The sequence below is a fragment of the Pseudomonas sp. RIT-PI-S genome (genome assembly GCF_025642975.1).
GTDB lineage: Bacteria > Pseudomonadota > Gammaproteobacteria > Pseudomonadales > Pseudomonadaceae > Aquipseudomonas.
Map to the genome: position 1 here is coordinate 1 of NZ_JANZKJ010000012.1, position 57,671 is coordinate 57,671.

Annotated in this window: 40 protein-coding genes and 1 pseudogene (1 of these 41 running past the window's edge); 27 read left to right on the forward strand and 14 right to left on the reverse strand. The window is 65.6% G+C overall.

The window, feature by feature from the left end; all coding sequences use genetic code 11:
• Positions 1-159 precede the first annotated feature (159 nt).
• The gene (cysC, locus tag OGL93_RS16320; RefSeq protein WP_263263854.1) at positions 160-2,694 is read left to right on the forward strand and encodes an adenylyl-sulfate kinase; all 2,535 of its coding nucleotides are present in this window, start codon (positions 160-162) and stop codon (positions 2,692-2,694) included.
• Positions 2,695-2,788: 94 nt separating this feature from the next.
• Here the strand turns inward: cysC and OGL93_RS16325 are convergent, their stop codons facing one another.
• On the reverse strand, positions 2,789-3,796 hold the full coding sequence (locus OGL93_RS16325) for a GNAT family N-acetyltransferase (RefSeq protein ID WP_263263855.1): 1,008 nt from the start codon (positions 3,794-3,796) through the stop codon (positions 2,789-2,791).
• 58 nt (positions 3,797-3,854) lie between these two features.
• Between OGL93_RS16325 and OGL93_RS16330 the strand changes: the two genes are divergently transcribed.
• The 6 genes from OGL93_RS16330 to OGL93_RS16355 all read left to right on the forward strand — a co-directional run bounded on the left by OGL93_RS16330 (position 3,855) and on the right by OGL93_RS16355 (position 16,269).
• Positions 3,855-4,082, forward strand: coding sequence for a hypothetical protein (locus OGL93_RS16330; protein ID WP_263263856.1), 228 nt, complete (start codon positions 3,855-3,857; stop codon positions 4,080-4,082).
• Between the two features lie 179 nt (positions 4,083-4,261).
• Positions 4,262-7,972: an autotransporter outer membrane beta-barrel domain-containing protein gene (locus tag OGL93_RS16335; RefSeq protein WP_263263857.1), complete on the forward strand. Its 3,711-nt coding sequence runs from the start codon at positions 4,262-4,264 to the stop codon at positions 7,970-7,972.
• Positions 7,973-8,791: 819 nt separating this feature from the next.
• Positions 8,792-14,239 carry an ATP-binding sensor histidine kinase gene (locus tag OGL93_RS16340; RefSeq protein ID WP_263263858.1) on the forward strand — a complete coding sequence of 1,816 codons (5,448 nt, stop codon included), beginning with the start codon at positions 8,792-8,794 and terminating at the stop codon, positions 14,237-14,239.
• 112 nt (positions 14,240-14,351) lie between these two features.
• A complete protein-coding gene (locus OGL93_RS16345; protein ID WP_263263859.1) occupies positions 14,352-14,927 on the forward strand; it encodes a sigma-70 family RNA polymerase sigma factor in 576 nt (191 codons plus the stop codon).
• A complete protein-coding gene (locus tag OGL93_RS16350) occupies positions 14,924-15,637 on the forward strand; it encodes an anti-sigma factor (protein ID WP_263263860.1) in 714 nt (237 codons plus the stop codon). The genes OGL93_RS16345 and OGL93_RS16350 overlap by 4 nt, the downstream gene beginning before the upstream one ends.
• A 74-nt stretch (positions 15,638-15,711) precedes the next feature.
• A complete protein-coding gene (locus tag OGL93_RS16355) occupies positions 15,712-16,269 on the forward strand; it encodes a fasciclin domain-containing protein (RefSeq protein WP_263263861.1) in 558 nt (185 codons plus the stop codon).
• Positions 16,270-16,355: 86 nt separating this feature from the next.
• Here OGL93_RS16355 and OGL93_RS16360 read toward each other — a convergent pair whose 3' ends face one another.
• The 3 genes from OGL93_RS16360 to OGL93_RS16370 all read right to left on the reverse strand — a co-directional run bounded on the left by OGL93_RS16360 (position 16,356) and on the right by OGL93_RS16370 (position 19,251).
• The gene (locus OGL93_RS16360) at positions 16,356-17,081 is read right to left on the reverse strand and encodes a polyphenol oxidase family protein (RefSeq protein WP_263263862.1); all 726 of its coding nucleotides are present in this window, start codon (positions 17,079-17,081) and stop codon (positions 16,356-16,358) included.
• Between the two features lie 92 nt (positions 17,082-17,173).
• Positions 17,174-18,457 (reverse strand): ATP-binding protein, encoded by a 1,284-nt coding sequence (locus OGL93_RS16365; protein WP_263263974.1) that lies wholly within the window; start codon positions 18,455-18,457, stop codon positions 17,174-17,176.
• A gap of 83 nt (positions 18,458-18,540) precedes the next feature.
• The gene (locus tag OGL93_RS16370) at positions 18,541-19,251 is read right to left on the reverse strand and encodes a response regulator (protein WP_263263863.1); all 711 of its coding nucleotides are present in this window, start codon (positions 19,249-19,251) and stop codon (positions 18,541-18,543) included.
• A gap of 165 nt (positions 19,252-19,416) precedes the next feature.
• Here OGL93_RS16370 and OGL93_RS16375 point away from each other — a divergent pair, with 165 nt between their 5' ends.
• From OGL93_RS16375 to OGL93_RS16410, 8 genes are all read left to right on the forward strand, one after another.
• Entirely contained in the window at positions 19,417-20,199 is a 783-nt protein-coding gene (locus OGL93_RS16375) for a VacJ family lipoprotein (RefSeq protein ID WP_263263975.1), read from the forward strand.
• The gene (locus OGL93_RS16380) at positions 20,196-20,435 is read left to right on the forward strand and encodes a hypothetical protein (protein ID WP_263263864.1); all 240 of its coding nucleotides are present in this window, start codon (positions 20,196-20,198) and stop codon (positions 20,433-20,435) included. The genes OGL93_RS16375 and OGL93_RS16380 overlap by 4 nt, the downstream gene beginning before the upstream one ends.
• Before the next feature lie 143 nt (positions 20,436-20,578).
• A complete protein-coding gene (locus tag OGL93_RS16385; protein ID WP_263263865.1) occupies positions 20,579-21,439 on the forward strand; it encodes a LysR substrate-binding domain-containing protein in 861 nt (286 codons plus the stop codon).
• A 99-nt stretch (positions 21,440-21,538) separates the two neighbouring features.
• Positions 21,539-22,579, forward strand: a complete 1,041-nt coding sequence (locus tag OGL93_RS16390) for a putative 2-aminoethylphosphonate ABC transporter ATP-binding protein (protein WP_263263866.1) — start codon at positions 21,539-21,541, stop codon at positions 22,577-22,579.
• Positions 22,579-24,285 (forward strand): putative 2-aminoethylphosphonate ABC transporter permease subunit, encoded by a 1,707-nt coding sequence (locus OGL93_RS16395; RefSeq protein ID WP_263263867.1) that lies wholly within the window; start codon positions 22,579-22,581, stop codon positions 24,283-24,285. The genes OGL93_RS16390 and OGL93_RS16395 overlap by 1 nt, the downstream gene beginning before the upstream one ends.
• A 38-nt stretch (positions 24,286-24,323) precedes the next feature.
• The gene (gene phnX, locus OGL93_RS16400; RefSeq protein WP_263263868.1) at positions 24,324-25,151 is read left to right on the forward strand and encodes a phosphonoacetaldehyde hydrolase; all 828 of its coding nucleotides are present in this window, start codon (positions 24,324-24,326) and stop codon (positions 25,149-25,151) included.
• A 36-nt stretch (positions 25,152-25,187) separates the two neighbouring features.
• On the forward strand, positions 25,188-26,207 hold the full coding sequence (locus OGL93_RS16405; protein ID WP_263263869.1) for a putative 2-aminoethylphosphonate ABC transporter substrate-binding protein: 1,020 nt from the start codon (positions 25,188-25,190) through the stop codon (positions 26,205-26,207).
• 16 nt (positions 26,208-26,223) lie between these two features.
• Positions 26,224-27,354: a TIGR03364 family FAD-dependent oxidoreductase gene (locus tag OGL93_RS16410; protein ID WP_263263870.1), complete on the forward strand. Its 1,131-nt coding sequence runs from the start codon at positions 26,224-26,226 to the stop codon at positions 27,352-27,354.
• Between the two features lie 49 nt (positions 27,355-27,403).
• Here OGL93_RS16410 and OGL93_RS16415 read toward each other — a convergent pair whose 3' ends face one another.
• Complete coding sequence (locus tag OGL93_RS16415; protein WP_263263871.1) at positions 27,404-28,459, reverse strand: diguanylate cyclase; 1,056 nt, start codon at positions 28,457-28,459, stop codon at positions 27,404-27,406.
• A 267-nt stretch (positions 28,460-28,726) separates the two neighbouring features.
• Between OGL93_RS16415 and OGL93_RS16420 the strand changes: the two genes are divergently transcribed.
• From OGL93_RS16420 to OGL93_RS16450, 7 genes are all read left to right on the forward strand, one after another.
• Positions 28,727-31,366, forward strand: coding sequence for an ATP-binding protein (locus OGL93_RS16420; protein ID WP_263263872.1), 2,640 nt, complete (start codon positions 28,727-28,729; stop codon positions 31,364-31,366).
• A 256-nt stretch (positions 31,367-31,622) separates the two neighbouring features.
• A complete protein-coding gene (locus OGL93_RS16425; protein ID WP_263263873.1) occupies positions 31,623-32,471 on the forward strand; it encodes a transporter substrate-binding domain-containing protein in 849 nt (282 codons plus the stop codon).
• Positions 32,472-32,534: 63 nt separating this feature from the next.
• Positions 32,535-33,260 carry an ABC transporter permease subunit gene (locus tag OGL93_RS16430; protein WP_263263874.1) on the forward strand — a complete coding sequence of 242 codons (726 nt, stop codon included), beginning with the start codon at positions 32,535-32,537 and terminating at the stop codon, positions 33,258-33,260.
• An 8-nt stretch (positions 33,261-33,268) separates the two neighbouring features.
• Positions 33,269-34,006, forward strand: a complete 738-nt coding sequence (locus OGL93_RS16435) for an ABC transporter permease subunit (protein ID WP_263263875.1) — start codon at positions 33,269-33,271, stop codon at positions 34,004-34,006.
• Positions 34,007-34,025: 19 nt separating this feature from the next.
• The gene (locus OGL93_RS16440) at positions 34,026-34,814 is read left to right on the forward strand and encodes an ATP-binding cassette domain-containing protein (RefSeq protein WP_263263876.1); all 789 of its coding nucleotides are present in this window, start codon (positions 34,026-34,028) and stop codon (positions 34,812-34,814) included.
• Positions 34,811-36,370, forward strand: coding sequence for a histidine ammonia-lyase (hutH, locus tag OGL93_RS16445; protein WP_263263877.1), 1,560 nt, complete (start codon positions 34,811-34,813; stop codon positions 36,368-36,370). Before OGL93_RS16440 ends, hutH begins: the two co-directional genes overlap by 4 nt.
• A 220-nt stretch (positions 36,371-36,590) precedes the next feature.
• Complete coding sequence (locus tag OGL93_RS16450) at positions 36,591-38,234, forward strand: methyl-accepting chemotaxis protein (RefSeq protein WP_263263878.1); 1,644 nt, start codon at positions 36,591-36,593, stop codon at positions 38,232-38,234.
• Positions 38,235-38,238: 4 nt separating this feature from the next.
• Here OGL93_RS16450 and OGL93_RS16455 read toward each other — a convergent pair whose 3' ends face one another.
• The 6 genes from OGL93_RS16455 to wecC form a co-directional block, all read right to left on the reverse strand.
• Positions 38,239-42,465 carry a glycosyltransferase gene (locus OGL93_RS16455; protein ID WP_263263879.1) on the reverse strand — a complete coding sequence of 1,409 codons (4,227 nt, stop codon included), beginning with the start codon at positions 42,463-42,465 and terminating at the stop codon, positions 38,239-38,241.
• The gene (locus tag OGL93_RS16460; RefSeq protein ID WP_263263880.1) at positions 42,462-43,649 is read right to left on the reverse strand and encodes a glycosyltransferase family 4 protein; all 1,188 of its coding nucleotides are present in this window, start codon (positions 43,647-43,649) and stop codon (positions 42,462-42,464) included. The genes OGL93_RS16455 and OGL93_RS16460 overlap by 4 nt, the downstream gene beginning before the upstream one ends.
• A gap of 3 nt (positions 43,650-43,652) precedes the next feature.
• A complete protein-coding gene (locus OGL93_RS16465; protein ID WP_263263881.1) occupies positions 43,653-45,389 on the reverse strand; it encodes a hypothetical protein in 1,737 nt (578 codons plus the stop codon).
• A complete protein-coding gene (locus OGL93_RS16470; protein WP_263263882.1) occupies positions 45,386-46,543 on the reverse strand; it encodes a hypothetical protein in 1,158 nt (385 codons plus the stop codon). The genes OGL93_RS16465 and OGL93_RS16470 overlap by 4 nt, the downstream gene beginning before the upstream one ends.
• Before the next feature lie 62 nt (positions 46,544-46,605).
• Positions 46,606-47,910, reverse strand: coding sequence for a nucleotide sugar dehydrogenase (locus tag OGL93_RS16475; RefSeq protein WP_263263883.1), 1,305 nt, complete (start codon positions 47,908-47,910; stop codon positions 46,606-46,608).
• On the reverse strand, positions 47,900-49,192 hold the full coding sequence (gene wecC, locus OGL93_RS16480) for a UDP-N-acetyl-D-mannosamine dehydrogenase (RefSeq protein ID WP_346659654.1): 1,293 nt from the start codon (positions 49,190-49,192) through the stop codon (positions 47,900-47,902). The genes OGL93_RS16475 and wecC overlap by 11 nt, the downstream gene beginning before the upstream one ends.
• Positions 49,193-49,341: 149 nt before the next feature.
• Between wecC and OGL93_RS16485 the strand changes: the two genes are divergently transcribed.
• The gene (locus tag OGL93_RS16485) at positions 49,342-50,535 is read left to right on the forward strand and encodes a glycosyltransferase family 4 protein (RefSeq protein WP_263263884.1); all 1,194 of its coding nucleotides are present in this window, start codon (positions 49,342-49,344) and stop codon (positions 50,533-50,535) included.
• Between the two features lie 25 nt (positions 50,536-50,560).
• Positions 50,561-51,688 carry a UDP-N-acetylglucosamine 2-epimerase (non-hydrolyzing) gene (wecB, locus tag OGL93_RS16490; RefSeq protein WP_263263885.1) on the forward strand — a complete coding sequence of 376 codons (1,128 nt, stop codon included), beginning with the start codon at positions 50,561-50,563 and terminating at the stop codon, positions 51,686-51,688.
• A gap of 79 nt (positions 51,689-51,767) precedes the next feature.
• Here the strand turns inward: wecB and estP are convergent.
• Together estP and thpR are read right to left on the reverse strand one after the other, a co-directional pair.
• Positions 51,768-53,669, reverse strand: a pseudogene (gene estP / locus OGL93_RS16495) (esterase EstP); the annotation flags it as partial.
• Positions 53,670-53,825: 156 nt separating this feature from the next.
• Positions 53,826-54,368, reverse strand: a complete 543-nt coding sequence (gene thpR / locus OGL93_RS16500) for an RNA 2',3'-cyclic phosphodiesterase (RefSeq protein ID WP_263263887.1) — start codon at positions 54,366-54,368, stop codon at positions 53,826-53,828.
• Positions 54,369-54,510: 142 nt separating this feature from the next.
• On the opposite strand from thpR, the gene OGL93_RS16505 reads away from it, so the two are divergent.
• A complete protein-coding gene (locus OGL93_RS16505; protein WP_263263977.1) occupies positions 54,511-55,353 on the forward strand; it encodes a CAP domain-containing protein in 843 nt (280 codons plus the stop codon).
• A 9-nt stretch (positions 55,354-55,362) separates the two neighbouring features.
• On the opposite strand, the gene OGL93_RS16510 is transcribed toward OGL93_RS16505, so the two are convergent.
• Entirely contained in the window at positions 55,363-56,199 is an 837-nt protein-coding gene (locus tag OGL93_RS16510) for an aldo/keto reductase (protein ID WP_263263888.1), read from the reverse strand.
• Positions 56,200-56,383: 184 nt separating this feature from the next.
• Between OGL93_RS16510 and OGL93_RS16515 the strand changes: the two genes are divergently transcribed.
• Both OGL93_RS16515 and OGL93_RS16520 read left to right on the forward strand, forming a co-directional pair.
• Positions 56,384-57,040: a 2OG-Fe(II) oxygenase family protein gene (locus OGL93_RS16515; protein WP_263263889.1), complete on the forward strand. Its 657-nt coding sequence runs from the start codon at positions 56,384-56,386 to the stop codon at positions 57,038-57,040.
• A 285-nt stretch (positions 57,041-57,325) separates the two neighbouring features.
• On the forward strand, positions 57,326-57,671 hold the start of the coding sequence (locus OGL93_RS16520) for a TonB-dependent siderophore receptor (RefSeq protein ID WP_263263978.1). It continues 1,799 nt past the right edge of the window; only the first 346 of its 2,145 coding nucleotides appear in the window; its start codon is at positions 57,326-57,328; its stop codon lies off the right edge, out of view.

A 57,671-nucleotide genomic window follows, 5' to 3' on the forward strand; every position in this document is an offset into this window, starting at 1 on the left:
GTGCCTTGGTAGAAGCGGGCAGGCTGCCCCTCCGTAGGCGCAGGCAAAGCAGGGCGCCTACGGTTCCACACCTGCCTAGCCCAATTCCTGCTGTCGTTCCAACCGAAACGGCCAGCTGGACTATGCTGCCAACACCCAACCACCGGAGCGAGCGCCGCCGTGACTATCCCCCCTGCTACTTCCCCGTCGAGCACGGGCGCGGTGCTTTGGCTGACCGGGCTCTCTGGCGCGGGCAAAACCACTTTGGCCGAAGCCGTGGTCGCCCGCCTGGCCGCGGCGGGTTACCCCTGCTACCTGCTCGACGGCGACCGCCTGCGCACGGGCCTCAACGCCGACCTTGGGTTCAGCCCGCAGGACCGCAGCGAAAACGTGCGGCGCACTGCACAGGTGGCGGCGCTGTTTGCCGATGCCGGGATGCTGTGCATCGTCTCACTGATTTCCCCCTATCGGGCCGACCGCGACAACGCCCGCAAGGCCACCCCGAGGTTTTATGAAGTTCACGTGGCCGCGGACCTCGCTACCTGTGAGCAGCGTGACCCCAAGGGGCTGTATAAGCGTGCGCGCGCCGGCGAGCTACCAGCCTTTACTGGCGTCAGCGCCCCCTACGAAGCACCGACCGCGCCCGAACTGCGCCTGGACACCCATCGGGAAAGCCCCCAGGCCAGTGCTGAACGGCTGTACCGCTTCGTGACCGAAACCCTGCCGCTGGCCCGGGCGCCCGCAGCGCCGCTGGACGTTCGCCATGAGCAAGCCCTGCACCTTTACCGCAACGGCGAAGTGGCCCAGGCGCTGCAAGCCATGGCGCGGCTGATCGAAGACGCGCCCAATGCCCCGCTGCTGCACAGCAACCTCGCGGAAATGCTTCGCCAACAGGGCCAACCGCGCCCGGCAGTGGCTCATGGGGAACGGGCCGTGGCCCTGGCGCCGGCGCTGGCCTCGGCGCACAGCAACCTGGGCCTGGCCTGGTTCGACCTCGGCGAGCTGGAATGCGCCGAAGCCTGCCATCGCAAGGCCTTGCAGCTACAACCCTCGATGGTCCCGTCATTGAATAACCTGGCCAGCATCGCCCACGCCCGGGGCCAGCTGGACGCCGCCATCCAAGGCTATCAACAGGCGCTGTTGTGCCGGCCGGACTACCCCGAAGCCCTGTCTAACCTGGGCACGGTGCTAATGGAAGCCGAACGCCTGGGCGAAGCGGTGCAAGCGCTGGAGCAAGCCGTGGAGCTGGCGCCCGCTTCGGCGGATGCGATCTGCAACCTGGGCCTTGCGCGCTTGCGCCAGGCCCGCCCGGCCGAGGCTCGGGGCTTGCTGGAGCATGCCCTGCAACTGCGCCCGCAGCACATCAAGGCATGCGCCGGGCTGGCCCGCTGCCTGGCCGACCTCGACCAGCGCGACCAGGCCCTGCAACTGCTGCAAGCCGGGATCGAACGCTCCCCTGACAGCGCCGAGGCTTGGTGCCAGTTGGGAACCCTGGCCAGCGAGGAAGGCGACGGCGAACGGGCCGAACAGGCCTTTGAGCGCGCACTGAGCCTGCGTCCGGGCTTTACCGAGCCCATGGTGGGCCTGGCCAGCCTAGCCCTTGAGCGCGGCCATCAACCTCAGGCGGTGGCGCTTCTGGAACAGGCCCTCGCCGGGGCGCCCGACAACCACGGCGCCCGCTACCACCTGGCGCAGGCACGCAAGGCCCGCCCGGGGGATGACAACCTGGCGCAGATGGAAACCCTGCTGGCGGCTGCCGCCACGGCCAGCCCGGCGCGCCGCATCGCCCTGCACTACGGCCTGGGCAAGGGCTACGACGAACTGGGTGACTACGCCCGTGCCTTCGCCCATTTCGAACAGGGCGCGCGGCTCAAGCGTGAGACCTTCAACTACAGCAGCGAGGCCGACGAAGCGCGCATCGAGGCGATCATCCAACACTTCGACGCACCCCGGCTGCGAGCGCTGGAAGGCCTGGGCGACCCGAGCGACCTGCCGATCTTCGTGCTGGGCATGCCCCGCTCGGGGACGACCCTGACCGAGCAGGTACTGGCCAGCCACCCGCAGGTGGCCGGCGCCGGCGAGCTGCATGACCTGATGCGCATCCTACAGGCGCCGCTGCCAGGCGAGCCTGGCCTGCCCTACCCCGCCAACCTGGCGCGGGCCAGCGCCAGCGACATGGCCGCGCGCGGCCAGCACTACCTTGAAGCCCTGCGCCGCCATGGCCCAGGCGCCCGGCGTATCACCGATAAACTACCGGCCAACTACATGGGCGCCGGCCTGATCCCGGCCATGCTGCCCAACGCGCGGATCATCCACGTGCGCCGAGACCCGGTAGACACTTGCCTGTCGTGCTTCACCCGGCTGTTCAGCGAACACCAGGAGGCGACCTACGACCTCGCCGAGCTGGGCCGGCATTACCGCCACTATGCCCGGCTGATGGCGCATTGGCGCCAGGTGATGCCAGCGGGCAGCATGCTCGAGGTGCGCTATGAGGACCTGGTCGCTGACCTGCCGGGGCAGACCGCGCGAATGCTGACGTTCTGCGACCTGCCGTGGGACGACGCCTGCCTGGCCTTCCACCGCAACGAGCGCAGCATCCGCACCGCCAGCGTGACCCAGGTACGTCAGCCGCTGTACAGCAGTTCAGTGGAGCGCTGGCGTCAATACGAGGCGTACCTTGGGCCGCTGCTCGAAGCGCTTGGAGACTGCCGGTAGCCACTGCCTCGCGGGAGGGCAAGGCCCGCGAACCTGGCGGCAGCGCCTCGGTTAGCGGGCTTCGCCAGCGCCTAACGGGGCCCTGGAACCTGGCTCAACGCCAATCATCGAACACCCACCGGTCCGGCAGGTCGTAGCCAGCGCTGCCGCGATGCAAGGTAATGCCCAGGATGCGCATGGCGAAACCGGCCCCGAGCAGGTGCTGGTAGGCCTGCTGGCGGCCGGTGTTCACGCCCAGCATCAGGCTGCGCTGGCCGTGGCTTGCGCCGAGGCTTTCGCACGCGGCGAGCAAGCGGTCCAGGCGCGCCGGTGCCTGATCGCCGCCGCGCACCACGGCGAATTTGACGTAGCACACCCCCTCGCCCGCTTCGCTACGTGGCCCGAAGTGGCAGGCGGCAAAGCCCTCCAGCTCGCCCGAGGGTGACCGCAGCAACAGGTTGGCGCCCAGTTTCAGGCTGTCCACCGCTTGCAGTTCCCCGCTCACGTCCAGCCCTTGGGCAATGCTATGGGTCAGTTCCGCGCAGGCGCGCAGCTCTGCCGTGGTCAGCAGGGGCGTTGCCGGCGCTACCGCCGAAGGCCGAGCCGCTACCGGCCGTTCCATGACTGCGGTCAAGGCCTGTGGCCAGAAATCGAACCCTTGGTACAGGCCCAGGTGCCTTGGGCTGTCGGGGAAGGTAAACAGCCCGGCATGGGTAACGCCCCAGGCATCGAGCTGGCCGGTGGCCGCGGCCATCAGCGCCTTGGCCAGCTTGCGCTCCCAATAGACCGGGCGCACCGCCACCGGGCCCACCACGCCATGGCTGCCCCAGCGCGCTACCCCGGCGACGGCGGCCAGCTCGCCTTCCAGCTCGATCTTGAACCACGCGGTGTGCGGCGCTCGCCAACGGCCTTCGACGTAATCGCGGTCATTCCAGAACTCGCCGGGCGCGGCCACCCCCATGAACGTCGCAAAGGCCTCGCGCACCACCTCCCTGGCGGCCGCCAGGTCAGCTTCGAGCAGGGGTTGGATAAGGAAGTCAGACATAGGTGCCTCGCACAGGATCATCGCGCGCAGACGATACCTTGCCCAGGCCGCTGCGTCTGCGGGCAAAAAGTCGACCATCGGCACGAACCTTTTTCCGCCCGACCGCTCTACCTTACTCAATGACAGGGGGTGGCAGATGGCCGTTATCCAATCGAATACCGCTGGGCTGGAGCTCGCACTGGACGCGATCACCGCCTGGGAAACCCATTGGGCCCTGCGCGGCGAACGCCTCACGTGCCGTCATTGCGGTTCCAGCCAAGGTCGCTGGCAAAGCCGCCAACCGTTCCAGCATCGCCGCACCTGTGACGGCGCCTTGCTGGCCGACCCCATGCCTTGGGTAGCGTTGCCCGGCTGGCAGGGCTGACGCCCGGTTCGCCCGCCAGGCGCGACAGCAAATCGTTGCTGCCAAAATCGCGCTTTTCTGACGCTAATTCGCCACTTGTCTCCCTATCCAGAGCACGATTGTTTCGGCTTTGACACAGCCGCTGCGCCTAGCTATACCCCTGTTTTCTCGACAACATCGGCAACAGCCGGGGGTAAGCCATGGCACGCGATAAACGCAGCGGACAGCACAACAACAGCCTGGTCAACCTCCATCCGCACCCCACTCCACGAGCCCTGGCATGGGCGGTGGCACTGGCGGTGGGTAGCTTCGCGGCGCAGCCTGCTTTCGCCGCCTGCGGCACGCCAGGCACCACGGTCATCAGCGGTGCCAGCACTGGCCCCTGCACCCTGGTGGCGGGCAGCACACTCAAGGTAACCAGCAGTGGCAGCCTGAGCAGCGATACTGCCGCGGCCGCCACGGCCGATCATGTCAGCGGCAGCCTGAATATCCTCAACGCCGGCACCATTACCGGCAAGCCGGCGATCTCCCTGACCAACAGCACCCTCACCGGTGGCATCACCAACTACAGCACTGGCACCTTGGGCGGCGCGGCCCCCAATGGCACCGCGGTGCTGATCAAGAACACCCACCTCAGCGACGGCGTAGTCAACAACGGCAAGGTCCTCTCCGGCAGCAGCAACGGTAACGGGTTGGACATCGAGAGCAGCATCACTGGCGGCTTGCGCAACCGTGGGGAGATCAACGCAGCGGTGTATGGCGTGCTGGCGCTGGAGAGCACGATCAATGGTGACGTGAACAACAGCGGCGACATCCAAAGCCGAGTGATCGGCGTCTCCTTGAACTCCGATATCGTCAACGGCGATGTGATCAGCAGCGGTAAGCTGCGTGGCGCCCAATACGGCCTGGCCATCACTGGCACCCGGGTCAATGGCGACGTGCGCACCCGCGGGCTCGTTCACGGCGGCACCGATGCCGTGAGAGTGGTCAACAGCACCGTCACCGGCCAGTTGCTCACCCAGGACACCATCACGGCCAACGACACCGGCATCGAGCTGTACAACAGCAAAATCGCTGGCGACATGATCAACGAAGCCGCCGTGACCGCGCGCGAAGGCATCCTCGTCAACAGCAACCTGCGCGGCAACCTCATCAACCGCGGGCACATCGCAGCCAGCAGCGACGGGCTGGCGCTGTATAACGCCACGGTCAAGGGCACCGTACAAAACAGCGGAACCATCTCCCTGGAAGGCGGCACCGTCCAAGGCGACGACATCCCCCAGGCCGCGCTCGGCGTTCATTTCAACTCGGCCATCGGCGGCCTGTACAACACCGGCTCCATCACCAGCTCAGACCGCATCGCAGTGGAGGTCGACACCGCCACCGTAGGCAGCCGCGGCATCAAGAACGTGGGCGGCACCCTCAGCGGCCGCACCGGCTTGTTTATCGACAACTCCACGGTCAATGGGTTGGTCAGCAACACCGGAAGCATCACCGGCGTGGGCGGCACCGGTACCGCAGCGGGCGTGCGGGTGCGCGCCAGCCAGCTCCAGGGCGGCTTGAGCAACGCCGGTGATATCGCCGGTACGGCGATGGCCATCAGCTTCGACAACAGCGGGCTGACCGGGAACCTCAACAACAGTGGCCATCTCACCGGCACCAACGGGGTGCGCCTGGAGGACACCACTGTCGACGGCAGCGTGCTCAACAGCGGCTCCGTGACGGCGGATGCCTACGCGATCGCCCTGGTGGGCAGCGACATCAGCGGGGACGTGGTCAACACCGGCACTGTGCGTGGCGGGGACAAGGGCCTGCTGCTGAGCGGCAGCACCGTACTGGGTGCCGTGCGCAACAGCGCAAGCCTGACCGCGCACACGGCAGCCCTGGAGGTGACCAACAGCTATGTTCAAGGGGGCATCGTCAACACTGGCCACATCGAGTCTCCGGCCGGGGTTCGCCTGGGCAACAGCCGGGTGGCCAGCATCGATAACCGTGGAGTGATCCAGGGCGGCGATGACGGCGTGCTGACCATCGCCAGCACGCAGATTGCCGGCGACATCAACAACCGTGGCAGCCTGCTTGCCGACAGCACCTCGCCCTTCACTCTATTGCTGGTCGACAGCCAGGTCGGCGGGCGGCTGGTCAGCAGCGGGATCATCTCCGGCCAGGCCGGGATCAACCTGCGCAACACGGACATCGCCGGAGGCATCGACATCAGCGGCCAGGTGCTGGGTGATGCCGTGAGCGGTTATGCGGTGAACATCGACGCCGACTCGAGCGTTGCGCAGCTGCGTATCAGCGGCAACGACAGTGCCCGCTTCAGCGGCATCGTCCACGCCTCCAATACCCCGGTGCAGGTGACCGCTGGCAGCACCTTCACCCTGCAAGATGGCAACCGCTTCGAGGTGCCCACCTTCGAGAACCGCGGCACCCTGGCGGTCGCTGCCTCCGGCCCCAACCTGGATGACCCTAGCGCCCCGGCGCATGCCGCGGTCGCTACCCTACAGGGCGATTACCTGCAAACCAGCGGCGCCACCTTCAGCACCCGGGTGGCCGACGGCACCACCTATGGCCACCTGGTGGTCAGCGGTACCGCCACCCTGCCGCACCAGGCGAATGTTTATGTGAACGTGGCCAACCCAGCGCAACCCTTTAGCGTCAGCAGCCTGGATAACGTGATCTCCGCGGGCACTCTGGCATCGGACGGCACTTACAACGTGACCAGCAACTCGCAGCTGTTCAACTTCAGCGGCGTGAAAGACGCCAACACGCTGGACCTGAAACTGGCCGCCAAAAGCGCTACCGGCGTGCGTGACGCGGTACAGGGCAACAGCGCCGCCCAAGACGCCGCGCGGGTGCTGGACAGCCAGTTGGCGCAGGGCTCGAGCAGCGCGCTGTCGAGCTATTTCGTCAGCGCCACCTCTGGCGCCGAGGTTGCCCGGGCGGTTACCCAAAGCCTGCCGCTGACCAACGCGCTGCCGGCGAGCCAGTTCATGCTCGAACAGATCACCGACACGCTGCGCGAGCGCCTGGCCGAATCACCCATGCTCGGCACCAGCTTCGCCCAGCCCCAGGGCGGCGTGTGGATCAAGCCCTTCGGCGCGCGCATGGCTGATAATCAACGCGCCAGCAGCGGCTTTGCCGCGAACGTGGGCGGCACACTGTTCGGCGCCGATGCGGTGCTGTCCAAGGCGACCCGTGTGGGCGTGGCCTTTGCCTATGGCAACAGCCAGGCCAACGACGAGGCGGCCGGCAGCGGCCATAACAACCAGCTGGAGCTATACCAGTTCACCGCCTACGGCAGCCACTTGCTCGACGACGTGACCGAACTGAGCGTGCACGCCGGCATGGGCCACAACCAGAGCGACGGCCGCCGCACCCTGAACTTCGGCGGCAGCAACAGCCAGGCCGACGCCAGCGTCGACAGCCAGATCTTCACCAGCGGCGTAGCCTTGTCGCGGCGCCTGCCGCTGACCGAGGCGACCACCCTGACCCCTTCGCTGAGCGCTGACTACACCCGTGTGCACGACGACGCCTACCGCGAAAGCGGGGCTTCGGGTATCGCCCCGCTGCTGCTGGATGTCAAAGCCCGCACCACCGACCAGCTGTTGCTTGGCTTCGATACCCGCGTTAGCCATGACTTCGCCCCGGGTATCCAGCTCAAGGGCAAGCTGGGCGTGGCTTATGACCTGCTCGACGAAGGTAACGTGGTGACCGCCGCCTTCGCCGGCGCGCCTGGGCAGACCTTCCGCACGCCCGGCAGCGACCTCGGCCCATGGGTGCTGCGCGGCGGCCTGGAGTTCGCCTCGGTAAGCCGCCGCGGGACCAGCCTGTCGTTCGCCATGGATATGCAGACCCGCGCCGGCTATACCGAACAAACCAGCATGGTGAAGCTCAGCGTGCCGTTCTAGCAGGCCACATACGAACCTGTGGGAGGGGCGCCAACCCGCGAACAGCCTGGCGTGGGCGAAAATGTTCCCGGGCTTCGCCCGGTCCCACAAGAGGCCTGCGGAACAGGCGGTCGTGAGCAAGAGCGTTCCCGGGCTTCGCCTAGTCCCACAAGGGGCCCGCGGAGCAGGCGGTCGTGAGCAAGAGTGTTCCCGGGCTTCGTCTAGTCCCATAAGAGGCCCGCGGAGCACGCGGTCGGGAGCAAGAGCGTTCCCGGGCTTCGCCCAGTCCCACAAGGGGCCCGCGGAACAGGCGGGCGTGGGCAAGAGTGTTCCTGGGCATTGTCTAGTCCCATAAGAGGCCCGCGGAGCAGGCGGGCGTGGGCAAGAGTGTTCCCGGGCTTCGCCCGGTCCCACAAGGGGCCCGCGAACAGGCGGGCGTGGGCAAGAGCGTTCCCGGGCCTCGCCCAGTCCCACAAGAGGGCCGCGAAAAAACGGGCGTGGGCAAAGGTGTTCCCGGGCTTCGCTCAATCCTACAAGAGGCCTGCGGAGCAGGCGGGCGTGGGCAAGAGTGTTCCCGGGCTTTGCCCGGTCCCACAAAGGGCCTGCGGAACAGGCGGGCGTGGCAAGAGTGTTCCTGGGCTTCGTCTAGCTCCATAAGAGGTCAGCAGGCAGGGGGTTTAGAGGCATGGCCCGGTGTGGGCTATACAACCGCCCTTCGCACCGCCAGCCTACGAAAAATCCCGCACACGCAGGCTGGTAGATCCTCCGCGCCCCGGTAAGATGGCGATTCCCTGGCAGCCACGCTGCCGCCATTGCCCGCAACCACATGGCCCCCGATCCATGACTGAAAACCCTCCCCTGCCGGGCCTGGACCTGTTCGACGATGCCTGGCTGGCCAGCCTGCGCTGGGCCCGGCTGGACCACCTGGACGGCCTGACCCGCTGGCGCGCCTACAGCAGCGATGGCCTGCGGCAGTGGCTGGTGCTGCGTGCCAGTGAGCCGGCCGCGCCCTCCGCACAGGAACGGATCGACCGCGAATACGCCCTCGCGCCCTGCCTGGACCCCGCCTGGGCAGTGCAGCCGTTGGCTCGCCTGAACACCGCCGACGGGCCGGCACTGGTGCTTCAGGACGGCGGCGAGCCGGCCAGCGAAGCTGGCATGGGCAGCTTTTCGATAGAACGGTTTTTAACCCTTGCGCTGCAAGCCAGCGCTGCGCTGGCCCAGGTGCACGCACGTGGCATCGTCCATCAGGATATCTGCCCCGAACACCTCATGGTCGCCGCCGACGGCCGAGTGCGGCTCACGGGTTTCGCAGGGGCTATCCTCGCCGAGCACAACGGGCGGGAACAGGGCTGGATCCGCCACGGCCGCTTTGCTTACCTGGCGCCAGAGGCGATTGCCAGCCAGGCCGCCGGGCCGGCCACTGACCTGTACGCGCTGGGTGTGACGTTCTTTCAACTGCTGACCGGGCATTTGCCGTTCGAAGCGGGCGATCCGCTGGAATGGCGCCAGCAGCACCTGGCGGTGATGCCGCCGCCGCTGTCGCGCTGGCGCCAAGGCCTGCCCGCGGCGCTGGAGCAACTGGTCGCGCGGCTGCTGCACAAACAGCCCGAGCAACGACCGGAGTCTGCCCAGGCATTGGAAGCGCAGCTGTGGCGCCACCTCAACGAATGGCGCGAGTTCGGCACCCTCGGCGCCAGTGCCCGAGCACTGCCCTCCGGCCACGCCGGCATCGAGCTGGTAGGTCGGGAGGCGCCGCTGCAAGCCCTGCTGCAAGCGGTGGAGCAACTTCAGCGCTGGCGCGGCGGCGCAGTGTTCATCAGCGGCGAGGCCGGCATCGGCAAGACCACCCTGGTACGCGCGCTGCGCCAACGCCTGACCGATGACCAACTGATGTTCGCCAATGCCAAGTGCGAGCTGGCCCGGCACCACCTGCCCTATGGCGCCCTGTGTGCCGCCCTGGGCTCGTTGTTCGCACGCCTGGCCGGCGCTGCTCCTGCCCAGGCGCAGGCCGTGGCGCAACGGTTGCGCCAGGCGCTTGGGGACCATGGCGCCACCCTGGCGCGGCTGGTCCCCGAGCTGGAATGGCTGACCGGAGAGCTGCCAAGCGCCAGCCCACCTTCGGTAAGCGAAGCCCGGCGGCATTTGCTGGGGCTGTTCCAGCAGGTGTTCGCCGCCGTGGCGACCCCAGAGCGCCCGTTGGTGCTGTTCCTGGATGACCTTCAGTGGGTGGACCCGGAAACCCGCTCGTTCCTGGCCGAGCTCAACGCTCGCCAATTGCGCCACCTGCTGTTGATTGCCGGCTGCCGCGACGACGCCCTGGCCACCGACGCCGCCCTCGCCCGGCTGCTGGCGCATTATCGCGAGCTCGGCCAGCGCTGTCTGGAAATCGAGCTGCGGCCGTTGGCCGTCGACGACGTGAACGCGCTGTTGGCGGCGCGCTTGTCACTGTCGGCCAGCGAGCGTGACACCCTGGCGGCGCGGCTGCACCAGCGCGGCGCCGGCAACCCCCTATACGTGGCGCAAGTGATCGAGGTGCTACAGGAAACCGGCAACACCGAGGACGCCACCCAGTGGCCGTTGTTCGCCGGCGTTGAAGCGCTGCTGACCACCCGCCTGCAAGGGTTGCCCGAGCGCACCCGGGAGGTGCTCGGGGTGCTGGCGATGCTGGGCAACCACACGCCGGTGGAAGACCTGGCAGCGGTGACTGGCACCACCCCGGCGCACCTGGCCAGCCTGCTTCGCCCGGCGGTGAAAGCGAGCCTGCTCAGCGAAGCGCGCAGCGGCTTGTCGTTCACCCACGACACGATCCTCGAAACCGTGCGTTCGCGCCTGCCCGAACCACTCAAGCGCACCATGCACTTGCAGTTCGCGGTCATCCTGTTGGGCCGGTTGCCGCCGCAGGCGGAGGCCGACGCGTTGTTCCGGGTTGCCGGGCAGGTGCTGCGGGCCGATCACGCCTTGTTGGCCAATGGGCAGCGTCAGGCGTTCATCAATGTGCTGACACAAGCGGCGGACGTGGCCAAGGCCGCGGCAGCGCCCAAGGCGGCGCTGCGCTACCTCGCCCACGCGCAGCTGCTGCTCGCCGAAGCCCCTTCGCCCTTGGAGCCGCTGGCCCGGGAGGTAGAGTTTTTGCAGGTGCAATGCCTGATCCTCGATGCCGACTACACCGCCGCCCAGGCTTACATCGCCGCCGCGTTACAGCGCCCGTGCGATGCCCTCGAACGCGCCAAGCTGTATCGCCTGAGCTGCGAGGTGCATAACTTGCAGGGCGACTACGCCGGCGCTGCCGGCACCGCCGCCACGGGGTTGACCACCCTTGGCCTGAGCATTGCCCTCGACCCCAGCGCCGCCCAGGCCGAGCAAGCCTGGGAAGCCTTGCTCGGCGACCTGGCCGGGCGGCCGCCCAGTGTCTTTCTCAACCTGCGGCCCACCGCGGACCCGCAAGTGGAGGCCATCGTCGAGCTGCTGGCCAGCCTGATGATCCCCGGTTCTTTCATCGCGCCACAGCTGCTGCTGGTCACCGCCTGCCAGATCGCCCGGCTGACCTTGGCCCATGGCATGAGCCCAGCGAGCGTGCCTGGCCTTGCCTGGCTTGGCGTGGCCAGTGCGCACCGCTTCGAGGCCTACGCGCTGGGCCTGGACTTCACCCGCTGCGCCGTGACCCTGACCGAGCAGCCGCGGTATGCCAGCGGCCGGGTGTCGGCGTTGATTGCCCTGGACCAGGTCAGCGTATGGACGCAGCCCTTGCCCTTCGCCCTGGAGTGCGCCGAGCAAGCCTATCGGGCCAGCCTGGCGCTCGGCAGCCCGAGCCTTGCCTGCTTTTCCAACAACCATATCGTCTCGGACCTGCTGGTACTGGGTGCCCCCATCGAGCGGATGCTGCGGCAGATCGACAGCGGCCTGATCATGGCGGGCAACCTGGAATACGTGGACGCGCAAAGCATTCTGCACACCCAGGCGCTGTACATCCGCCGCCTGGCAGGGGACATCGACGCCGCGGTGCCGATCCCTGAGCGCGGCGAACTGGCGCGGCGGGTCAGCGAAAGCAGCATGGGGCCGCTGCGGTTCTGGTGGGAGCTGTTCGAGGGCCTGTTCCAGTTCCTCGAGGGCTCCCTGGAGGAGGCGGCCCGGCGCCTCGACGCCGCCTGGGCGTTGGCCTGGGCAGTGCCCGCGCAGATCCACCTGATCGACCTGGCGCTGTTCAGCGTGCTCAACCGCGCGGCGCTGCAAACCCTGACCCAGGCCCCGCAGGATTACGAACAACCCATGCGGCACCTGCGCCTGTGGGCGACGCTCAACCCCAAATACTTCGCCGACCGCCTGGCCCTGGCCGAGGCGGAGGTGTGCCGGGTGCGCGGCGACACCCTGGGCGCGCTGCAAGGCTACGAGGCGACCATCGCCAAGGCGGCGCAGTGCGGCGCCATTCATATCCAAGGCCTGGCGCATGAGCTGGCCGCGCGCTGCCATCACAGCGCCGGGCTGAGCGTTTCTGCCCGCCATCACTGGCGCCAGGCTCGCGATGCCTGGCGGCGCTGGGGCGCCATGGTGCTGGCCGAGCAGCTGGAGGCCGAACACCCGTTTCTGCTGGAAGCCGACCGCTCCGCCGGCGGGCACCCGCCGTTGGCGACCAGCCAGCAGCTGGACGTGATGTCCATCACCCGCGCGTGCCAGGCGCTATCGCGCGAAATCGAGCTGGACTCGCTGGTGAAGACCCTGCTGGCCACCACCGTCATGTATGCCGGCGCCACCCATGCCGCGCTGCTGTTGGTGGCCAGTGACGACGCCCTCGAGGTACGGGCCACGGCACATGCGGGCCTCGACGGTGTGAACGTGCAGTTGTGCCAAGTGGCGCCCTCGCCTGCCGGGCTGCCGTTGAGCCTGATCCATGACTGCGTGCGCAGCCGCGCCTCGCTGGTGATCAACAGCCCGGAACAACTGCGCCGCTATGCCGACGACCTCTACCTGGGCCGCCTGGAAAATGGCTCGGCGGTGTGCGTGCCCCTGCTCAAGCAGAACGCCGTGATCGGCGTGCTCTACCTGGAAAACCCCTTCACCGCCGAAGTGTTCGCGCCACCGCGGGTAGAGGTGCTGGAATGGCTGGCCGCACAGGCGGCGATCTCTCTGAGCACGGCCACGCTCTACGCCACCCTGGTGGAGGAGAACCAACGTCGCCGCGAAAGCGAAACCACCCTGGAGCGCTCCCAGGCGCTGCTTGCCATCGGCCAGCAGGTCAGCCGCTACGCCACCTTCAGCTGGAAGGACCCCCACGCCAGTGGCTTCTGGTCGCCGCGCCTGCTCGAGGAACTCGCGCTACCGCCGTGCAGCGACCCCCGCTACCTGGCTGCGCCGGAACTGCTGGTCCACCCGGACGACCGCCATCGCTTCAGCAACCGCCTGGCCAAGGCGATCGAGCAGCATCAGGCCTTCCGCCTGGAGTTTCGCAGCACGCCGGTGGACGGGCATTGGCATTATCTGGAGGTGGTCGCCGAGCCAGACGGCGATGAGGGCTTCCTCGGGATCATTTCGGACATCAGCGAGCGCCGGCACACCGAAACCGCCCTGCGCGCCGCCCGCAGCGAGCTCAACCGCACCGCCCAGGCGACCATCCTCGGCGAACTGGCCGCCTCCATCGCCCACGAAATCAACCAGCCGTTGCTGTCCATCCTCACCAACGCCGGCGCCAGCCTGCGCTGGCTGCAACGGCCGGAACCGGAAATCCTCGAAGCGAGCGAGGGCCTGCGTGACATCAAGGGCCAGGCCCAACGCGCGGCGGACATCGTCACCGCCATTCGTGCCCTCGCCCGCCAGGCGCCACCGGAACACAAGCCGCTGGCCCTGGACCCACTGATCCAACGGGTGCTGGCGCTGACCCAGGCCGACATCGACGACCGCCAGGTGGCCCTGAGCCTGCGGCTCGGCGCGCCGGGCGAAGTGCAGGCCGACGCCGTACAACTGCAACAGGTGGTGCTTAACCTGGTGAACAACGCCGTAGACGCCATGCAAGCTTTGCCGCCGCCCCAGCGGCGCCTGACCGTGAGCAGCGAACCGGTGCCCGGCGGTGTGCTGGTGATGATCGAAGATACCGGCCCCGGCATCCCTCCCGAACAAGCCGACAAGGTGTTCCAGGCGTTCTACAGCACCAAGGCCAGCGGCATGGGCATGGGCCTGGCCATCTGCTTCTCGATCATCAACGCCCACGGTGGCGCCTTGCACACCCACACCGGGCGCGGTGGCGAGCATTTGTTCTTGTTTACGTTGCCCGGGGTGGGGGCCGGCGCCGGGTGATCGGTTCAGCATTGCAACCCCTGACCCCGAGCGCCGGGGAAATACGCCGGGCCCACAGGTGCGCTGGGCAAAGCAGGCTACAGTTGTTGAGCGCGCCCGAGGAGAAAGCCACTTGCCCATCAGAACGAACGTTGCAGGCAGCCACGCCGGGGAATCCCAAGCCTCGGCGCAAACTGTGCTTCTGCTGGCGTGTGGCACCGGCAGCCGCTTGGCCTTCGAGGCCCTGTACCGCGACACCTCGGCCAAGCTGTTCGGCATCTGCCTCTACTACCTGAACAACCGCGCCGAGGCCGAAGAAGTCCTCCAAGAAACCTACACCAGCGTATGGCTCAAAGCCTCCAGCTTCGATCCGGGGCTTTCCAGTGCCTGCACCTGGCTGGCGGCCATGGCTCGTCACAAGGCAATCGACAGGCGCCGCGCCCGCCTCCGCCATGAGCCGCTCGATGCTGTCGACCAATGGCCCACACAGGACACGGTTCTGGACACGGTGGAGCGCGACTGTCAGGGAGCTGCCATCGAACGCTGCCTTGGCACCTTGGAAGCGGACCTGCAGCGTTATATCCGCGTGGCCTTTTTCGAAGGCTATTCCTACGCTGAGCTGGCCGAGCGCCACAGCATCCCGCTGGGCACGATGAAGAGCTGGATTCGTCGCGGGCTGCTTCGACTGCGGGTGTGCCTCGGCTTATGAATGAACATGATTTGCCGCCAGCCGACGATCACGATCGATTGATCGCCGAATACGTGCTGGGTGTATTGACCCGTGAAGAGCGCGATCAGGTCGCGGCGATGGCTACCCGGGACCCGGTTGTTCAGGCGGCCATCGCTGCCTGGGAGGACCACTTTGCCGATTGGCTCAACCAGGTGCCTGCGGCTAGCCCGCCGCCGCATGTCTGGCAGGCGATCGAAGCGCAACTGTTCCCGGGCGATACTCCCCTACGGCAGGAACGCTCAGGCTGGTGGTACCGCCTCGGGTTCTGGCGGTGGTCCACCGCTGCGCTGGCCATCGGTTTGCTCGCGGCCGTGTTCACCCTTATGCAGCCGCAGGGGGAACCACAAACCGCGACGGCCACGCTGGCCCGCCTGGAGCAAAGCGACGGCGACGTGCTGTTCGCCGCGACGGTCCAGCCCGGGGGCCGAAGCGTACTGTTCGTTCCTACTCGAAGCGCTTTCTGGCAGGGCCACAGTGCCCAGGCCTGGGTGATCGCTGGCGACGGCAAGCCTCATTCGCTCGGCTTGCTGCCAGCGAATGCCGCCGCCGTCTTGCCGGTGCCCTCCGAGTTGGCCGCCACACTGGCCGACGGCGCAGTACTTGCCGTTTCCCTGGAGCCGGTCAAGGGCTCTCCTACCGGCCAGCCGACCGGCCCGGTCATCGCCAAGGGAAAAATATCGTCGTTGTGATGCATCCGCTTGCTGCGCTGCTCCGTATATTGCGCACCTTCATCCGAAGGGCCCAAGAACCGAGGAGACGTATCATGCTTAACTTCGTTCAGCGCATCGCAGCGGCCTGCCTGGCTGCCCTCTGCCTTGTTTCACTGCCCAGCCTTGCTGCCAGCCCACCCATGGTCGGCGGCGCGCCGATGTACCCGGACAAGACCATCGTCGAGAACGCCAGCCATTCAAAGGACCATACGACGCTGGTGGCAGCGGTCAAAGCCGCCGACCTGGTAGACACCCTCAACGGCAAGGGCCCCTTCACGGTATTTGCGCCCACCAATGAAGCCTTCGCCAAACTGCCCGCCGGCACCGTCGATACCCTGGTGAAACCGGAGCACAAAGCCGACCTGACCAAAATCCTGACCTACCACGTTGTTCCAGGCGCCCTCAGCGCCCAACAGTTGATGGCGGACGCCAAGATGCATGGCGGCAAAACCGAGCTGAAAACCGTCCAGGGGGAAACGCTGACCGTCATGGTCCACGACGGCAAGCTTTGGGTGATGGACGCCAAGGGCGGCAAGGCCGCAGTCACCATCGCAGACGTGATGCAGTCCAATGGCGTGGTTCATGTGATCGATACGGTGCTGATGCCGTAACAGGCGCAGCGGCGATGGCGGGCATACCAGCCATGCCCGCCGGGGCTGGCCGTGGTGCAGCGGCGATGGCAGCTTCTTTTGTGCAGTCAGCGGGCTCCCGTCAGCCTGATCCACGAATACTGGAACGCCTTGCCTTCAGCCCTTTGTTGCCGCCTGCGGTAGCTCCCTAGCGTAGGCGTGGAGCAATAAGTGCAAGGGGCGCAACCGTCTATCTGCGACCGGGCGATGCCTTCGAACATCAACAGGTCTTGGCAGTAGGTGCGCAGGTCCAACCAGGCATCCCCACCGTGGGGTGCCGCGGGCTGCAAGTGGGGGCGCATGGCAGGGGCCGGCTGGGCCCAGGACCAGGGCACTTCGCGGCCTTCCCAAATGTGGCCGTGGGCCGCTTCGATCGTTCGTAGAAGCGACAGGCTCACTTCATAGCAACAGCTGCCTATGCTGGGGCCCAGGGCAAACCTGAGGGCCTGGGTGTCGATCCCGGCGCCAACGAAAGCCCGTATGGAGTTACTGATGCACCCCGCGACAAGGCCCTTCCAGCCGGCATGGATCGTGGCCACGAACGGCACCTGCGTGGAGGCCACCAGCAGAGGAAGGCAATCCGCGGTGATTACACCAATTGCTCTCGTAGACCGGGTGAATAGCGCATCGGCCTTCATTGCCTTGGCCATTTCGTTGCCCTGCGCCTCGACGATACCGGCGCCGTGCTGTTGGTCCGGATACAGCAGGTCCGGCGGCCGCGTTTTATCGTCGAGGGTGCCAAAGCCGTGTTCCACACCGCGAATGTTGCTCAGTGCCGCTGAGATAAAAACCACGTGTGACCTCCACTGCATTGTTTGAACGTGCCGGCTGAAGGCGGGACGGCGCAATGCCGTTCACTGGCGCGTTGGGCCATGCAATCGGGCCCTCAACCCGCAAACGCCTGGCCCAAGGGCAGCAGCACCGTGATCGCCAACCCGCCACCGCGGCGGTTCGCCAGGGTGATGGTGCCGCCGTGCTCCAGCACCGTGGCCCGCGCTGCTGGCAAGCCAAGGCCCACGCCACCGGTGTTCTTGTTTCGTGACGCTTCGAGGCGGTAGAAGGGGGCGAACACTTTTTCGTGGTGCTCCGGGGCTATCCCGGGGCCTCGGTCCAGCACGCGGATCTGCACCCATTCACCTTTTGGCTGCATGTGAACACTCGGGGCACTCCCATATTTGACGGCGTTTTCGATCAGGTTGGTCAACGCGCGTTTAATGCCTATCGGCCGGCCTACGTAGGCGAAACGGCTAATGCCGGTGAACGACACCTGAGCCCCCGCATCCTTGAAATCGTCGACCACGGTATGCAGCAGCTCGGCAAGGTCGAACGCGGTGGCCTGTTCAAGGCGGGCATCGTCGCGGAAGAACTCCAGCGCGCAGTTCACCATGGCCTGCATCTCGTCCACGTCCCGGAATAACTTGGACTGCTGCTGCGCATCCTCGATGAACTCGCCGCGCAGGCGCATGCGGGTCAGCGGCGACCTCAGGTCATGGGAGATAGCGGCGAGCATCTGGGTGCGATCCTCTAGAAAATGCCGTAGCTGAGCTTGCATGGCATTGAACGCAATGATCGCCTGGCGGATCTCGTGCGGCCCGACCACGGGGATCGCGGGCGCGCGGAAATCCGTGCCAAAGCGCCTGGCGCCTTCGGCGAAGCGCTCCAGGGGCGTTGCCAAGTGCCGGGTCGCCACCAGTGCCACGGCGCAGGTGGATAGAACGATCAGCGCGATCATGATGAGGTTGCGCGGCAGCTCACCCAGCCCCCAGCTGCGGGTAGGCACAGAGAAGCTCACCCAGGAGCCGTCCCCCAGCTCGATCATCACCGCGTAGCGCCCGCCGGGCAGCGCAGCCGGCCAGTCGCTCGGCTCATAGGCTTCTATCTGGGCCTCGGGCTTGTGCAAAAGCTGGCGCAGCAAGCGTTCTCCGCCGCGAAAGGCCGGATCGTCGATCACGGGTAGGGCGGCGTCCTCGTGCCGGCGCCACCACTGGGTGTTGAAGGTCGGATCGCTGGCTGCCCTGGCGATACCCGGGCGTTGCTCGGGCGCCACTGACTCGATGATCCGGGTGACCGCGGCCACCCGCTCCATCAGGCCAGTCTCCAGCAGTGGCGGGCTGGCCCATACGCCGGCCAGCAAGCTGAATAGCCCATTGAGGGCCAACGACGCCAGCATGGCGACGATGGTAGTCAGGGCGATCCACCGCGCCACCGTATCGCGGGGCCCACGCAGGGCGGCGCGCGCCCAGCCGAACAAGCTCAAAGGCGCACCACCTGTGGGCTGAAGAGGTAACCGCCGTTGCGAATGGTGCGGATCATCGGTTCACTGCTCGCCTCCACCTCCAGCTTGCGGCGCAAGCGGCTGACCTGTACGTCCACGCTTCGATCGAAAGCGTCGTAAGCCTGGCCGCGCGCCAGGTCGAGCAACTGCTGCCGGGTGAGGATGCGCCGAGGATGTTCGGCAAACACCAACAGCAATTCGAACTCACCGGCAGAGAGCGGGATCATCACGCCCTCCGGCGACCTCAGTTCCCGCCGGGCCACATCGAGCTGCCACCCCGCGAACGCCAGGACCAAGCGCGACGAATCCGCCACGGCCACCCTGCCATGGCCCGTGCGCCGCAGCACCGCACGCACCCTGGCGAGGAGTTCGCGGGCATCGAAGGGCTTGGCCAGATAATCGTCCGCTCCCAGCTCCAGGCCCACCACCCGATCACTGAGTTCGCCCATGGCGGTCAGCATGATCACCCCGCCGGTGTGCTGAGCGCGCAGCCGCTGGCACAAGCTCAGGCCACTTTCCCCGGGCAGCATGACATCCAGGATCACCAGCTCTGGCGCTTGCCGTTGCATGGCCTGCCACATGGACGGGCCGTCTGTCGCTACTTCAACGGTATACCCATGTTGCGCAAGGAATTTCTGCAAGAGCGCGAGGACTTCGAGATCATCGTCTACAAGTAACAAGTGGCTCACGGAGGCACGCTATCGAAAGAGGTACAGGGCCGCATCTTAAATTCATTTTGGCGAAGCGTCATATATTTCAACTTGGCAATAAAGCTACCGCTGTGCAATAAACAGGACATCCCAGAGCAAAGAAGTGCGGACAACATCGCCAAAACTTCTTGCCGAGATATCCCGATGCCCGTTATCAAAGTTGCCTCGCCTGTCGCTCGCCTCGCCGCCGTGGCGCTCGCGGCCGTATTAGCAAGCGGTTGCGCAAGCACGCCCGTGGATGCCCCCCAGGCGTGCGGGCCTGCCAGCTATAGCGCTGATGATCCTGCGCTGCCGATCAACCGAAGCGTTTTCGCCTTCAACCGAACGGTGGATGATTATGCATTGGCGCCCGTTGCGCGCGGTTACCTGCATCTTCCGCAGTTCTTCCAAACGGGCGTCCATAACTTCGTGGCCAACTTTGGCGAGCCCAGCACCTTTATCAATGACTTATTACAAGGCAACCCCCGGCGCTCGGCCAATACCCTTGGCCGGTTCGTCATAAACTCTACGGTGGGTATCGTCGGTTTGATCGATGTTTCCGGGAAACTGGGCATCGAACGGCACAAGGCGGACTTCGGCCAGACTTTTGGGGTTTGGAATATCGCCAACGGGCCGATTCTCGAGCTGCCTTTGCTCGGTACTTCCAACCTAAGAGATGCCGCCGGAAAGTTGCTTGGCTTCGCCGTCGACCCCTTGGGCAGCAATAGCAACACGGTAGACACACTGAGCACGATCGACACCGTGGGCGGTGTGGTGGACGGCCGCGCCGGGCGGCTGCCGCTAACGGATGAGCTGCGCAGGCAACCCGATTATTACCAGGCGCTGCGCGATGCCGTGGCGCAGCGGCGCGCCCGATTCGTGCTCGAAGGAAAACAAGGCCGGCTTGGCCAAGCACCTGTGCATTGCCCTGAGGAATCAAACCCATGAGCCGCCCTGGTGCGCTGACACTGCGGCGCAAACTGAAAACGCTGTCGCGAACCTGCCTGCATTGCCACGAGATCGACCTGCGCTTAGCTGGCGATGGCCACCATGTGGTGCTCAGCCGTTACGTCGAGCTGTACTCGGCCGGAGGAGGCAGCGCAGGCCGCATTCGCCAGCATCAGGTGTCGGTGGCGGCTCTGGTTCGGTGGATGGTCAAACAGGGCGAGCGTACACGGGGCTAAGAAAAACATGCGCCGAGCGCGCGCTCAGCGGGTGAAGCGTTGCGGCAATGGCAACAAACTAAACGCACGGCGGCGCAATGGGCTCTTCGGCCCCCAGCCCTTCTGCTACCCTCGCCTTCGCCTCCCCACCCCGAGCCCTTCGCATGCTTGCCTCTGAGTTAAAGGCCTTTTACATGGTTGCCCGCCTGGGCAGCATCACCCAGGCGGCGAAGAAGCTGGGCCTGAGCCAGCCCACGGTGACCACGCAGATCCGCAGCCTGGAGGCGCAGTACGGGATCGAGCTGTTCTACCGCGGCGGGCGGCGGTTGGTGGTGAGCGAGGAAGGTGCGCGGCTGTTGCCGATGGTCATGGAGCTGCTGCGGCAGGAAGCCGATATCGAGTTTCATCTGCGCAACAGCGGGCAGGTCCAGGGCAGCCTGCGCCTTGGGGCAACGGCCCCTTACTATGTGCTCGGCCTGGTCAAGCGCCTGCGTGAGCGTCACCCGCACGTGCAGGTGAGCCTGGAAATCGGCAATTCGCAGCAGGTCATCGAGGCCCTGGAAGAGCATCGGGTGGACCTGGCCGCATCCTCGCAATTAGAAGAAGACAGCCGCTTCACCCGCCTGGTGCTCGGCCATGACCCGTTGGTGCTGGCAGTGCACCGCAGCCATCCGCTGGCGGCTCACGCATCGCTGGCCCCAGCCGCGCTGGCCGGGCAGTGCCTGCTGATGCGCGAGGTGGGCTCGACCACCCGCGTGCTTACCGAACAGATGCTGCTGGCGGCCGGGGTGAGCCCCGGCGCGGTGCTGGAAATCGGCAGCCGGGAGTCGATCCGCGAGGCGGTACTGCAGAACCTGGGCGTCAGTGTAATCGCCCGCCACGAGGTGCCAGACAACCCAGATTTGCGCGTGATTACCTTGGAGGGCGCGCCGTTGATCTGCGAATACCTCTACTGCCTGCGCGACCGCCGCCAGGCACGGTTACCGGCAGCGTTGTTGGCGATAGCGCGCGAGCGCGCTTCATAAAAACACCGATACCGCCATCGCCGCTTTTGCGCTAACTGCCATCAAGCGTTAGCAGAGCACGCCCACCATGGGCCTCGTCTTCCTACACGAGGCCAGATCATGGGCACGGTGAGTTTGCATATCGGCAACCTGCATAAAGCGTTCGGCGCCTTCAAGGCGCTGGATGGCGTTTCATTGGAGGTGCGCCCTGGCGAACTCGTTTGCCTGCTAGGCCCTTCGGGCTGCGGCAAAACCACCCTGCTGCGGTGCCTGGCTGGCCTGGAGCGCCAGGATGCCGGGCAGATCCGCTTCGGGGAGCGCGACGTGTCCACGCTGCCGCCACAGGCGCGGGACTACGGCATCGTGTTCCAAAGCTACGCGCTGTTTCCCAACCTGACCGTGGCCGAGAACATTGCCTATGGCCTGGCCGGCCAAGGGCGGCACGCGATACGCGCACGGGTGGCGCAAATGCTCGACCTGGTGGGCCTGGCCGGCGCCGAGCGGCGGTTTCCCGGGCAGCTGTCCGGCGGCCAGCAGCAACGGGTGGCGCTGGCGCGGGCACTGGCGCCGAGCCCACAACTGCTGTTGCTGGACGAGCCGATGTCTGCGCTGGATGCCCAGGTGCGCGAGCACCTGTGTGGCGAGCTGCGCCAGCTCCAGCAACAGCTGGGGGTCACCACCTTGATGGTGACCCACAACCAAGACGAAGCCATGATGATGGCAGACCGAATCGCCGTCCTGCACCAAGGGCGGGTGGAGCAATTCGGCACCGCCGAGCAGCTCTACCAAGCACCGGCCACACCCTTCGTAGCGCGCTTTTTCGGCCAGGGCAACTGGCTGCCGTTCCAGCGCGAAGGCGATCACGCCCGGGTAGGCGACCTGGACCTGCGCCTGCCCGCCCGCCCCGAGCACAGCCGTGGCCGTTTGTTCTGCCGCCCCGAGGCGCTGGTGGTAAACCCCCTGGTGCATGAAGACAACCTGTTCTGCGCTCGCCTGCAAGGGGTGACCTTCCTCGGCAATCGCTGCCGCCTGGCCCTGGAGCTGAACGAACTGCCCGGCCACCGCTTGCAAGCGGAGGTGCCGGCCCAAGGGGTTTCGGCACTGCGCCAGGGGCCACTGTGGGTTGCGCTGCCACCCCGCCACTTGCAGGTGTTCGCCTGATGGAACGGGTGATGCCGCTGCGCGGCACGACTTCGAAAATGCACAAGCCCGGCAACCTGGGTGATCGGCTGCTGGTCGGTGGCGGCCTGGGCCTGCTGCTGGCCTGGCTGGTGCTCACCCTGTTGCTGCCGCTCAGTGCCATGCTCTGGCGCGGCCTGAGCGACGCGCCCGGCCAGGGCGGCGGCGCCAAAGCAGCACTGGAGCTGCTGGGCAGCGCGAACTTCCGCTGGCTGCTGGGCAACAGCTTGGCCAGCGCAATGGCGGTGGTCGCTATCGTGCTGCCACTGGCCTATGGCTTTGCCTATGCGCTGCAACGCACCTGCATTCCCGGCAAGCGCCTGTGGCGTGGGTTGTCTCTGCTGCCTCTGCTGGCGCCGTCGATGTTGCCGGGGATCGCACTGATCTATCTGTTCGGTAACCAGGGCCTGCTGCGCGCTTGGCTACCGGGCAATCTCTATGGCTTTTGGGGGATCGTGCTGGGCCAGGCGATCTATTGCTTCCCCCACGCGCTGATGGTGCTTCTGTCCACGCTGGCCCTGGCCGATGCCCGCCTGTTCGATGCCGCCGCCAGCATGGGCGCCTCGCCCTGGCGGGCGTTCCGCACCATCACCTGGCCGGCGTCGCGCCAGGGCTTGTTCGCCGCGGGCTGCCTGGTGTTCACCCTGTGCATCACAGACTTCGGCGTGCCGGTGGTGGTGGGCGGCGACTATCAGGTGCTGGCGCTGGAAGCCTACAAAGCGGTGGTGGGCCAGCAGCAGTTTGGCCGCGGCGCGCTGGTAGGGCTGGTGCTGCTGTTGCCGGCACTGTTGAGCTTCACCGTGGACCTATGGCTGCGGCGGCGGCAGCGGGGCGCCGTCAGCGGCCGGGCGCAAGCCTGGCAAGCCCACCCTTCGGCCGGGCGGGACCGCGCCTACCTGCTGCTGGTGGCGTTGGTGGGCGGGGCGTTGCTCGGGGTGTTCGGCATGGCGATCTTCGCCTCGCTGGCACGCTTCTGGCCTTATGACCTGTCGCTGTCGCTGCAGCACTACCAGTTCTCGGACCTGCCCGGCGGCTGGCAACCGTATCGCAACAGCCTGTTGATGGCCCTGGGCACCGCCAGCGGCGGCGTTGCCCTGGTGTTCTTCGGCGCTTGCCTGCTGGAGAAAACCCGGCAAACCGCTGTGATCCAGGCCATCCGCCTGTTGCTGTTCATTCCCATGGCGGTGCCTGGCTTGGTGCTGGGGCTGGGCTATGTGTTTTTCTTCAACGCGCCGGGCAACCCGCTGCATGGGCTGTACGGCAGCCTTACGCTGTTGGCGGTGTGCACCCTGGCGCACTTTCTCACCACGGCGCAACTGACCGCCAGCGCCGCCCTGCGCCAGCTCGACGGTGAATTCGAGGCCGCCGCGGTGTCGCTGAAGGTGCCACTGCTGCGGCACTTCCTGCGGGTCACCCTACCGTTGAGCCTGCCGGCCTTGCTGGACGTGTTCCGCTACCTGTTCGTGTCGGCGATGACCACCGTCTCGGCGGTGATCTTCCTCTACAGCCCCAACAGCATGCTGGCGGCCATCGCCGTGCTCAACCTGGACGACGCCGGCAACGTGGGCGGCGCCGCCGCCATGGGCTCGCTGATCCTGCTCACCTGCGCCCTGGCCTCGCTGCTGCTCGCCGCCCTCGCCAACCGGGCCCTGCACCGCGCTCAGGCCTGGCGCACGGCGCCCCATTGACTCCCAACCTTGCCCTGTACCTTCACTGGAGCTTACCGATGACCTATCAGCCCCCCACCCGCCTGCAAGCCGCGATCCTCGACTGGGCCGGCACCGTGGTGGATTTTGGCTCTTTCGCGCCCACGCGCATCTTCGTGGAGGCCTTCGCCAGCTTCGACCTGGCCCTGACCCTAGAGGAAGCGCGTGGCCCGATGGGGGTGGGGAAATGGGCGCACATTCGCGCACTGTGCGACGAGCCTGCCGTGGCGGAGCGCTTCCAGCGACGCTTCGGCCGCGCGCCCACCGATGACGACGTGACCCTGCTCTATGAGCGCTTCATGCCCTTGCAGCTCGAGAAGGTCGGCGAGCACTCAGCGTTGATCCCCGGCGCGCTGGAGGCGATCGCTGCCCTGCGCGAGCGGGGCCTGAAGATCGGCAGCTGCTCCGGCTACCCACGGGCAGTGATGAATAAGGTGCAAGCCCTGGCCAGCGCCGCCGGCTATCAGCCAGACCACGTGGTGGCGAGCGACGAGGTGCCGCGCGGTCGGCCCTCGCCGGCCCAGGCCCTGGCGAATGTGATCGCCCTGCGGCTGGATGATGTCGCTGCCTGCGTGAAAGTCGACGACACCGCGCCGGGCTTGCTCGAAGGCCGCCATGCCGGCATGTGGACCGTCGCACTGCGCTTTTCCGGCAACACCCTGGGGCTGAGCTGGGAGCGTTACCAGGCACTGGCCCGCAGCGAGCGCGCCGCCCACCGCCAGCGCATCGATGGCGAACTCGCCAGCTGCCGCCCGCACTACCTGATCGACACCATTGCCGAGCTGCCGCCGATCATCGACGCCATCAACGCCCGCCTGGCCCGGGGCGAAACCCCCAGCGCCGGCTAAGCCCCTACCTCTTGAATGCCACGATCGGAGCTCACCATGTTCAAACCTGCCGCACTGGCCGCCTCGCTGTTGCTTGCACTCACTGCCCACGCCCATGCCGACACTGAACTGACGGTTTACACCGCGCTCGAGGTAGAGCAGTTAAAGCCTTACCAAGCCGCGTTCGAACAGCAGAACCCGGGCATCACGATCAAATGGGTGCGCGACTCCACCGGCATCGTCACCGCCAAGCTGCTGGCCGAGAAAGCCAACCCCCAGGCCGACGTGGTGTGGGGGCTGGCCGGGTCCAGCCTGGCCATCCTCGAGCAGCAGGGATTGTTGCAACCCTACGCGCCGGCGAACCTGGCGCAGATCGGCCCTCGCTACCGCGACGCCGCCACGCCACCGGCGTGGGTGGGCATGGACGTGTGGGCCGCGGCCATCTGCTTCAACACCATAGAGGCTGCAAAGCAGGGGCTGCCGCGCCCCACCAGTTGGGCCGACCTGACCAAGCCGGTGTACAAGGGCAAGATCGTGATGCCCAACCCGGCGTCGTCCGGCACCGGCTACCTGGACGTCAGCGCCTGGCTGCAGCACTTCGGCGAGGCTCAAGGCTGGGCCTACATGGACCAGCTGCACCAGAACATCGGCCAGTACACCCATTCCGGGTCCAAGCCCTGCAAGCAGGCGGCGGCCGGGGAGTTCCCGATCGGCATCTCGTTCGAATACCCCGCCGTGCAGCTCAAGCGCAAAGGGGCGCCGCTGGACGTGGTGTTACCGAGCGAGGGCCTGGGTTGGGAGATCGAAGCCACCGGCATCATCAAGGGCACGCCGAAGCTGGACGCGGCGCGCAAGCTGGCTGACTTCTCCGCCAGCCCCGCCGCCATGGCCTTGTACCGAGAAAACTTCGCCGTGCTGGCACAGCCCGGCCAGGCCGCGCCCTTCGCCGAATTGCCGGCAGACTACGAACAACGGCTGATGAAGAACGACTTCGCCTGGGCCTCGGGCAACCGAGCGCGCGTCCTCGCCGAATGGCGCAAGCGTTACGACGGTAAGTCCGAACCCCTGCCGCAATAGGCACAAGGAGCCCGCCATGACTGAAACACACAGCGATCTGATAATCGTCGGCGCCGGTATCCTCGGCCTGGCGCACGCGTGGGCCGCCGCCCGCCGCGGCCTGCGGGTGACCGTGTTCGAACGCAGCCATACCCCGCTGGGGGCCTCGGTGCGCAACTTTGGCCAGGCCCTGGTGAGCGGCCAGGCCCCCGGGCCAATGCTGGAGCTGGCCCGCGAAGCTCGCCAGCTGTGGGTGGCGCTGGCTCAGGCAGCCGGCTTGAGCCTTCGCCAGGAGGGCTCGTTGCTGTTCGCCCGCACCGAGGCCGAGGAAGCCCTGCTCGTAGCCTTCTGCGCCGGGCGGGGGCAGGCCCTGGGCTACCGCAGTGAACTGCTGCGTGGGGCCGCCCTGACTGAGCTGTACGGCGGCCGCTTCGCCCATCACCGGGCGGCGCTGCATGGGCTGGACGACCAGCAACTGTATTCACGCGAGGCCTTGCCGCAGATCGTCGACTACCTGGCTACGCAGCTGGATGTGCGCTTCCACTTTTCCACCTTGGTGCGCGACGTCACGCCCGGGCACGTGCTGACCACCCGTGGCCGGTTCGACGCCGCCCAGGTGGTGGTGTGCTCAGGCCATGATTACCAGACACTGCTCGCCGGCCCCTTGGCCGCGCTCGAACCGCAGGTGTGTCAACTGCAAATGCTCCGAGCGCGCCTGCGCCAGCCGCTGGAATTGCGCCACGCGGTGCTCACTGGCCTGAGCTGTGTGCATTACGGCGCCTACGCCGACCTGCCCGAGGCCGAGGCGATCCGTGAGCAGATCCGCCGCGAACAACCGGAGCTGGAGCGCTGGGGCGTGCATCTGCTGATCAGCCCCACACCCCATGGCGAGCTGATCATCGGCGATTCCCATGCCTATGGCAGCGATGCCTCGCCCTTCAATGCCGAAGCGGTAGATCAGGTGCTGATCGACCTGGCGCAACACACCCTCGGCGGCGAACTGGAAGTGCTGGAGCGCTGGCAAGGGGTGTACGGCTGCCGTGGCCCTGGCCCCTTCAGCATTACCCGCGCCGCGCCAGGGGTGACCGCGGTGCTGATGCACACCGGCCTGGGGATGAGTGTCGGGCCGGCGCTGGGCGAGCGGGTGATCGCTGAGTTGTTCGGGTGAGCGCAGTCCCCGAGCCTTGGGGCATGGGCGGCTGTTGGCTTGCAGAGCCTCAGCCTACGGGCAACTCCTGTAGCCAGAGCCGATTCTTGCCACTGTTCTTGGCCCGGTAGAGTGCTTCGTCCGCTGCTTGCAGCCAGTCCCGCTCACAGCTGTATTTGCGTGAATAGGGCACCAGGCCAATGCTCAGGCTGGCTTGCGCCGCGGACGGCGCACCATCGGTCCACTCGCTGAAGCGCTTGCGGATGTCGTTGAGCTGCTCATAGGCCTGGGTCACGCTCACGTCGAACAGGATCACGCAGAATTCATCGCCACCGTAGCGCCCGGGCACCGCCCATGGGCCTAAGCCGGCGCGTAGCAGGTTGGCCAGGCGGGCAATGATCGCGTCACCCACCAGGTGGCCGTGGCTGTCATTGATGACCTTGAAGTCGTCGATGTCCAGCAGGGCCAGGATCGCTGCCTGTTGGCCTGCGCGGCACGCCTGGAAGGTCTCGCGCAGGCGCTCCATCCAGGCGGCGTGGTGCAGCAGGCTGGTCATGCCGTCCAGGGTGCTGATGAGCTTGAACGCTTTTTTATGCACCGCCAATTGAACGGCCAGCCGATAGCTGGCGCCGCCCACGGCCAGCGGATAGGCCACCAGCATAGGTAGGCAGGCGAGCAATTGCAGCTGGCCGGTTTGCGGAGCGATCGCAAAGCCGGTAAGGCTCAGCGCCGCCAGCACCCCTACGGCTTGCAGCACCACGCTGGCCCGCACCAGCCGCCAGCCGCCCGCGGCCACCGCGTTCAGGCTGACCATGGCGAGCAACAGCACCGAGGGCAGCAGGTTGAGCGCCATCTGACCAACCCAGAGGCCAGCGAACAAGGCATCGAGCAACAGGCTGCGGCGCTCAGTGACATATGGGTCGGCGCTGGCCCGGCCCAGGCGGTAAGCGAGGCTGGGCCAGACAAAGGCATTGAGCAGCATGAGCGCCCAGATCCAGCCGCTGGTGAGGGCATTACCCAGCGCCACCGCCGCGACGAACAAGAAGCTGAGCGCGCAGCCCAGCGACCTGGGGCCATAGATTCGGCGGGCGAAATCGCGGCCCAGTTCGCGGCGGCTAGACAGCATTGCTTGACCTGTTCCTTTTTTCCCTACCTGGCGGGCCATGGCGACCCACATCCTTCGGCGCGGTGCAGTTCTGTAGGCCAGATCATGTCACTTTGACATGCCCTGGACAATCCTTTTGGGATCACATTCACGTCTGCAACGGCCCTCTCGCCAGGGCTGGGCAGCTCGCCGATAATCCGTTATCGCTGCCCTGCGGGCGGGTTATCCCCTACACTTGCGCGCCGCAAGATACCGGCGGATCCGAGACGTGTCATGGGCAGCAGTACGATGACTGAAACCGATAAAATGCCCTCCCTGGGCTTTCTCAGCGGCGGCGGCGACATGGGTGCGCGAATCCGCGCCTTCGACTGGTCCAGCACGCCACTCGGCGCCCCGCAAGGCTGGCCGCAATCGCTGCAATCGGCCTTGAGCATCTGCCTCAACTCAAGCTTTCCCACGGCGATCTATTGGGCTGGGGACTTCCGCCTGCTGTACAACGACGCCTGGGCCCCGGTGCCCGGCGAGCGCCACCCCGCGGCGTTGGGCCAGCCCGGCGAACACGTCTGGCAGGACATCTGGCACATCGTGGGGCCACAGCTGCAGCGGGTATGGGAAACCGGGGAAGGCCTGACCGTCTTCGACCAGGCGCTGCCCATGGTCCGCGAGGGCGTGGTCACCGAAACCTACTGGAATTACAGCCTGACCCCGGTTCGCGGCGAAGCCGGCGAGGTGGTCGGTATTTTCAATCAGGGCAACGAGACCACCCAACGGGTGCTGCGCGAGCGCCAACGCGATGCCGACGTGGCGCGCCAGCGGCGGATGTTCGAGCAGGCCCCTGGCTTCATGACCATCCTGCGTGGCCCGGAGCACATCTTCGATTTCGTCAACAGCGCCTATTTGCGCTTGTTCGGCAACCGGGACTTCCTCGGCCGGCCGATCCGCGAGGTGTTCCCGGAGCTGGCCGGCCAGGGCTTCTATGAGTGGCTGGACCAGGTGTATACCACCGGCGAGCGCTTCGTCGCCAAACGCACGCCGATCCAGCTGGCGTTCGAAGGCGCGCCGACCGAGCAGCGCTTCCTGGACTTCATCTACGAGCCGCTGACCGATGAAACCGACCGCGTGATCGGGATCTTCTGCGAAGGCTTCGACGTCACCGAAGCACACTTGGCGCAGGAAGCCCTGCGCGAACAAACCCGCACCCTGGAAACCCTCGACCGGATCAACAAGCTGCTGGCCGCGGACCTGGACCTGGAGCGGGTGGTGCAGACCCTGACCGACGCCGGGGTGGCGCTGACCGGGGCTAAATTCGGCGCGTTCTTCCATAACGTGCTCGATGAAAGCGGCGAACGCCTGGCGCTGTTTACCCTGTCCGGGGCGGACCGGGAGCAATTCAACCCACTTGGCCGCCCGCGGGCCACACCGGTGTTCGCCCCGACCTTCCGTAACGAAGGCGTGGTGCGTTCCGACGACATCCTGGCGGACCCCCGCTACGGCCAGCGCGGCCCGGACCACGGCATGCCGCGCGGTCACCTGCCGGTGCGCAGCTACCTGGCGGTGTCGGTGGTGTCACGCTCCGGCGAAGTGCTGGGCGGGCTGTTCTTCGGCCATCCGGAACCGGGGCAGTTCAGCGAGCGGCATGAACGGGTGATGGTGGCGCTGGCGGCCCAGGCGGCGATCGCCATCGATAACGCGCGGCTGTTCCAGCAGGTGCAGACGGTCAACGAAACCCTGGAGCAGCGGGTCGCCCAGCGCACCGCGGAACTGACCCAAGCCCACGAGGCGCTGCGCCAGGCACAGAAAATGGAAGCCGTCGGCCAGTTGACCGGGGGCATCGCCCACGACTTCAACAACCTGCTCGCCGGGATCATCGGCAGCCTGGAGATCGTTGAGCAGCGCCTGGCCAGCGGCCGCACCGACGGCCTGGAGCGGTTCTTCAAGGGCGCGCAAACCTCAGCCTTGCGGGCCGCCGCCCTCACCCAGCGGCTGCTGGCGTTTTCACGCCGGCAAACCCTGGCGCCACGGCCCACTGACGTCAACAAGCTGGTGATAGGCATGGAGGAACTGATCCGCCGCACCGTGGGGCCGGCCATCGAAGTAGAGGTCGCCGGCGCCGACGCGCTCTGGCCGGCCTGCATAGACGCCGCGCAGCTCGAAAGCGCGCTGCTCAACCTGGCCATCAACGCCCGCGATGCCATGCCCAGCGGCGGGCGCATCACCCTGCAAACCAGCAACCTTTGGCTCGACGCGGCCAGCGCGCCGACCTACGACTTGCCGCCAGGGCAATACCTGCGCATTGCGGTGACCGACACTGGTAGCGGCATCGCCGAGAACATCATCGAGCGCATCTTCGACCCCTTCTTCACCACCAAGCCAATCGGCCAGGGCACCGGCCTGGGCCTTTCAATGGTTCACGGCTTCGTGCGCCAGTCTGGCGGCCAGGTGCGCGTGCATTCGCAAGTCGGCATAGGGACCACCATCAACCTCTACCTGCCCCGGCATACCGGCGTCAGCGCGCCGGAGGACGAGGCCGTCGCCGAGCCGACCATCGAAGCCGGAACGGGTAAAACCGTGCTGGTGATCGACGATGAGGCCACGGTGCGGATGTTGATCGTGGAAGTGCTGGTGGACGCCGGCTACCACACCCTGGAGGCGGAAAACGGCCCCGCCGGGCTCAAGCTGCTCCAGGCCAACGACCGCATCGACTTGCTGTTGACCGACGTGGGCCTGCCGGGGGGCATGAATGGCCGGCAGGTTGCCGATGCGGCACGGGTGGCGCGGCCGGATTTGAAGGTGCTGTTCGTGACCGGCTTCGCCGAGCACGCGATCCTCGGCGACGACGACCTTGAAACCGGCATGGCGGTGATGAGCAAGCCATTCGCCATGGCTCACCTCGCCGCCAAGGTCGGGGAAATGCTCGGCGAGCATTGACCCAGGCCGGTGCCCGGTAGTTGTGCACATCCGGTAACAGTTCCCCTTTCAGTGTGTCGAAACGGGGCACTCGGTGCGCCAAGGCTCAACGCCTTCGCGGCGTTCCATCGCGATAATTCCTCTGAATTCAGGCACTAGCGCTGCCCGCCGGCGAGTTGGCCCCAACTTTGCCTTAGGTTGTACATACAAGGATATACATCACTATGTATATGCCTTCGTTGGCGCGGTTTTCTGATCACAGCACAGGATGAACACGATGCGACAAAGCGATAAACGCTGGGCAACGGTGGTGCTTGCGGCAGTTCTGCTGAGCTCGGCAGGTGCTCAAGCGAAAGAATGGAGCAGCGTGAAAATCGCTACCGAAGGCAGTTATGAGCCTTGGAACCTTACGTTGCCGGGCGGCAAGCTCGGCGGCTTCGAGCCGGAGCTGATGGCGGTGCTGTGCCAGCGCATGGCGCTCAAATGCGATATCCAGGTGCAGAACTGGGACGGCATGATCGCCAGCCTCAATGCCGGCAAGTTCGACGTGCTGATGGACGCCATCGTCATCACCGATGAGCGCAAACAGGTCATGGCCTTCTCGCAGCCTTATGCCCGCACCCCTGCCAGCTTCGCCGCCATGGACGCAAGCCTGCTGCCCGGCACGCCTGGCAAGGCCGGCGAACTCAGCCTGGGCACTGACCCGGCGCAGATCAAACCGGCGATCGAGGCGCTGCGCAAGGCGCTGGACGGCAAGACCATCGGCATCGCCTCCGGCACGGTCTATACGCCCTTTATCGACCAGTACTTCAAGGACGTCGCCACCGTGCGTGAATACAGCACGTCGGCCGACGCAATCCTGGACCTGACCGCGCAGCGGATCGACGTGGTGTTCGATGACGTGACCTTCCTCAACGCCACCATGGACAAGCCCGACAACAAAGGCCTGGTGTACACCGGCCCGGAAATCGCCGGGCCCATCTGGGGCGAAGGCGAAGCGCTGGGCTTCCGCCAGGCCGATACCGACCTCAAGGCACGCTTCGACGCGGCCCTCAAGGACGCTATCGCCGACGGCACGGTCAAGCGCCTGAGCGAGAAATGGTTCAAGGTGGACCTGACGCCCTGACGCCCCGTGAGCTACCGGGCGCCGGCAACCGCCGGGCCCTCATCCATTCAAGGAGTGCGGGCGATGGGGCTTGTTGAACTGCTGGGCTTCAGCGACCACGGCTGGGGCCCGGCGCTGCTGCGGGCAGCGGGGATGACCCTGCTGTTGACCGCGGTGGCGCTGATGATCGGGGCGCTGGTCGGCGCCCTGGTAGCGATGGCCAAGCTGTCGTCGCTACGGGCGCTGCGCTGGCTCGGGGAGCTGTACTCCCTGTTGTTGCGTGGCATCCCCGAGCTGCTGGTGATCTACCTGTTCTATTTCGGCGGCGCCAGCATGGTGTCGGCGGTGGCGCACTGGTTCGGCGCCGGCGAGGGCTATATCGACGTGCCACCCTTTGCGATAGGCGCACTGGCCGTGGGGCTGATCTCCGGCTCCTATCAGGCTGAGGTATACCGTGGCGCCTATCTGGCGGTTCCCAAGGGGGAGCTCGAGGCGGCCGCGGCAATCGGCATGAGCCCTGCCCTGCGCCTGCGCCGGGTGCTGATCCCCCAGGTGTTACGCATCGCCCTCCCGGGGTTGGGCAACGTGTGGCAGATGAGCCTGAAGGATTCAGCCCTGATCTCGGTGATCGGGCTGGTCGAGCTGATGCGCGCCAGCCAGGTGGCGGCAGGCTCCACCCGCCAATACTTCACCTTTTATATCGTTGGCGGCATCGGCTACCTGGTGCTCACGTGGATGTCCGGCCGGCTGTTCGGCGTGGCCGAAGCGCGAGTGCGGCGTACCCGGCGTACCAACCCGATGCATTCCTGAGGCGCGCCATGATCGACTTCGAGTTTCTCGGCAATACGTTCCTCAAACTGCTTTCGGCGTTGCCCACCACGCTGGGGCTGTTCTTCGCTTCGCTCGTGCTTGGCCTGGGCTTGTCCCTGGTGATCGTAGCCCTGCGCGTGAGCCGCCGGCCGTGGCTCAGCTACCCGGCACGTGGCTATATCGCACTGTTTCGCGGCACCCCGCTGCTGGTGCAGATGTTCCTGATCTATTACGGGCTGGGGCAATTTCCCGCGGTGCGCGAAAGCTTTGCCTGGGTGGTACTGCGCTCCCCCTATGCTTGCGCCGTGCTGTCCCTCGCGCTGTGCACCGCAGGCTATACCGCGGAAATCATCCGCGGTGGCTTGCTAAGCGTTCCCCAAGGGCAGATCGAAGCCGGGCTCGCCATCGGCCTGTCGCGCTGGCAATTGCTGTGGCGGATTCTCGCCCCGATCACCTTGCGCCAGGCGCTGCCGGCGTATTCCACCGAAGCGATCCTGCTGGTCAAGTCCACTGCCCTGGCCAGCCTGGTGACGGTGTGGGACGTGACGGGCGTGGCCCAGCAGATCATTCAACGCACCTACCGCACCATGGAGGTGTTCGCCTGCGCGGCGGCGATCTACCTGGTGCTCAACTTCCTAGTGGTGCGCGCCGTCGCCTGGCTGGAACAGCGCCTGGCAGTGCCGGCCCGCCCCCGTGGCGGCAACCCTGCCGTGCAGGCCACGCAACCGTTGCCTACAGATCAATAGCCTTATTTGGGAGCCCTAGATGAGCCTTCAAGCAGCGGCCGCCCTCGAGGTGGCGAACATTCATAAGTCCTATGGCCCGGCCCATGTGCTCAAGGGCATCTCCCTTACGGCGAGCAAGGGCGACGTTATTTCGATCCTTGGCGCCAGCGGCTCTGGCAAAAGCACCTTCTTGCGCTGCATCAACCTGCTGGAAACCCCGGACGACGGCAGCATTCGCGTGGCGGGCGAGCAGATCGACCTGCAGCGCCGGCGTGGTGGCCTGGTCGCCGGCAACCGACGCCAGGTCGAGCGCCTGCGCGCACAGTTGGGCATGGTGTTCCAGAGCTTCAACCTGTGGTCGCACATGACCGTGCTGCAAAACGTGATCGAAGGTCCGTTGCGGGTGCTCAAGCGCCCCCGGGCGCAATGCGTGGAAGACGCCGAGCGGCTGCTGCAACGGGTTGGGCTGTATGACCGCCGCGACTATTACCCCGCGCACTTGTCCGGCGGCCAGCAACAACGGGTGGCGATTGCCCGCGCACTGGCAATGGACCCTCAGGTGATGTTGTTCGATGAGCCGACCTCGGCGCTCGACCCCGAGCTGGTCGGCGAGGTGTTGCGTGTGATGCGCTCGTTGGCTGAGGAAGGGCGGACCATGCTGGTGGTCACCCACGAAATGGGCTTCGCTCGCCACGTGGCGAACCGGGTGGTGTTCATGCATCAAGGCGTGATCGACGCCGACGGCACGCCCGAGGCGCTCTTCGATGGCCTGCCGAGCGAACGCCTGCGCCAGTTCGTGTCCAGCCATCAGCAACGGAGCGGGCAATGAACGACGTGAAACAGCTGCCGCCCGGAAGCGCCCCCGCCCCTGCCGAAGCACCCTCGCCGCCGGTAGTGATCATCGACCAGGCCCCGCTCGGCTTTCGCCAGGTGGTGCAGGTCGCCCGTGGCAGGGCACGCCTGGAGTTGTCTGCCAATGCCTGGGCGCGGGTGGACAACGCCCGCGTGATCGTGGAGCGCATCGTGGCCGGGAGCGAGCGCGCCTATGGCATCAACACTGGCCTGGGGGCGCTGTGCAACGTCACCCTCAGCGGCGCCGAACTGGCGCAGCTGTCGCACAACACCGTGCTCAGCCATGCCTGCGGCGTCGGCCCGGCCCTTCCCGAGGAACAGGCCCGGGCCATCATCTGCGCGGCGATCAATAACTATGCCCATGGCTATTCCGGCATCCAGCGTTCGGTGGTCGAGGGCTTGCTGGCGCTCCTGAACAATGGCATCACCCCCTGTGTACCCGCACAGGGCTCGGTGGGCTACCTGACGCATATGGCGCACGTGGGGATCGCCCTGCTGGGCATTGGCGACGTGCTCTGGCAGGGCCGCCAGTTGCCGGCGGCGCAAGCGTTGCGCGAAGCCGGGTTGGCGCCGCTGCAGCTGGGCGCGAAGGATGGCCTGAGCCTGGTCAACGGCACCCCGTGCATGACCGGGCTGGCGTGCCTGGCGCTGGCCGACGCCCTGAACCTTGCGGACTGGGCCGACGTGATCGGGGCCATGAGTTTCGAAGCGCTGCGTGGGCAGACCGACGCCTTCGACGAGGCCGTGCTGGCGCTCAAGCCGCACCCTGGTGTGGCCCAGGTGGGGGCCAACCTGCGAGCGCTGCTGTCTGGCAGCGAGGTACTGGCCAGTGCCCAGGGCATGCGCACCCAGGACGCCCTGAGCATTCGCTCCATCCCGCAGATCCACGGCGCGTGCCGCGATCAACTGGCGCACGCCCAGACGCAGATCGACCGCGAATTGGCGGCGGTCACCGACAACCCCTTGGTGCTAGGCACAGCGGACGCCTATCGGGTGATGTCACAGGCCAACCCTCATGGGGAATCCGTAGCCATGGCCGCTGACCTGATGGCCCTGGCCATCGCGGAGCTGGCGGGCGTGGCGGAGCGGCGCCTGGACCGCTTGATCAACCCCTTGGTCAGTGGCTTGCCGGCCTTTCTGGTGGCTCGCCCGGGCGTGAACTCCGGCATGATGATCGCCCAATACGTAGCCGCCGCGCTGGTTGGCGAGAATCGGCAGTTGGCGCAGCCGGCGGTGGTGGACAACTTCGTCACCTCCGCCTTGCAGGAGGATCACCTGAGCCTGGGCACCAGCGCCGCGCTTAAGCTGCTGAAGATCGTGCAGAACGCGACCCAGGTGCTGGCGATCGAATACCTGCTGGCAGCGCAGGCCTTTGAGTTTCTCAAGGCCCAGCGGTTCGGCGTGGGCACCGGCTACGCCTGGCAGCAGCTGCGCGAGGCGGTGCCCCCTTATGATGAGGATCGCTGGCTGGCGCCGGATATCGCCACCGCCAGCCGGCTACTGCAAGTGCCGCCGGCGTTCTCGCGCCTGTAGGGGCCGGGCCAGGGCCTGTGGGTTACGGGCGAAGCTCGCGAACCCGTGGCGGCGCCCCGTTCATGGGCTGGCGCCCACTGTGGCAGGTCAGGTGCCTTGCACAATCACGCTCGTCGCCCGGGGTGCCGCTGCGCTTTAGTTTGGCCGAAGATCGCCGATGCTTAGCCCATCGGCGGGCACTGCCTGCCTGTTTCTTTCGGTAAGAAAAGGACAGACCAGCATGGGCTTTTTTAACAACGCGAAACTGGCAACCAAGCTACTGAGTGCGTTCATCCTCTGCGCGCTGTTGACGCTGGTTGTGGGCGTCATCGGGGGCCGCGGGATTTCGCAGATCAGCGCCAGCCTCGATGAGGTGTTCACCAACAACATGGTGTCGCTGATCAATATCAACAAATTCAAAGCGAACGTGATCGCCCAGAACCGCGACCTGTACCGTTACCTGTCGCTGATCGCCACCAAGGCACCCGAGGATGCCCGCCGGGAATTGTTGAACAACATGAACGTCAACCGCGACGAGGCCTGGAAGGCATTCCAGAGCTACCGCGCCACCCCGTTGGACGACGATGAACGCGCTGCTGGCGACAAGATCGAGCAGACGGACTGGCAAACGCTGCAAGGTGCCATGACCACCGCCATCGGCCTGATCGACCAAGGCAACATCGATAACGCCCGCATGGCCTTGAACGGCCCGGTGCTGGACAGCTATCGCCAGGTACTCAAAGACGTTGTCATCATCAATGACTCGAACGTGCGCCAGGCCGATCAAGCCGCCGCAGCCGGGCGTGCCATCTCCTCCAGCGCGACCGCGTGGCTGGTAGGCGGCATTGTCGTGGCCTTCGTGCTCGCCCTTCTGCTTGGCCTGGCGATCACCCGCGCCATCGCTCGCCCCATCGGGCTGGCTGTCTCGACCGCGCAGCGGGTGGCCAAGGGTGACCTGACGGCGGTCATCGTCGCTGACCGCCGCGACGAAACCGGCATGCTGATTACCGCCCTCGGCGCCATGCAGGCCAACCTCAAGGGCACGATCGAAGAAATCGCCAAGGCCTCGGACCAGCTAGCTTCGGCCGCCGAAGAGCTGAGCGCGGTCACCGAAGAGAGCACCCGCGGCCTGACCCGGCAGAACGATGAAATCCAGCAAGCCGCCACCGCAGTGAATGAAATGACCAGCGCGGTCGAGGAAGTGGCCCGCAATGCGGTGTCGACCTCCGAAGCGTCGCGCAGCACCAGCCAGGAAGCCGTCACCGGGCGCAGCCAGGTCCAGCAGGCGGTGGGCGCGATCAACGGCATGGCGCGGGAACTCAACGGCTCGACCGAAACAGTGCATGCCCTGGCTGACCAGGTACGCAACATCGGCAATGTGGTGGATGTGATTCGCGGGATCGCCGAGCAAACCAACTTGCTGGCGCTCAACGCTGCCATCGAAGCGGCCCGGGCCGGTGAACAGGGCCGTGGCTTCGCGGTGGTGGCCGACGAAGTGCGTGCATTGGCGGCGCGCACCCAGACGTCCACCGGCGAAATCGAAACCATGATCGCGGCGGTGCAAGGCACCGCGGATCAGGCCGTGCGCGCCATGGGCAACAGCCAGTCGCTGGCACAGAACACCCAGCACTTGGCCGAGGCCGCGGACCAGGCCCTGGAACGCATTACCGTGGCGGTGGCCGGCATCAACGAGCGCAACCTGGTGATCGCTAGCGCCGCCGAAGAGCAAGCGCAGGTCGCCCGTGAGGTGGACCGCAACCTGGTGAACATCCAGGACCTCTCCAGCCAGACCGCCGCCGGCGCTAACCAGACCAACGCCTCCAGCCAGGATCTGTCGCGACTGGCGGCCACGTTCAATCAGATGGTGGCGCGGTTCAAGCTCTAGTGCGCTACCCCTGCGGCGTACTGCTGCGCAGCGGATAAGGCACGGCGAGGCGGCCCAGCGGAGGCTGTGCCAGCGCACCGTCCAGAACAGGCGGCCACAGGCGCAGGTTGAAGCTGCGCCGCAGCAGCCGCAGCTGTTGCGGGTAACGCATCACCGTGCGCGTGGAAAGGGTACTGGCGCCGCCTGAGCAATACATCAGGGGCGCCGTCAGGTAGCGAATGGCCTGTTCGCCAAAGCACTTCGCGACACGCTGGCGCATTTCGATATCGCCCCGTGAGCGAACGTCCGCGAATGGGCCTACGACCTGAAGGGTATGCCGGCGCATCAAGGCGGTGACCGGCCCATCGCCAAGTATGTTGAGCCGATCGGGATTCACCTCCCACTGCAGGCCGCCAGAGGCGTCGAAACGGATGTGGCTGGCAAAGCACAGCTGGCAACCGGGCATCTCCAGCAGCGCAGTCACCTGCACGTCCAGGCGCTGGGGATGAGCGATGTCATCGGCGTCATGGAAGGCCACGAAGGCGCCCGTCGCCGCGGCGACACCCAGGTTCCGGGAAAAGTAGACCCCACTGTTGCGAGGGTTGCGCACAACGCGCACCCGCGGGCCGGCAAAGGCGGCAATTTGCTCGGTAACGGCCGCCTCGTTGCCGTCGTCGACCAGGATCAATTCCAGGTTGCGGTAGGTCTGCCCCAGCACCGACGCCACCGCCAGCTGCAGCAGCTCAGGCTCTGGATCGTGCACGCAGAGGATGACAGACACCAACCCGTGGTCCACCGCGGCGGGCAAGCTCGGTATTGCCAGGCCGGCTCGGAAGACCTCCAAGCGGTTGCGTCCTTCGAACGTGATAGGCACGGCACCCACATCGGCTAACCAATGAGCGAGCGCGGTATTGAGCGGTGCATAGTCATGGTGGCGTGCTCGCCACAGCATCGTGGCCATGTCACCGGCGGCGAACTGGCCCACGCTGCGCTCCACCATGGCCGTGTCGTGCAGGATGAGCGCCAGGCGCAGGTTGTCCTGGTCCGAGTCGCTAAGGCTGTAGTGGATGTCCCCTGCCGCGAGGTGAAGCCGCGCCGTGTGCTGGGTGTAGGTTCGCAGCACTTTGCTTAGGTTGTTAGCGCCTCTGCCTTCGGCAAGGAAGGCATTGACCTGCGCAACGAACATCGGCCGGTCATGATTCAACAGCGCTTGCTCGATCAAGCCCTCAGGCGCGGCATAGGGCCGATAGTCCGCATCGGTTCTGCCACAGCGGGGCAAGGTGAATGAGGCGTGTACGCCGAGCAACGCTTCGCCGACAAGCCTGGCGACCGGGACGCTGCGCAATAGCTCGAAGTGTTCCGATCGGTCGAGCGCCATCAGCAGGCTGGCCAAGGTCGCTGCGGAGGCGTATTGGCAGGCTGCCTGAATCAACCCCAGCACGGGCTTGGCCTTATAGCCGGCAACGAGCGGTGGCAGGCACTCGAGCAGCAATGCGTCCAATTGCACGGGCCCGAGGACAGTGGCGGCACAATCACATAGCGGCAATACGCTGTTCGGGTATGCCCTCACGAGCCGGCCCACTGCGGGCGCCATGGTATTGACCAGCTCTTCCTGCGCGCCTAGCAGCCAGCTGAAATGCAGCACATGGTCGAATTCTCCCTGCCCCAGCTCAAGCAGCTCCGTGATCGAGCCGGCAGGCCCGCCAAGCAGGGCACGGGCTTCATGCCAGGCGCCAGCCTCGATTAACCGCTCCATCAGGCGTGACGAATAACGCCGCTGGGCGAACGCTGCCAACAGCTCATCGATGGGGTCGGTGGCATGGGCCAGAGCACGCAGGCGTTCGTGCGTGGATAGCGTGGGTTGAAAGCGGACAAACGTCGCGGTTCCAGCGCTGGCCTGCAGTTGCGAGGCGAGGCTGGCGCTTCCTGGCAGGCGCCGCAGGTGCCCAAGCACCGCGTTCCACACCTGCTCAAGCGAAATTTCCCCAATACATTTGCAGCGGCTTAGGCGGGCGCTGTCGAACTGGCAGGGCGAGCACGCCTTGGCCAGCTTGACCACGTCACTGGTGGGTGCCAACGGGCCGTTCTTGATCACCGACGAGGGGCCGAAAATCGCCATCAGGGGTACACCCAGGGCATCGGCCACATGCATCAGGCCGCTGTCGTTGGAAATGAAGTACGTGCAGGCGGCGATCTGCTCGATAGTGTCCGCCAACGTTAGGCCGGTTCGATCCTCAGCGCCAGGCACGGCTTCCCCGGCGCCGCCGAAGCACAGCACTTCCATGCCCGCCGCGGCGAGCCGTTGCGCCAGTGCTTCGAAATAAGGCCAGCGCTTTGCACGCCAGCGCCCGGCCTTACAGCCCGCGTGCAGGCCAATGCGTCTCGAGGCACCCGGCAACCGGGTGTAGCTCCCAACGAAGTAGGCGCCCAGGTCACGTGCCTGGTAAGGCACCCCCAGCGTTTCCCGCAGCCCTTTGAGGTAGAACTCTGTTTCATGCAGCCGCTGCATCTTCGAAGGCGGCAGCAGCAACCGCGGCACAGCCAACCGATCCGCAATGAATGTGGGCATCTGCTGGGTGAACGCGTCCAGGATCACCAGCAAATCGAAGTGCACGGCCTCGGCATCCGCGGCGCGGGAGAATACCGTCGCCACCCACGGAGCGCCGCTGAACAACCAGGCACAGCCAGGAAAATCTTCCTGCAGCAGCACGTCCACGGGTTGCCCGAGGGCCTCTGAGAGCCGGCGGATGGCCGGCGAGCATTGCACCATGTTGCCGATACCGCCGCCGAGTACGCAGCCAACACGGTAGCGGGCAGCACGCGCCAGGGCCCGAAGCGCGTTCGGGTCGTCGGGCTTGAGCCGGGCGTAATGGATGGCCCCGCGTTCTGCCTGCTCGCCGGCGGTTAGGCAGCCCAAGCCCAACCCCAACTCGCCCGCCTCGTGAAGCAGTGTTACCCGCAAGCCGCGCAGCGCCGCGCCGATGCCACTGGGCTGTGCGCTGAGGTCATGCACCAGCAAGGGCATGTGCCGCAGGGCGGATTCACGCAGCGCGTCCGGGGTGGGCGGTAAATCCGCCAAGGCCACAAGCCGTGTTTTGAAACCGAGAGTTCGATAGCAGGCCGCCAACGCCTGGGCAATAGCGTCTGGTTCCGCCTGAGCATGCATGATCCAAGCGTCGCCTTCGGTAGCTATCGGCGCTGCAAGGGGGGCTGAGGGCGCCGGTTGCAGCGTGCGATGCACCAGCCGGCTCTTTAGCCACTGCTCCAGGGCTGGGCCGTCCAGGTCTGCGGGCAAAGTGGCCAGGCAAGCTTGCAGTAGCGATGTTCGACCAAGCAGCGGGCCACCAGGGGTAACGCTGTCCGTCACCAGGCCAATGCCGTGCTCCGCCCGGCGATAAAGGGCTTCGACCACGAGGGGCGCGGGCGGCTGGTGGCTGAACAGGCACGTCCATTCCTCGGTGCAGGTCGTCAGGGCCCCGCGCCAGTCCCCTAGCAGAGAAAGGCTATCGACCGGGGGCGCAGGCGGGTTGTCGCCCGGGCTGGTAGGCAGGCGCCAGTGCAGCGCCTCGAGGCAGGCGTGCAGGGCAAACGCGCTGTCAGCATGACCGGGCAGCAGCGCAAGGGAACGCTGCAAGGGCTCAACCGCCCTGGCCGGCTCGCCGCGGGCAAGCCATTGCCGGCCGAGGAAAAAATGGGCCCGGGCTCGTTCGGCTCGTTCGCTGCCACCCTGCTCCAAGGCAGCGGCCGCCTCAACATGCTGGCCAGCGGCGCCGTATGCCCGGCCTAGCGCTCGCTGGTATTTAGGGTTCGTTGGCGCCAACCGCGCAGCGGCCTGGAAAGCTTCCACCGCTTCCTGGTGACGCCCAAGCAACGCCAGGGCGGTGCCAAGTTCGCAGGCAAGCTCGGCATTATCGGGCAGTAACTGCGCAGCCCGAATGAACGCCTGCGCGGCTTCGATGCTCTGCCCTAGCGCCCGGTGCGTCCGGCCCAGCGCCCGGTGGCTACGGCCAGAGTCGGGCTCGAGCGCCAGCGCGCGGCGAAAGGCTCGCGCCGCTGGCTCATAGCGTTTAACTGTCGCCAGGGCCGTGCCCAGGTCATGTTGGCTCGCCGCGCTGAGTGGTTGGCGATCCGCGACCACGGCATAGGCGCGGGCGGCCAGCGCGTGATGGCCCATGGCGCGAAACAGCCGGGCGGCCAACCGCCACAGCTGCAACGGAAGCCAGCGCCGCAGCTGCCTGCGCCAGCGGCTCATCGCGGGCATGCCACAGGTGCCCCAAGCAACGCCGCATACAGGCCCAGCAAGCGGCTTTCCTGGCTCTCCCAGTGAAGTTCGGCCCGGGCCCGGCACGCGTTGCGCCGATACGTTTCGCGCAATGCGGGGGCTTCGACCAGCCGGCGCAAAGTATGGGCGAGCTGCGCGGTATCGCCCGAAGGCACCAATTCGCCCACTCGATAGCCCTGTACCACGGCTCGGATTTCGCGCAGGTCGGTGGCGACCACCGGCAAGCCGGCCATGATGTATTCGAACAGCTTGTTGGAGTCAGTGGTGGCGTGATTGAGGCACGTGTTAACGATGGGCTGAACGCCGATGTCCGCCGCCGCGCTGTAGCTCGGCAACTGCGCCAGGGGCACCGTGGGCACGATAAACACCCGACGTTCAAGCGCGGGATCTTTCGCCAACTGCCGTAGGCGCGGCCCGAGCTGCCCGCCGCCGATCAACACCAGATAAGCGCGGGGCACCGTGGCCATGGCGCCGATCAAGCCTTCCAGCCCACGGCCCTGCTGTAGCCCGCCTTGATACAGAATAATTGGCCAGCGTTGCGGCAGAGACAATTCGTCACGCAGGCGATCCGTGGGCGGCACCGCGGACCGGCGCGGGCGATTTTGCAACACCACCGGCCGTTGCACGTTGTAGGCCCGGGCGAAGAACTTGGCGCGGGCATTGGTAGTGGTAATGGTGCCGTCCATACGGGAGAACAGGCTGTGCTCAAGGGCACCCACAAGCCGGCGAAGGCTGCCATAGCCTTCGCGGCTGGTGCTTATTTCATGAGCGTCATAGACGATACGGGCCCCGCTGAGCCGCGCCGCAAGCCAGGCGGTAGGCAATACGTTCACATCGTGGGCATGGATCACATCGGCCCCCTGACGCGCCAGGCGCCAGCAGAAGCGCAGGTGGGTCAGCAGCCGGGTGGCGATCTTCCAGGCCATCCCTACCCCGCCTGACCGGCTGGCGGACGCCTTACCGCCCAAGGGCGAGCGAGGCAGCCGCCGCACTTTCACCCCGTCGTGCATGGTTTGCTCGGCCGGTGTGTGCCCGGGCGCAAGCAATGCGTGCACCGTCACCTCATGCCCCGCCCCGGCCAACGTCTGTGCCTCCTTGAGCACCCGGGCATCATGGCGAAAGTCGTTCCACACAAACATCGCGATGGTTGCCATCAGTCATCTCCCTATTTGGCCCTCGGGCAAGCCCTCGGCGTACTGTCGGCACTCGAACTGATCGACCGCTCGGGCCAGCAGTTGCAGCGCGGCGCTGTAATCCTGGCGCAGGTAGCGCTGTTCGAACGCGGCCAACAACGCGCACATGCGTGCGTGCGGGATGGCTTTGCGTGAGAGGTCCGGCCGTTGCCTTACCGCTTCGGTCAAGGCCGCGGCCAACTGATCGAGCTGTTCGTCGGTGTCCGCTGGCCAGCCGTAGCCCACGGTCTCCAGCACCCAATAATCCCAGGCGCACAGCGACGCCTGCCCCTCGGCGTTGCGGTACACATTGCCCTTGCCCATGCCCGGCTGGGCGAGCGCCAATGGCAGCCGGCGCAACTGCCCGACGATGTGCTCGAGCTGAGCCTCGAACACCCGCAGCTGAGCATCGTGGTAGCCCGGCCCTAACACCCGGCGCAAGCGGACCGCCATTTCCGGAGCCAGGCGCTGCCATAAGTACGACTTGGATCGGCCATAGGTGAGCACCAGCCCGGCCGGTGGCGCCAGGCACAACAGCTGCCCCCTAAGGGAGGCCATGCAAGCGGCCAGCGGCTTGCCGTCAACCTGCTGGAAACCTGAAACATCGAACACATGGCAGTGAAACCCACCGCGGGCCTGCAGCGCGCCGAGAAAACCCGAGCGCGGCAGCTCTACACCCTCGGTCAACAAGGCGGCTTCATGCCTGGCCTGGCTCGCACGGGTGCTGTTGAATAAGCGAAGGCACAACTGCTGCGATCGGTTATCGAACGTGGCCTCAACCTCCAGGGCCACCAGGTCGATAGCCCCTGAAGGTACCCAACGGATCGCCCCCACTACGCAGCGGGCACCCAGCAAGCGCCGGACCGCGTCATCTACCCAGGCCCGGCGCTGGGCAGGCTCGAACTGGTGCCAGAAATCTTCTGAGTCACGCTCCTCTATCAGCACCTGGTGATCGAAGAACAATGCGGTGAGCTGAAGCCTTTTGCGGTATAGCTCTACGGCAGCACGCAGCAGCGCGGTGAGGTTGCGAAAATACTGCCGCACCACGATGAGACTGCCTACCCCGACCATCACCGCCTCGCCGCTGTCGATGAACTGCACGATCAGGTAGCTGAAACTGCACACCAGCCCCAACCCGGCAACGGCTTCGAGAACCTGCTCAAGGCGGCTGTCCAGCAGCCGCCTGGCCCTGGTGGACCGCAAAGCAAGCGGCAGGGCAACAAGCAACACCACCAGGGTGAAGCCCAGCATGCCCCATAACAATGGGCGGTGGGACCAAGCCAGCGCAGCAAGGCACATCAGCGAAATGACAAGGCTGGCCAACCCCAGCGAAAACCGCCGGTAACCGGTTTCGGCGATGCTGTCCTGCTTTTCGAACAGAGCAAGCTTGTGCGCATGCCACATAGAGGTGCGCGCGCCCTCGATCACGCAGCGCTCCAGTTGACGCTTGCAGAGCAGATGCAAGCCATAGCAGGCGAACGCCGCCAGGCACAGCAGCATGATGGCCATACGGCCCTCAATGGCATGGCCATACCATAACTGCACAGACCGGGTATCTTTCACCGCCAGCGTGAGCGCCTTCAACGGCAGGAACGCCGCGACCGCCATCAGCACCTGGCTCGCCACCGCGCAAAACGCTCCCAACAACGTGGGCAGGGTAGCCACGGCAAAGAACTTGCAGCTCAGGCTGTACAGCCAGGAGATCACTGAACCGAGGCTCATCGTTTGCCCTCGCCAGGCACGGCCATGGCTGCCAGGCATTCGGCGGCCTGCGCGGCGCCATCAAACTTTTCAGCTGGCGGCAGCGGCTGGGCAATCCGGCTTAACAGGCGGTGGAGCGAGGCCTCGAACGAGCCCGCGGCCTCCATCACTACATAAGGCCCCAACGGCAGCGTTGCCCGCGCCCGTGCCAACTGGTCGTCGGCCAGGGTCGCGGGGTTAGGCACGAAGATTGCCGGCAGGCCCATACCCACAGCCTCGCAGACCGAGTTGTAGCCCGCCGCCAAGACCGCGAAGTCGAATAGGGGAAAATAACGGCTGTTGGGGTAGTCGCTGATACACAGCGCCGCGCCTACGGGCGCCTGGACCGCCAAGGCAATCGGCGAGGCACCGATGACCACTGCATAGCCACGTTGCTCCAGCACGGCCACCACGTGCTCGAGCAACTCGCCCGTTTCGTTGATGTTCCCGGCCCCCAGCTGCACATAGACGAACCGTTTACCCGCACGCAGCGCTGCGCCCACGCCAAGCCTGAGCGCCGCTTCCTCCCGGTTCAGGCACTCGCCGCGCTCAAGCAGCAGCACCGGCGCGAGGGTGCACACACGGGCATCAGGCTGCCGGCGTTGCTCCTCGAACGGCTCGCTCGGCAGCAACACCCGCTCGAACAGCACCTCTTGCCTGGCAAGCTGCGTGGGGTCGACGCAGGGTTTGTAGCCCTGGCGACGTACCCAGGCGAACCGCACGGCACGGTGTCGGCGAATCAGCCGGCGCAAGCCGGCGTAGGGCGCGCTACCGTCGAACACGAACACGCTGGGGCGGTACAGCCGCATCAGTACCTCGATAGTGTCGCCCAACAGCCGGTTCCACTCGCGAGAGTCCAGCCCGCAGAGGCTGAACGGGCTGATGTGATGGCAGATGAAGCCGAAGCGCTGCACGATCGGTACCGCGATGCTGGTGGTCACGAAGATCACTTGCGCCTCGGGTTGGCGCTGCCGCAATTGCCGGGCAATGGCCAGGCAGCGGGTGAGGTGGCCCAGGCCAGCGCCGTTGATAGGCAGGAACATGTAAACCGGGCCACGCGGAGCGAGGCGCTTTTTTCCCTTGCCCAGCAGCCTGGCCACGCGCTTGCACACGCGGCGCAAAACACCTTCGGTCAAAGCGCCTCCAGCGGTGCGGGCCGCAGCGGAGCCAGGTTCTGGAACAGCATGCCCAGCCCGCGTCATGCTTGAACGATGTGCGTTGTTTTTTGACGATAACGCCCTCGGCAGTCAACGATCAGCTGCGCATGCTGTTCGATCAACAGGTAGTCGATGCTGTCATGGTCGGTGACGATCATCACACAATCGAAACCGGCGAGCGTGCTGGCGTCGAGCGCCAACGAGTGCAGGTGGCGCCCCTGGGCGGGGCTTGCAGCGAGCGTCGGCACATAGGGGTCGCTGTACTCGATCGAGGCGCCCAAGTCGTTCAATCGTCCCATGATCAGCAGCGCCGGGGATTCCCGCAGGTCGTCGATGTTTTTCTTATAGGCAAGGCCGATCATCAGTATGCGGCTACCATTCATGGCTTTTTGTCGAGCGTTCAATGCACCGCTGAGCTTGTCTATCACGTAGTGCGGCATGGCCGCATTGACCTCGCCGGCAAGCTCCACGAAGCGAGTGTGAACGCCGAATTCACGTGCCTTCCAGGTCAGGTAGAACGGGTCCACGGGGATGCAGTGCCCGCCCAAGCCGGGGCCCGGGTAATAAGGTACGAAACCGAACGGTTTGGTGGCGGCGGCACGAATCACCTCATGGATATCGATATCCATTTTGTCGGCGATGACTTTCATCTCGTTCACCAGCCCGATGTTGACTGCCCGGTGAATGTTCTCCAGAAGCTTGGTCATTTCCGCCGCCCGAGTGCTCGACATCGGCACAACACGGTCGATCACGCTAGCGTACAAGGCCACACCCACGTCACGGCACGCAGGCGTGACGCCGGCACAGAGCTTGGGTATGGCGCGGGTGGCGAAGGCCTCGTTGCCAGGGTCTGCGCGTTCGGGCGAGTAAGCTACGAATACATCCCGCCCTGGCGTCAGCCCGGTGCTGGCGATCCGCGGCAGCAACCGCTCTTCGGTGGTGCCGGGGTAGGTGGTGCTTTCCAGGGATATCAGCTGGCCCGCGCGCAGGTAGGGCAGGCACGCCTCCAGCGCACCCAATACATGGCTCAGGTCGGGCTCCCGGAACGCCGTCAGGGGCGTTGGCACGCAGATGATCACCGCGTCCAGTTCGGCCACCCGAGAAAAATCAACCGTGGCGCGCAGGCTCTGCTCCAACGCGGCCTGCACTTGCGCGTCCGAAATGTGGCCAATGTAGCTGCAGCCTCTGTTCAGGCTATCCACCCGCGCCTGATCGGTATCCAGGCCCACGACCTTAAAGCCGGCCTGGGCGAAGCGCAGCGCCAGTGGCAAGCCCACGTAGCCCAGGCCGATGACGCCGATGACCGCCAACCGATCGCCCAGACGGTCGAGAAATTCAGTTTTCATGCGCGTTTCCTGCCAGGGCGGCATTGCTGGGATGGCACCCAGCACTGCCACACACGTCCACTACCCGTTGCCCCACCCTCAAGGGCAGCGAGGCCTCGAAAAACTGCCGGTGCGGGACCAGCAACACCAGTAGATCGCAAGCGCCTGCCATCGCGAGGTCCACCAGGGGCAGCTCCGCCGCTATCGAAGAAGGCAAGGCTTGCAGGTGCGGCTCCACCGCCCTGACCCTTCCAACGAAGCGGCGCGCCAACGCCAAGGCGATCGCCAGCGCGGGGCTTTCCCGCAGGTCATCGCTGCCCGCCTTGAAGGCAAGGCCCAGGCAGGCGATTGTCGGGGCCGCCAGGCCGGCCAGGGCCAACTGCGCCACAGCCGCCTCTACCCTGTCGATCACCCACGCCGGCTTGGCATCGTTCACCTGCCGCGCCTGCCGCGTGAGTTGTGCAAGGTCTGGCGCGGCCTGTACCAGGAACCAGGGATCGACCGCTATGCAATGGCCGCCGACCCCAGCGCCAGGCTGAAGGATCGACACCCGGGGGTGGCGGTTGGCAAGGCGGATCAACTCCGGGGTATCGACCCCCAACCGGTCGCAGATCATTGACAGCTCGTTGGCGAAGGCAAGGTTGAGGTCGCGAAAACTGTTCTCCGCTAGCTTGCAGGCTTCCGCGGTACGGCTGTCCGTGGTCACGCATTCACCGGTTATAAAACTTCGATAAAAGGCAGCGGCAGCGCTGGCGCAGTGCGTTGTTAGCCCACCGATGACGCGGTCGTTGCTGATCAGCTCGGCCAGCGCGTTACCCGGCAAGACACGCTCCGGGCAATAGGCGATGCGCACATCCGCGGCGTCCCCTTGGGCATGCGGAAAACTGAGGTCCGTGCGGCCCTGGGCCAGCCAGCACGCCAGTTGCTCGGTCGTGCCAACCGGCGATGTGGACTCGAGAATCACCACGTCCCCGGGTTTGAGCACCGGCGCCAGGGCGCTACAGGCCTGGCGTATCGCCGTGAGGTCCGCCGCGCGCTGGGCGTCCAACGGGGTAGGTACGGCAATGACGTAGAGGTCACTGGGCTCCACGGTTTGACTGGCGGCTAACAGGCCGTCGGCCACCACGGCCCGCAACAAGCCATCGAGGTGCGGCTCGGTACAACGGGTGGCGCATTCATTGATACGCCGGACCACGCCAGCATCGGTATCCACCCCCCTGACTCGAAATCCGCGCGTCGCTAAAACGGCTGCCAACGGCAGGCCAACATAGCCCAGCCCAATGATGGTTACCTGCATGTGCATCCATTCGAGTTCCAGAGCTTAAAAACGCTGACTAGAACGCAGCGGCTTGCTTGGACTATAGACGCGATACCAGGATGGCGCGACCGATGGCTCCAGCCCTGTCTATCACCTATCCTCTGAATTCAAGGCAGTGGATTTCAGGGGAAGGCGTGAACATCCTTTTTTTATCGTTTCACTATCCACCTGACCTGGGTGCCGGCTCATTCCGCTCGGAGGCGCTGGCCAACGCCTTGTTGGCGTCCAACGACCATGTGCGGCTCGATATCCTGACCGCGTGCCCCAACCGCTACCGCTCGTTCATCTCACCTGCGCCCGCTCACGAATATGGCGAGCGCCACCACATTCAGCGCGTCGAACTGCCTCGCTATCGCGGCGGCCTGCTGGCACAGGCACTGGCTGCCGGGCGCTATGCACTCGCCGCCCGGGCAGCCGCGCGGCATCGCAAGTACGATCTGGTCGTCGCAACGTCCTCGCGCATCATGACCGCAGCGCTAGGCGCAAGCATCGCTCGCGGCCAAGGCGTGCCTTTGTACCTGGACATCCGGGATATCTTTTCTCAAAACCTGCCGGAGCTGGTCGCCCGGCCGTTGCGTAAACCCTTGCGCTGGTTGTTGGAGCGCATCGAGGACTACCCACTCAAGACAGCCGCCAAGGTAAATCTGAATTCCGGTGGCTTTGCCGAACACTTCCGGCATCGTTATCCCGAACAGGCGTTTTCGTTCCATAGCAATGGGGTGGATGATCTTTTTCGTCTGCCTGCTTCCGCGCCCAGGCGACCACGCGGCAACCACAAGCCCGTGGAAGTCGTGTACGCCGGCAATATAGGCGCGGCACAGGCGCTTCACCACATCATCCCACCGCTCGCCGAGCGGCTTGGGAGCACAGTGCGCCTGCGCCTCTATGGCGATGGCAACCGCCTCGAGGCATTGCGTGAAGCGCTAAAGCGCAGTGGGGCCAGGAACGTCGAAATTTTTTCGCCTGTACCGCGAGACCAGTTGCCAGCGATCTATCAAAGCGCTGATGTGCTGTTTCTGCATCTGGCGCAGTGGCGCAGCTGCAACTTCGTGCTGCCGTCCAAGCTGTTCGAATACATCGCCACGGGTAAACCCTTGTGGGCGGGGACGGCTGGCTGGGCACGGCGCTTTATCCTAGAAAGCGGCGTGAACGCGGCGATTTTCCCGCCTAACGACGCCGAACAAGCGGTCGCTGCCCTGCGGCACCTCGATTTGACGCGCACCGACACTTCAGCGTTTAGCCGAGCTTTTGATCGCCGCGCCATCATGCGCCGCATGGCAGGGGACATCATCGGGGTGGCAGTACCGGGTGGCCCAGCTCAGCCGTGAACAACCCAGGAAACGGATAGCCCGCATGAGCGATAAAGTACTGTGTGTTGTAGGCACACGCCCGGAAGCTATAAAAATGTCACCGGTGATCCGCGCGCTGCGCCAGGCCGACGGCCTCGGTTGCAGGGTGCTGGTGACAGGCCAGCATCGCGAAATGCTGGACCAAACGCTGGGAATACTGGGCATCGAGCCGGATATCGATCTTGCTCTGATGCAGCGCGGGCAATCCCTGGCCAGCTTGACCGCTCGCTTGCTGGAAGCCCTCGATCAAATGTTGCGTGCTGAACGCCCGCGGGTCGTGCTGGCCCAAGGCGACACCACCACTGTGATGTGCGCGGCGCTTGCTTGCTTTTATTTGCACATCCCTTTCGGCCATATCGAGGCCGGCTTACGCACCTTCGATACCGCGAACCCGTTTCCCGAAGAAGCCAACCGGGTGATCGCCACTCGGCTGGCCACGTGGCATTTCGCGCCCACCCAGGCGGCCGTGAATAATTTGCTTCGCGAAGGCGTACCAGCCTCGGCTATCACCCTGACCGGCAATACTGGCATCGACGCGGTGCTCGAAACACCGGCCATAGAGCTGCCGGATGCACTGAGCGATGCGCGGGGCAAGCGAATCATCTTGGTCACCCTGCACCGCCGAGAGAACCTGGGTGATGTGCTCTACCAGATTTGCCAGGCATTGATTTGCCTCGCCGAGCGCAACCCTGGCATCCAGATCATCTTTCCTGTGCACCCTAACCCTGGCGTGCGCGACCTGGTCTATCCGCTGCTCGGCCGCTTGGCCAACGTCTCTTTGTGCGATCCATTGGACTACCGGCTGTTCGTGGCGGTCATGAGGCGGGCGTATCTGGTGATCAGCGACTCCGGCGGTATTCAGGAGGAAGCTCCCGCGTGTGGTGTACCGGTGCTGGTGCTGCGAGAAAAGACCGAACGCCCGGAAGCCATCGAGCTCGGCGTGGCACGCCTCACCGGCACAGCCCCGGCCAGCATAATTGCCGACACCCAACGCCTGCTGGACGATCCCGCACTCCATGCGGCAATGGCGCATGCCGTACTTCCATACGGCGACGGCCGAAGCGCGGGGCGGATCGTCGACGTGCTGGCTCGCTATTTCGAAACACGTCAGCGCACTGGCGAGCCAGGCTGAAAGCCAAAAGCAGCGCTCAATCACCCGGCACTGGCAGCGCCCATTGAGCGGGCCCCTGCCAGGCGGGTGATGGAGAAGATCAGAAGTCCAGGCTAAGCGCCAGGTTCACCCCCTGCTGCTGGCTGGCGTCGCTGCGCCGCCAGTTGTAGGCAGCGTTCAGCGCCAGGCCCGGGCTGAGCTGATGGCGCAGGCCTAGGCTGGCCCGGTCTAGGTTCCGTTGCGCGCTATAGCCCTGCAGCGTGAAGCTATTAGCGGGCAAGCTGCGCAGCGCCAGGTCCAGGTTCTGGGCGTCGTCGTTGAACTCGCGTTCGTGGGCCAGTTCTCCGAACAGCGAGGTCGCATTGCTCAGGCTACGGCTGGCCTTGAGGCCGATCCCGAGGCGCTTGGAGTCGCGGCGCTGATCGCCGATGTCCAGCGCAGTGGCGCGCAGGCTCTGCTCGGAGTAACCATCGACTTTCACGCTGGCGTAGTCGGCGCTGATAAACGGCGACACTCGCCAGGCGCTATCGCCGCGGGTCAACTCATAGCCCAGGCGGCCGCTGAGCGCCCAGAGGTCACCATCGCTGTCGCCCTTTTCGCTGCGCTGGCCTACGCCCAGGTCGAATTTGCGCTTGAGGTTGTCATAGTCCAGCTTGCCCGCGGTCGCGGCCAGGTCTCCCCATACCCGGCCCTGTTGGAACTGAGCAAAGGCGGTGGCCAGGTAGCTGTCCAGGCTGTAGTCGGAATCGGCCACGCCCGCTTCCAACTGCTGGTTGTAATAGCCGCCAGCAACGCCGACCCGCCAGGCGTTAGACAGCCGGTAACTGCCACCAACGGTCAGCGCGTAGCCGGTGCCATCGCCCTTGGCGCCGCCGTGCTGGTTGTCGAAGGTCAACTGTTGGCCGCCGGTATCTACCATGGCCTGCCACTGCCCCACCGGTTGCCAGGCCTGCTGCCACTGGTTGCGCAGGGCGTCTTGGTGGCTGCGTACCGCGCCGTGGGCCATTTCTGGCAGCAGGGTCAGCTCCCACGGCGCCGACAGAATCGAGTAGCCATAGTCGGCGATCAGCTTCTGCCCGGTGCTGGTGGGGTGCACGCTGTCGTTGAACAGCAGCTTGGTAGGGTCCGGCGTGCCGCTAGCGAGGCCGTAGGCCGCGTTCGCCGTGCAGCCATTGCCATTGAAACAGGTGCCTAGCAGGTTCTGATCGGTTGCCAGGCCGTAGCGGCCAGGGTCGGCGACCACTTCAGCGAGCAACCGGGGCACGTTCAAAGGGATGATTTCGGCGTCGATCTGCTGCAGTTGGGCGATCAGCGTCTGGTTGAACACGTTGGCCAGGGCCGACACCCCTGCCTGGTTGGCGGTGCCGTAGAGCAAGGGGGTAAGGCCGAGGTCTGGCAACAGCCATACCATGATGTACCGCGCGCCGGCCTGCTGCAGCGCCAGCGCGCTCTGGGCCAACTGGCCGGCAGCGCGGCTGGCGGAGGCCGCCGAGGTCACCTGACCTTGAAGAAAATCGTTGCCCCCACCGGTGAGGTAGTACAGCGCTTTTGGGTCGGCGCGATTGCCATTGGCCAGATAACCGGGGCGGCTCCGATACACTACCCCACCCGCGCCCACCACCGAGGTGCCGGTGATCGAATCGTATATCTCATCTGTACGGTAACCCCCTACGGCCCAGTTGTTGCCGTCCCCCAGCCCGATGGCCTGGTTTACTGGTGAAGTTGAGGGGGCAAGTGCATCGGAACCAAGCCCCAGGCGGCCGCCAAGCAGCGTCGATGACACGGCCCCATAGATCTCTCCGCTGCCGTTCTGGTAGGTCGGCCCTTCGCGGTTGGTGAAGCGCAAGGTAGCCCCCAAGGGCCCACCCACGTCAGGGAACTGCCCCGCATCGGCGAGGCTGTCGCCAAAGACGATCATCGTTGAATAGGGGGAAGGCCCCGCCAAAGCTGGTGCCGTGATCAGGGTAAGGCCAAGGGAAATGGCCAAAGCGAGTGCGGTTTTTTTTTCATATGTATCGTCCTTGTATTTTTATTGTTACTAGATAGGACGATAGTACTGATTGCCTTGGATTACACCCAAATGAGGGTAAAACCGGCACAGTGAAATGTAAACGGATATTTAAGAGACAGGCTTTGACACTATTCGCTCAGGGAGAGATTAGGCCAAAGGCCACTCCTGCAGGGGCAGGTACTGCCCCTTACGGGACTCGAACAAGGTGAAGTGGCTGGCGGTGAGCTGGAATTCCGGCGGGCTGCCTGCTTCAGGTACCTCGGCGCGGTAGTCCCGGGCCAGCGTCAGGTGGGGGCGGTAATCAGTGTGCTCGGGCAGCAGCCCCAGCGGCTGCACCGCTTGTTGCAGGTTGTACGCCAGCCGCAGCAACGGCGGTGGGGGTTCCTCAGGGGCGAGCAACAGTACCCCCGAGCGGCGCCACGCATCGAGGCGGTCCAGGGGCACGCGCAGGTGCTCGCCCGGCGGCGTTACGCTGGCTGCGGCGGCCAGCAGCGCGGGCAGGTGCGCCAGCCCCACTTCGCCGAGGAACAGCAGCGTAAGGTGGAAATTCTCCGCCGGCACCCGGCGGCCATTGCCCAGGTCCAGGGTGCTGCGCCAGCGAGAAATGGCACGGCGTTGCTCAGGCGGGCAGGCCAGGGCGAAAAACAGCCGTTTGAAGGGCTCGCCTGGGTCACGCAGGTAACTGATCATCGAGGCGCTCCGCTTGCGGCTACGTCCAAAGCATAGATGACTCCACGTGTAGGTCGTTCGCTGTGCGGGTGTAGGCTGGGCCCGGCCGCAGGTTTCACGCATGATGAGGCGGTCTTGTTAAGGGAGCGGCGTGATGGGTGTGATGGCGAACGGTTGGCGCGCGGCGGCGCTCGGGCTGGGATGGGTACTGGCTTGCACGGCAATGGCGGGGGAGGAGCGCCAGTTGGTGGATGCACTCAATAATTACCGCGGGCAGCCACAACGATGTGGCGAACAGGCGTCCTTGGCGCTGCCGCCGCTAGCGCCAGACACGCGCCTGCAATTATCCGTGCAAGGCAGCGGCGACCTGAACGCCGCGCTGGCCAGCGCCGGCTACCCGATGGTCACGGCCCGGGCGATCAGCCTGTCGGGCCCGCGCGACGCACCCGCCGCCTTGGCGGCTGTGACCAGCGCTTACTGCCAGGTAGTGCTAGACCCGCAGTTCGTGGACGTTGGCGTGCGCCAAGAGGGCCGCGACTGGCGCATCGTGCTAGCGCGTCCGCTGCTTACCGCGCGGCTGGGCAGCGCCGAGGCGGAGGGCCGCAAGCTGCTTGAACAGATCAACCAGGCCCGCGCGCAAGCACGCCAGTGTGGCGCCCAGCCCTTCGCCGCGGCTGCGCCACTGAGTTGGGACATGGCCCTGGCTACGGCCGCCGAAGGGCACAGCCGAGACATGGCCAACAACAATTACTTCGACCACGCCGACCGTACTGGCGCCCTGCCCGGCGACCGCGCCGAACTGGCAGGTTTTACCGGCGGCACGGTGGGCGAGAACATCGCCGCCGGCCAGGACAGCGCCGCGAAGGTCGTCCAGGGCTGGCTGGCGAGCCCTGGGCACTGCGCTAACCTGATGAACCCGAGCCTGCAAACCCTGGGCGCCGCCTACGCCACCGACCCTAAAAGCGATGCCGGTATCTACTGGACGGCGCTGTTCGGCGCACCTTGAGCCTGGCGATCAGGTGTCCAAATTGAAGGTTTCCGGGTCTGGCCCGAGGCGCTCGTTGCGGTCCAGCGCATCGATGCGAGCGCGATCCTCATCGCTCAAGGCGAAATCGAACACCGCAAAGTTGCTGGTGATCCGCTCAGGGGTGACCGACTTGGGAATCACAATCACGCCGTTGTCCAAGTGCCAGCGCAACACCACCTGTGCCGGGGTTTTGCCGTACTTGTCCGCGATTGCCCGCAGGGCCGGGTCTTCGGTGACTTTGCCTTGGGCCAGCGGGCTCCAGGCTTCGGTGTGGATGCCCAACTTGCGGTGCACCTCACGCAGGTCCGCGCGCTGGAAATAAGGGTGCGTTTCTATCTGGTTCACCGCTGGAGTCACGCCGGTTTCGTCGATCAGGCGCTGAAGGTGAACGGGGTTGAAATTGGACACCCCGATGGACAAGGCGCGCCCTTCCTCCTTCAAGGCGATCAGCGCCTTCCACGTCTTCACATAAAGGTTTTTGTCCGGCAACGGCCAGTGGATCAACAACAGGTCGACGTAATCCAGGCCCAGTTGTTCGAGGCTGCGCAATGCCGCTTCGTGCGCGGCCTGCGCGCCTTGGTCGGCGTTCCACACCTTGGTGGTCACAAAATACGACTCGCGAGGTAGCGCAGCATCCTTCAACCCCTCCCCCACACCGCGCTCGTTGTTGTAGGCGGCCGCGGTGTCGATGGAACGGTAGCCCGTTTCGAAGGCATGGCGCACGGCTTCTCGGGCCTGGGCCTCGGATGCTTTCCACACGCCCAGCCCAAGCTGGGGCATCATTTTGTCGTCGTTGAGGGTGATATAGGGGACAGACTTGCTCATGTCGGCTCCTGTAAAGCGCTTTTCATGCCGGGTAAAGCCCGACGCCATGGGTTAACGACAGCGCCAACCGGCGTCAGGTTCGGCATTTCCCCTCTGCGTGACCATAAACGCCCGGTTGCACAAGCCCAACTTTGTAACCAGAATAAAAGCCACTCGAGCTTCCTTGCGGTACGGCGGCCCCTAGATGACCCAGCACGCGTTCGACGAAAGCAACCTGAAAATCCGCAAGCTGTTCCCCACGCCCTTGGTGAGCTACCAGTTGCCGGACTTCGAAGCCCTGAACCAGGCGTTGAGCGCGGCAATCTTCGCCGAAGAAGCCCGTGCTCGCGGCGTTCAGCACAGCAATCAGGGTGGCTGGCAGTCCGCCGCGGACTTCGCCACCTGGTCCGGCGAGGCCGGCGCCCGATTGCTGGCACTCGCCCAGGACATGGCGCGCAGCCTGACCGCCGTGCATACCGCGGACAACACCTTGGTGCATGCAACCTTCGACTGGCACTTCAACGCCTGGGCCAATATCAACCGCGCCGGCGACAGCAACAGCGTGCACGGCCATGCGGGGGCTTTCTGGTCCGCGGTGTACTGGGTGGACGATGGCGGCCGCGGGGAAGACCCCAGCGTGGGCGGCGACCTTGAATTCCTCGATCCACGCGGGCTGGTGGCTTCGGCCTATCGCCCAGAACTGCGCATGCGCATCGAAGAATGCGTGACCGCCGGCTGCGCCACTACCGAGGCCGCGCGCAGCGGCACCTTGGTCATGTTCCCATCTTGGCTGCTGCACAGCGTGCGGCCTTTTACCGGCGCCCGGCCGCGGATATCCATCGCCTTTAACTTCGGGCTGTAATCGCCCCCACGCCAGCCCCAGCCTCAGGCCTTTCCATGCCCGTGGTGCATCGGCCGCGCCGTGCGTTCGCCGCTGCGCTTGAGTTCGCTTTAACCCCGTTCACAAATGTGAAAAAAAGTTGAAAAAAGTGATAACGGTTCGCGATGACTGCTGATAGCATTTCACGCCTGAGATTCATTCGTATTGCCATGGAGGCCCCCGTTACTTGACCTGATCGTTGCAGGATATCCGCCGATGGCCGTTCGCTTCCCGTCCCGCCCTACCCTCCTTGCCCTTTGCTGCTCGATGAGCATTGCCGCCCAAGCCGCCGACAGCGCCGTGGATCTCGGCACCGTCGCGGTAACCGCGCAAAAAGCCGAAGACCAGAGCTCGTTGCCCCCGGAATACGCCGGTGGCCAAGTAGCGCGCGGCGGCCAGTTGGGCATCCTGGGCAATAAGGACATCATGGACGTGCCCTTCACCATGACCAGCTACACCTCGAAATTGATCGAGGACCAGCAGGCTGAAGACGTGGGCGATGTGCTGCTCAACGATTCATCGGTGCGCCAGTCCTTCGGCTACGGCAACAACTCGCAGGTGTTCGTGATCCGCGGCTTGACCCTTAACGGCGACGACATCTCCTACAACGGCC

Bases quoted from the DNA above. Each gene is read 5' to 3' on its own strand.
- OGL93_RS16395 (WP_263263867.1), top strand. From the start codon at position 22,579: ATGGAACGGGTGATGCCGCTGCGCGGCACGACTTCGAAAATGCACAAG.
- OGL93_RS16450 (WP_263263878.1), top strand. From the start codon at position 36,591: ATGGGCTTTTTTAACAACGCGAAACTGGCAACCAAGCTACTGAGTGCG.
- hutH (WP_263263877.1), top strand. From the start codon at position 34,811: ATGAACGACGTGAAACAGCTGCCGCCCGGAAGCGCCCCCGCCCCTGCC.
- OGL93_RS16430 (WP_263263874.1), top strand. From the start codon at position 32,535: ATGGGGCTTGTTGAACTGCTGGGCTTCAGCGACCACGGCTGGGGCCCG.
- OGL93_RS16475 (WP_263263883.1), bottom strand. From the start codon at position 47,910: ATGAAAACTGAATTTCTCGACCGTCTGGGCGATCGGTTGGCGGTCATC.
- OGL93_RS16365 (WP_263263974.1), bottom strand. From the start codon at position 18,457: ATGCTGGCGTCGTTGGCCCTCAATGGGCTATTCAGCTTGCTGGCCGGC.
- OGL93_RS16375 (WP_263263975.1), top strand. From the start codon at position 19,417: ATGCCCGTTATCAAAGTTGCCTCGCCTGTCGCTCGCCTCGCCGCCGTG.
- OGL93_RS16350 (WP_263263860.1), top strand. From the start codon at position 14,924: ATGAATGAACATGATTTGCCGCCAGCCGACGATCACGATCGATTGATC.
- OGL93_RS16460 (WP_263263880.1), bottom strand. From the start codon at position 43,649: ATGGCAACCATCGCGATGTTTGTGTGGAACGACTTTCGCCATGATGCC.
- OGL93_RS16440 (WP_263263876.1), top strand. From the start codon at position 34,026: ATGAGCCTTCAAGCAGCGGCCGCCCTCGAGGTGGCGAACATTCATAAG.
- OGL93_RS16355 (WP_263263861.1), top strand. From the start codon at position 15,712: ATGCTTAACTTCGTTCAGCGCATCGCAGCGGCCTGCCTGGCTGCCCTC.
- OGL93_RS16380 (WP_263263864.1), top strand. From the start codon at position 20,196: ATGAGCCGCCCTGGTGCGCTGACACTGCGGCGCAAACTGAAAACGCTG.
- OGL93_RS16335 (WP_263263857.1), top strand. From the start codon at position 4,262: ATGGCACGCGATAAACGCAGCGGACAGCACAACAACAGCCTGGTCAAC.
- OGL93_RS16325 (WP_263263855.1), bottom strand. From the start codon at position 3,796: ATGGTCGACTTTTTGCCCGCAGACGCAGCGGCCTGGGCAAGGTATCGT.
- OGL93_RS16410 (WP_263263870.1), top strand. From the start codon at position 26,224: ATGACTGAAACACACAGCGATCTGATAATCGTCGGCGCCGGTATCCTC.
- OGL93_RS16435 (WP_263263875.1), top strand. From the start codon at position 33,269: ATGATCGACTTCGAGTTTCTCGGCAATACGTTCCTCAAACTGCTTTCG.
- OGL93_RS16510 (WP_263263888.1), bottom strand. From the start codon at position 56,199: ATGAGCAAGTCTGTCCCCTATATCACCCTCAACGACGACAAAATGATG.
- wecC (WP_346659654.1), bottom strand. From the start codon at position 49,192: ATGCACATGCAGGTAACCATCATTGGGCTGGGCTATGTTGGCCTGCCG.
- OGL93_RS16425 (WP_263263873.1), top strand. From the start codon at position 31,623: ATGCGACAAAGCGATAAACGCTGGGCAACGGTGGTGCTTGCGGCAGTT.
- OGL93_RS16405 (WP_263263869.1), top strand. From the start codon at position 25,188: ATGTTCAAACCTGCCGCACTGGCCGCCTCGCTGTTGCTTGCACTCACT.
- OGL93_RS16465 (WP_263263881.1), bottom strand. From the start codon at position 45,389: ATGAGCCTCGGTTCAGTGATCTCCTGGCTGTACAGCCTGAGCTGCAAG.
- OGL93_RS16505 (WP_263263977.1), top strand. From the start codon at position 54,511: ATGGCGAACGGTTGGCGCGCGGCGGCGCTCGGGCTGGGATGGGTACTG.
- OGL93_RS16340 (WP_263263858.1), top strand. From the start codon at position 8,792: ATGACTGAAAACCCTCCCCTGCCGGGCCTGGACCTGTTCGACGATGCC.
- OGL93_RS16420 (WP_263263872.1), top strand. From the start codon at position 28,727: ATGACTGAAACCGATAAAATGCCCTCCCTGGGCTTTCTCAGCGGCGGC.
- OGL93_RS16390 (WP_263263866.1), top strand. From the start codon at position 21,539: ATGGGCACGGTGAGTTTGCATATCGGCAACCTGCATAAAGCGTTCGGC.
- phnX (WP_263263868.1), top strand. From the start codon at position 24,324: ATGACCTATCAGCCCCCCACCCGCCTGCAAGCCGCGATCCTCGACTGG.
- OGL93_RS16385 (WP_263263865.1), top strand. From the start codon at position 20,579: ATGCTTGCCTCTGAGTTAAAGGCCTTTTACATGGTTGCCCGCCTGGGC.
- OGL93_RS16515 (WP_263263889.1), top strand. From the start codon at position 56,384: ATGACCCAGCACGCGTTCGACGAAAGCAACCTGAAAATCCGCAAGCTG.
- OGL93_RS16415 (WP_263263871.1), bottom strand. From the start codon at position 28,459: ATGCTGTCTAGCCGCCGCGAACTGGGCCGCGATTTCGCCCGCCGAATC.
- thpR (WP_263263887.1), bottom strand. From the start codon at position 54,368: ATGATCAGTTACCTGCGTGACCCAGGCGAGCCCTTCAAACGGCTGTTT.
- OGL93_RS16455 (WP_263263879.1), bottom strand. From the start codon at position 42,465: ATGAGCCGCTGGCGCAGGCAGCTGCGGCGCTGGCTTCCGTTGCAGCTG.
- wecB (WP_263263885.1), top strand. From the start codon at position 50,561: ATGAGCGATAAAGTACTGTGTGTTGTAGGCACACGCCCGGAAGCTATA.
- OGL93_RS16330 (WP_263263856.1), top strand. From the start codon at position 3,855: ATGGCCGTTATCCAATCGAATACCGCTGGGCTGGAGCTCGCACTGGAC.